The organism is Kitasatospora sp. NPDC096077, assembly GCF_040303245.1.
In the GTDB taxonomy this organism is placed as follows: Bacteria; Actinomycetota; Actinomycetes; order Streptomycetales; family Streptomycetaceae; genus Kitasatospora.
On the sequence record NZ_JBEOSV010000007.1, the window covers coordinates 189905 to 239214 of the forward strand.

General features: G+C 72.6%; 49 protein-coding genes and 1 riboswitch. Of the genes, 24 read left to right on the forward strand and 25 right to left on the reverse strand.

Annotated features, from left to right (window positions below; genetic code table 11):
• Positions 1-179: 179 nt before the first annotated feature.
• The 4 genes from ABTZ03_RS10125 to ABTZ03_RS10140 form a co-directional block, all read right to left on the reverse strand.
• Positions 180-728 carry a hypothetical protein gene (locus ABTZ03_RS10125; protein ID WP_350512421.1) on the reverse strand — a complete coding sequence of 183 codons (549 nt, stop codon included), beginning with the start codon at positions 726-728 and terminating at the stop codon, positions 180-182.
• 341 nt (positions 729-1069) lie between these two features.
• Complete coding sequence (locus ABTZ03_RS10130) at positions 1070-1582, reverse strand: hypothetical protein (RefSeq protein WP_350512471.1); 513 nt, start codon at positions 1580-1582, stop codon at positions 1070-1072.
• Positions 1583-1695: 113 nt separating this feature from the next.
• Complete coding sequence (locus tag ABTZ03_RS10135; protein ID WP_350512472.1) at positions 1696-1935, reverse strand: Imm7 family immunity protein; 240 nt, start codon at positions 1933-1935, stop codon at positions 1696-1698.
• Complete coding sequence (locus ABTZ03_RS10140) at positions 1880-3511, reverse strand: hypothetical protein (protein WP_350512422.1); 1632 nt, start codon at positions 3509-3511, stop codon at positions 1880-1882. The genes ABTZ03_RS10135 and ABTZ03_RS10140 overlap by 56 nt, the downstream gene beginning before the upstream one ends.
• A gap of 49 nt (positions 3512-3560) precedes the next feature.
• Here ABTZ03_RS10140 and ABTZ03_RS10145 point away from each other — a divergent pair, with 49 nt between their 5' ends.
• The 3 genes from ABTZ03_RS10145 to ABTZ03_RS10155 all read left to right on the forward strand — a co-directional run bounded on the left by ABTZ03_RS10145 (position 3561) and on the right by ABTZ03_RS10155 (position 7485).
• A complete protein-coding gene (locus ABTZ03_RS10145) occupies positions 3561-4013 on the forward strand; it encodes a DUF6210 family protein (protein WP_350512423.1) in 453 nt (150 codons plus the stop codon).
• 91 nt (positions 4014-4104) lie between these two features.
• A complete protein-coding gene (locus ABTZ03_RS10150) occupies positions 4105-4731 on the forward strand; it encodes a hypothetical protein (protein WP_350512424.1) in 627 nt (208 codons plus the stop codon).
• A 2307-nt stretch (positions 4732-7038) separates the two neighbouring features.
• A complete protein-coding gene (locus tag ABTZ03_RS10155; protein ID WP_350512425.1) occupies positions 7039-7485 on the forward strand; it encodes a hypothetical protein in 447 nt (148 codons plus the stop codon).
• A 108-nt stretch (positions 7486-7593) separates the two neighbouring features.
• Here the strand turns inward: ABTZ03_RS10155 and ABTZ03_RS10160 are convergent, their stop codons facing one another.
• A complete protein-coding gene (locus ABTZ03_RS10160) occupies positions 7594-8460 on the reverse strand; it encodes a GNAT family N-acetyltransferase (RefSeq protein WP_350512426.1) in 867 nt (288 codons plus the stop codon).
• A gap of 228 nt (positions 8461-8688) precedes the next feature.
• Here ABTZ03_RS10160 and ABTZ03_RS10165 point away from each other — a divergent pair, with 228 nt between their 5' ends.
• From ABTZ03_RS10165 to ABTZ03_RS10195, 7 genes are all read left to right on the forward strand, one after another.
• On the forward strand, positions 8689-9579 hold the full coding sequence (locus ABTZ03_RS10165; RefSeq protein WP_350512427.1) for a hypothetical protein: 891 nt from the start codon (positions 8689-8691) through the stop codon (positions 9577-9579).
• Positions 9580-9712: 133 nt separating this feature from the next.
• The gene (locus tag ABTZ03_RS10170; protein WP_350512428.1) at positions 9713-10327 is read left to right on the forward strand and encodes a DUF6939 family protein; all 615 of its coding nucleotides are present in this window, start codon (positions 9713-9715) and stop codon (positions 10325-10327) included.
• A gap of 562 nt (positions 10328-10889) precedes the next feature.
• The gene (locus ABTZ03_RS10175; RefSeq protein ID WP_350512429.1) at positions 10890-11555 is read left to right on the forward strand and encodes a ricin-type beta-trefoil lectin domain protein; all 666 of its coding nucleotides are present in this window, start codon (positions 10890-10892) and stop codon (positions 11553-11555) included.
• A gap of 659 nt (positions 11556-12214) precedes the next feature.
• Positions 12215-13012: a hypothetical protein gene (locus ABTZ03_RS10180; RefSeq protein ID WP_350512430.1), complete on the forward strand. Its 798-nt coding sequence runs from the start codon at positions 12215-12217 to the stop codon at positions 13010-13012.
• A gap of 80 nt (positions 13013-13092) precedes the next feature.
• Positions 13093-13662 carry a hypothetical protein gene (locus ABTZ03_RS10185; protein WP_350512431.1) on the forward strand — a complete coding sequence of 190 codons (570 nt, stop codon included), beginning with the start codon at positions 13093-13095 and terminating at the stop codon, positions 13660-13662.
• Between the two features lie 36 nt (positions 13663-13698).
• Positions 13699-14385 (forward strand): adenylate kinase family protein, encoded by a 687-nt coding sequence (locus ABTZ03_RS10190; RefSeq protein WP_350512432.1) that lies wholly within the window; start codon positions 13699-13701, stop codon positions 14383-14385.
• A 115-nt stretch (positions 14386-14500) separates the two neighbouring features.
• Positions 14501-15496, forward strand: coding sequence for a hypothetical protein (locus ABTZ03_RS10195; protein ID WP_350512433.1), 996 nt, complete (start codon positions 14501-14503; stop codon positions 15494-15496).
• Between the two features lie 15 nt (positions 15497-15511).
• On the opposite strand, the gene ABTZ03_RS10200 is transcribed toward ABTZ03_RS10195, so the two are convergent.
• Positions 15512-15793 carry a hypothetical protein gene (locus ABTZ03_RS10200; protein WP_350512434.1) on the reverse strand — a complete coding sequence of 94 codons (282 nt, stop codon included), beginning with the start codon at positions 15791-15793 and terminating at the stop codon, positions 15512-15514.
• 239 nt (positions 15794-16032) lie between these two features.
• Here ABTZ03_RS10200 and ABTZ03_RS10205 point away from each other — a divergent pair, with 239 nt between their 5' ends.
• Both ABTZ03_RS10205 and ABTZ03_RS10210 read left to right on the forward strand, forming a co-directional pair.
• Complete coding sequence (locus ABTZ03_RS10205; protein ID WP_350512435.1) at positions 16033-16200, forward strand: hypothetical protein; 168 nt, start codon at positions 16033-16035, stop codon at positions 16198-16200.
• A gap of 181 nt (positions 16201-16381) precedes the next feature.
• Entirely contained in the window at positions 16382-16912 is a 531-nt protein-coding gene (locus ABTZ03_RS10210; protein ID WP_350512436.1) for a rhodanese-like domain-containing protein, read from the forward strand.
• 159 nt (positions 16913-17071) lie between these two features.
• Here ABTZ03_RS10210 and ABTZ03_RS10215 read toward each other — a convergent pair whose 3' ends face one another.
• Both ABTZ03_RS10215 and ABTZ03_RS10220 read right to left on the reverse strand, forming a co-directional pair.
• Positions 17072-17710: a nucleotidyltransferase domain-containing protein gene (locus ABTZ03_RS10215; protein WP_350512437.1), complete on the reverse strand. Its 639-nt coding sequence runs from the start codon at positions 17708-17710 to the stop codon at positions 17072-17074.
• Between the two features lie 93 nt (positions 17711-17803).
• A complete protein-coding gene (locus tag ABTZ03_RS10220) occupies positions 17804-18889 on the reverse strand; it encodes a hypothetical protein (protein ID WP_350512438.1) in 1086 nt (361 codons plus the stop codon).
• A gap of 157 nt (positions 18890-19046) precedes the next feature.
• On the opposite strand from ABTZ03_RS10220, the gene ABTZ03_RS10225 reads away from it, so the two are divergent.
• Entirely contained in the window at positions 19047-19598 is a 552-nt protein-coding gene (locus ABTZ03_RS10225) for a hypothetical protein (RefSeq protein WP_350512439.1), read from the forward strand.
• A gap of 53 nt (positions 19599-19651) precedes the next feature.
• Here the strand turns inward: ABTZ03_RS10225 and ABTZ03_RS10230 are convergent, their stop codons facing one another.
• The 3 genes from ABTZ03_RS10230 to ABTZ03_RS10240 all read right to left on the reverse strand — a co-directional run bounded on the left by ABTZ03_RS10230 (position 19652) and on the right by ABTZ03_RS10240 (position 21484).
• On the reverse strand, positions 19652-20128 hold the full coding sequence (locus ABTZ03_RS10230) for a hypothetical protein (RefSeq protein WP_350512440.1): 477 nt from the start codon (positions 20126-20128) through the stop codon (positions 19652-19654).
• A gap of 226 nt (positions 20129-20354) precedes the next feature.
• Positions 20355-21152, reverse strand: a complete 798-nt coding sequence (locus tag ABTZ03_RS10235; protein ID WP_350512441.1) for a DUF2071 domain-containing protein — start codon at positions 21150-21152, stop codon at positions 20355-20357.
• Positions 21149-21484, reverse strand: coding sequence for a metalloregulator ArsR/SmtB family transcription factor (locus ABTZ03_RS10240; protein WP_350512442.1), 336 nt, complete (start codon positions 21482-21484; stop codon positions 21149-21151). The genes ABTZ03_RS10235 and ABTZ03_RS10240 overlap by 4 nt, the downstream gene beginning before the upstream one ends.
• Positions 21485-21597: 113 nt before the next feature.
• On the opposite strand from ABTZ03_RS10240, the gene ABTZ03_RS10245 reads away from it, so the two are divergent.
• Positions 21598-23019, forward strand: a complete 1422-nt coding sequence (locus tag ABTZ03_RS10245) for an SMI1/KNR4 family protein (protein ID WP_350512443.1) — start codon at positions 21598-21600, stop codon at positions 23017-23019.
• 29 nt (positions 23020-23048) lie between these two features.
• On the opposite strand, the gene ABTZ03_RS10250 is transcribed toward ABTZ03_RS10245, so the two are convergent.
• Positions 23049-24248, reverse strand: coding sequence for a helix-turn-helix domain-containing protein (locus ABTZ03_RS10250; protein WP_350512444.1), 1200 nt, complete (start codon positions 24246-24248; stop codon positions 23049-23051).
• 539 nt (positions 24249-24787) lie between these two features.
• Between ABTZ03_RS10250 and ABTZ03_RS10255 the strand changes: the two genes are divergently transcribed.
• From ABTZ03_RS10255 to ABTZ03_RS10265, 3 genes are all read left to right on the forward strand, one after another.
• On the forward strand, positions 24788-25213 hold the full coding sequence (locus tag ABTZ03_RS10255) for a hypothetical protein (protein ID WP_350512445.1): 426 nt from the start codon (positions 24788-24790) through the stop codon (positions 25211-25213).
• Between the two features lie 35 nt (positions 25214-25248).
• Entirely contained in the window at positions 25249-25806 is a 558-nt protein-coding gene (locus tag ABTZ03_RS10260) for a ricin-type beta-trefoil lectin domain protein (protein WP_350512446.1), read from the forward strand.
• Between the two features lie 109 nt (positions 25807-25915).
• A complete protein-coding gene (locus ABTZ03_RS10265) occupies positions 25916-26416 on the forward strand; it encodes an HIT family protein (RefSeq protein WP_350512447.1) in 501 nt (166 codons plus the stop codon).
• A gap of 28 nt (positions 26417-26444) precedes the next feature.
• Here the strand turns inward: ABTZ03_RS10265 and ABTZ03_RS10270 are convergent, their stop codons facing one another.
• The 5 genes from ABTZ03_RS10270 to ABTZ03_RS10290 are packed head-to-tail and all read right to left on the reverse strand — an operon-like array spanning position 26445 to position 30546.
• A complete protein-coding gene (locus ABTZ03_RS10270; RefSeq protein ID WP_350512448.1) occupies positions 26445-27140 on the reverse strand; it encodes a hypothetical protein in 696 nt (231 codons plus the stop codon).
• A gap of 34 nt (positions 27141-27174) precedes the next feature.
• Positions 27175-27657, reverse strand: a complete 483-nt coding sequence (locus ABTZ03_RS10275; protein WP_350512449.1) for a hypothetical protein — start codon at positions 27655-27657, stop codon at positions 27175-27177.
• An 8-nt stretch (positions 27658-27665) separates the two neighbouring features.
• Positions 27666-28325 (reverse strand): hypothetical protein, encoded by a 660-nt coding sequence (locus ABTZ03_RS10280; protein WP_350512450.1) that lies wholly within the window; start codon positions 28323-28325, stop codon positions 27666-27668.
• Positions 28322-30103, reverse strand: a complete 1782-nt coding sequence (locus ABTZ03_RS10285) for an alpha/beta hydrolase (protein WP_350512451.1) — start codon at positions 30101-30103, stop codon at positions 28322-28324. The genes ABTZ03_RS10280 and ABTZ03_RS10285 overlap by 4 nt, the downstream gene beginning before the upstream one ends.
• Positions 30103-30546 carry a WXG100 family type VII secretion target gene (locus ABTZ03_RS10290; RefSeq protein WP_350512452.1) on the reverse strand — a complete coding sequence of 148 codons (444 nt, stop codon included), beginning with the start codon at positions 30544-30546 and terminating at the stop codon, positions 30103-30105. The genes ABTZ03_RS10285 and ABTZ03_RS10290 overlap by 1 nt, the downstream gene beginning before the upstream one ends.
• A gap of 153 nt (positions 30547-30699) precedes the next feature.
• On the opposite strand from ABTZ03_RS10290, the gene ABTZ03_RS10295 reads away from it, so the two are divergent.
• Complete coding sequence (locus ABTZ03_RS10295; RefSeq protein ID WP_350512453.1) at positions 30700-31698, forward strand: nucleotidyl transferase AbiEii/AbiGii toxin family protein; 999 nt, start codon at positions 30700-30702, stop codon at positions 31696-31698.
• Positions 31699-31745: 47 nt separating this feature from the next.
• Here the strand turns inward: ABTZ03_RS10295 and ABTZ03_RS10300 are convergent, their stop codons facing one another.
• Positions 31746-32156: a hypothetical protein gene (locus tag ABTZ03_RS10300; RefSeq protein ID WP_350512454.1), complete on the reverse strand. Its 411-nt coding sequence runs from the start codon at positions 32154-32156 to the stop codon at positions 31746-31748.
• Between the two features lie 221 nt (positions 32157-32377).
• A riboswitch (M-box (ykoK) riboswitch) is annotated at positions 32378-32550 on the reverse strand.
• Positions 32551-33253: 703 nt separating this feature from the next.
• Here ABTZ03_RS10300 and ABTZ03_RS10305 point away from each other — a divergent pair.
• Positions 33254-35080, forward strand: a complete 1827-nt coding sequence (locus ABTZ03_RS10305; protein WP_350512455.1) for a DUF8189 domain-containing protein — start codon at positions 33254-33256, stop codon at positions 35078-35080.
• A 16-nt stretch (positions 35081-35096) separates the two neighbouring features.
• Here the strand turns inward: ABTZ03_RS10305 and ABTZ03_RS10310 are convergent, their stop codons facing one another.
• Positions 35097-36059, reverse strand: a complete 963-nt coding sequence (locus ABTZ03_RS10310; protein ID WP_502894428.1) for a GlxA family transcriptional regulator — start codon at positions 36057-36059, stop codon at positions 35097-35099.
• A gap of 604 nt (positions 36060-36663) precedes the next feature.
• Here ABTZ03_RS10310 and ABTZ03_RS10315 point away from each other — a divergent pair.
• Together ABTZ03_RS10315 and ABTZ03_RS10320 are read left to right on the forward strand one after the other, a co-directional pair.
• Positions 36664-39498, forward strand: a complete 2835-nt coding sequence (locus ABTZ03_RS10315) for an AAA family ATPase (RefSeq protein WP_350512457.1) — start codon at positions 36664-36666, stop codon at positions 39496-39498.
• 270 nt (positions 39499-39768) lie between these two features.
• Positions 39769-41889 carry an FG-GAP-like repeat-containing protein gene (locus ABTZ03_RS10320; RefSeq protein ID WP_350512458.1) on the forward strand — a complete coding sequence of 707 codons (2121 nt, stop codon included), beginning with the start codon at positions 39769-39771 and terminating at the stop codon, positions 41887-41889.
• 108 nt (positions 41890-41997) lie between these two features.
• On the opposite strand, the gene ABTZ03_RS10325 is transcribed toward ABTZ03_RS10320, so the two are convergent.
• The gene (locus ABTZ03_RS10325; RefSeq protein WP_350512459.1) at positions 41998-42336 is read right to left on the reverse strand and encodes a cyclic-phosphate processing receiver domain-containing protein; all 339 of its coding nucleotides are present in this window, start codon (positions 42334-42336) and stop codon (positions 41998-42000) included.
• A gap of 116 nt (positions 42337-42452) precedes the next feature.
• Between ABTZ03_RS10325 and ABTZ03_RS10330 the strand changes: the two genes are divergently transcribed.
• Complete coding sequence (locus ABTZ03_RS10330; protein WP_502894426.1) at positions 42453-42974, forward strand: DUF2199 domain-containing protein; 522 nt, start codon at positions 42453-42455, stop codon at positions 42972-42974.
• Positions 42975-43034: 60 nt separating this feature from the next.
• Here the strand turns inward: ABTZ03_RS10330 and srmL are convergent, their stop codons facing one another.
• Both srmL and ABTZ03_RS10340 read right to left on the reverse strand, forming a co-directional pair.
• Positions 43035-44162, reverse strand: a complete 1128-nt coding sequence (srmL, locus tag ABTZ03_RS10335) for a PheS-related mystery ligase SrmL (protein WP_350512460.1) — start codon at positions 44160-44162, stop codon at positions 43035-43037.
• Positions 44163-44472: 310 nt separating this feature from the next.
• Positions 44473-44685, reverse strand: a complete 213-nt coding sequence (locus tag ABTZ03_RS10340; protein ID WP_350512461.1) for a hypothetical protein — start codon at positions 44683-44685, stop codon at positions 44473-44475.
• 188 nt (positions 44686-44873) lie between these two features.
• Between ABTZ03_RS10340 and ABTZ03_RS10345 the strand changes: the two genes are divergently transcribed.
• Entirely contained in the window at positions 44874-46151 is a 1278-nt protein-coding gene (locus tag ABTZ03_RS10345) for an MFS transporter (RefSeq protein ID WP_350512462.1), read from the forward strand.
• Between the two features lie 43 nt (positions 46152-46194).
• Here ABTZ03_RS10345 and ABTZ03_RS10350 read toward each other — a convergent pair whose 3' ends face one another.
• Positions 46195-46632: a MarR family winged helix-turn-helix transcriptional regulator gene (locus ABTZ03_RS10350; protein ID WP_350512463.1), complete on the reverse strand. Its 438-nt coding sequence runs from the start codon at positions 46630-46632 to the stop codon at positions 46195-46197.
• A 61-nt stretch (positions 46633-46693) separates the two neighbouring features.
• Between ABTZ03_RS10350 and ABTZ03_RS10355 the strand changes: the two genes are divergently transcribed.
• Positions 46694-47806: an FAD-dependent oxidoreductase gene (locus ABTZ03_RS10355; protein ID WP_350512464.1), complete on the forward strand. Its 1113-nt coding sequence runs from the start codon at positions 46694-46696 to the stop codon at positions 47804-47806.
• A 48-nt stretch (positions 47807-47854) separates the two neighbouring features.
• Here ABTZ03_RS10355 and ABTZ03_RS10360 read toward each other — a convergent pair whose 3' ends face one another.
• Positions 47855-48178, reverse strand: coding sequence for a hypothetical protein (locus ABTZ03_RS10360; RefSeq protein WP_350512465.1), 324 nt, complete (start codon positions 48176-48178; stop codon positions 47855-47857).
• Positions 48179-48197: 19 nt separating this feature from the next.
• A complete protein-coding gene (locus tag ABTZ03_RS10365) occupies positions 48198-49172 on the reverse strand; it encodes a phosphotransferase family protein (protein WP_350512466.1) in 975 nt (324 codons plus the stop codon).
• Positions 49173-49310 lie beyond the last annotated feature (138 nt).

Here is a 49310-nt window from a genome sequence, read left to right on the forward strand (position 1 = left end):
GGTATGGGGCCCCGGTCCGGTCGTTATTGGTCCATGTTCTCTCCATTTCATCGCCCCGGCCGGCTTACCCGGCCTATCGGGGGGGGGGCCCAACCCGAGCTCGGGTAGCACCCCCACCGCATTCGTTTCGCTTCGGTCGCTGTTTCGGTTTCAGTCGCTGCCGTGGGCTTCGGTCGCTGCTACGGCTGGAGGGCCGGGCGGCCGGACAGGAGACCCTCCAGGAACTGGCCGTGCCCGGCGGGCGAGGAGCTTCGGCTGTCCGTGGCCCGGACGGTCCGGTCCTCCGGGGGCGCGGGCAGCTCGGCGGGCTCGGGGTGTGCCCGCAGGATCCTGGTCGGCTCCTCGACCCGGCCGGAGACCATCACGCCGAGGACGTCGGCGATGCTGGTCATCGACTGCGGCTGCCCCGGTTGTGCGGGCAGTCCGGGTTGTGCGGGCAGCTCCTCGTGGACCGTGTCCAGCGCCCGGGGGCGGGCCTGCGGGGTGGGACGTGCTTTCGTTCGGCTCGGGCCGGTGGTCACTGCTGCCGTTTTGTCGGTCGTTGTTGCTGCTTCGGTCGCTTTAGTCGCTGCTCTGGTCGCCGCTTCGATCGCTGTCTTGGTCGCTGCCGTCGCTTCGGTAGCTGCCGCTGCTTCGGTCGCTGCGGTCCTGCCGCGCAGCCGGTCGACCTCCGCCTCCAGCGTGGCCAGGCGCTCCCGCAGGTCGTCCAGCTCGCTCTTCTTCCCCATGCTCCAGGACCCTCCCCGGCCGCTCACAGCCATCTGACGTGCTGTTACAGCCTATCCGGGCCCCTCCCCCGCTCCCCCACGGCCACCCGCCGAGCCGTGCACCGCGGTGAGCCGATCGGAGCGACCGAAGCGACTGAAGCGACCGAAGCGAAGCGGTCGGGGCGAGCCGGCCGGGACGATCGGAGCGACTGAAGCGACTGAAGCGACCGAAGCGACTCAAGGACGACCTTGGCCCGCCCACTCCGCCGGGTCGCTTCCACGTCGGACAGCGACCGAGCGGGCAGCGACCGACCGACCGGACAGCGACCGGACAGCGACCGGAGCCGACCCAGCGGTGGCCCTCAGCCGTCCAGACGGTGCCGAACGTAGTCCGGATGAGCCGTGCCCAGCTCGATGCGGTTCTCGTCCAGGCCGTTGACGATCCGCAGACACTCCCCGGCGAAGGTGAACTCCACCGCCACCGTCCCCGCCGCCAGGTCCTGGCCCGCCGGGCGCCACTCGAGAAGCGCGACCTCGGACAGCTCCCGACCGACGAACGACGCCAGGCGCTCGTCACTGCGCGACCACCGGGGCGTGAGCTCGAACCACTCCCACCCGGCGATGTCCGCCGCGGTGTCGATCGTGTCCCAGCCGATCGAGAACTCGTCGAGCTTCGTGTGGCAGACCTCCACCTGGACGCCGTCGAAGTCCAGCACCACCGGGCAATCGGCGAACCAGTCGTCGTCCTCGACGAACCGGACCAGGGCGAACCCCGTCAGCCGTCGGCCGGCCAGGGCCGCCAGACGCGGTCCGTAAGCCTGCCGAGCCGCCTCGATCCCGACCAGGAAGGAGGGTTTGAAACCAGAGATCCCCATGTCCACAGCACCCGAGTCTCCCCGTCCCGGCCCGAACCTCCAAAGCCTTTTCCGTCCGCCGCTCCCGGTCACCCACCACCGTCACCACCGTGAGCGCCCACGGTGACATCCGGTCAGCCGGGAAAGGGGTCCTCCAGGACCGGCATACACGGGGACAGCAACGGCTCCGCGTGCTCGCTGACCTCGCCCCGGACCATCCGCAGGACGCGGACCTCGCTCCCGTGCTCAGCGGCCTCGTCATCGCGCACATGCAGCAGACCGTACGAGCCGACGCCCCATGCCTCACGCTCCCCCGCCTTACGTAGCCGTACCGGGAACCCCGCCGCGGTCCAGCAGTCGGTGGAGCCGCTCAGCGGGCAGCACCGGGTTGGCCGCGGCCCCCTCGGCCAGCTCCGGGTCGTCCAGGAGGGACGAGACCAGCTCGACCGGCAGCAACGGGTTGGCGGCCGCGGCCCGGCGGACCAGGGGGTCGGGGTCGGACAGCAGCCGGACGGGCGGCTCGGCGAGACCACGGTCGGCGGCGGCCAGGGCCCGCACCTCCGGGTCGGCGTGGTCGAGGAGGTGCCCCAACCCGGTGCGCGGAAGCCGGGACAACGTCAGCAGGTACGGACGCTGGCGCGGCACGGCGACGAAGGCGTCGAGGACGATCGCCGACGGCGCCAGCGGATGGTTGAGCGCCAACAGGTGCCGCACCAGCGGATCGGGATCGGCGGCCAGGCTCCGCACCGACTCCCCCGACAGCCACGCGTACGACGCCGCCACCCGGTGCAACAGGGGCTCGGGCGACACCGCGCACTCCTCGTACCAACCCGCCTCCTGCTCCCGGAACATCCCGCCGACCGGGCCGACACAGCAGAACGTGTGCGCGGTGCACTTCGACGCAAGCCCGACGACCTGATCGATGGCGACGCACTGCCACCGGGTCCGCGGGAAGGGCTGTACCCGGGCCCGAGTCCGCACGGCCTCATCCGCATCCTCCGCCAGGTCCGCCAGCAGCCCCGGATCCAGATCGGCCCGGGCGGCCACCCGCCGACGCACCGTCGGATCGGGATCGCGCGCCAGCCGGGCGACGATGTCGGCGGGGGTGTACGGGTTGGCGGCGAGTGACAACAGATCGCGCTGCTCCGCGAGGCACCGTTCGGCCACCGCCTGGGAGATGGCGTAGTTGCGGAGGAGCAGAGCCCGGCCGTGGCAGTCCTCCTCCGGTAGGTCCGCCTCCATCGCCGCCGGGTCCAGGACCCGGGCGTTCCGACGTGCCGCCTTCGACACCTCGGGATCCGGATCGGCGAGCAGCGCCTCACGCTGTGCGGGGGTGAGCGACAGCCACAGGCCGGTGGCCTGGGCCCGTAGGTCCGGATGCGGATGGTCGATCATCCCCTGTTGGAACGATGCCGGGATCTGTCGGGAGAACTCCAGCTCCTGCCTGATCTCATTGGCGTTGAGCAGTTGCCCTGGCCGGTCGTCGTCGCGCGCGGTCAGCAACGCTTCGAGGACGTCGTCGGGGAGCGGCTCGACCACGTCCAGGTGCGGACCCGAGGCCAGGGCGGCACGGACGAGCGCGTCCGGGTCGTCGACCAGCCGCCCGCGCTGCTCGGGCGCGACATACCGGTTACGGGCGACGGCCCGGCGGACCGCCCGCTCCGGGTGGCTGAGCGCCGCATCGACGACGTCCGCGGGAAGGCTCCTCTCTTGGCAGAGGACCGTCCAGGCGGCACGCGCCTGAGGGGCCAGGAGCCGCAGCAGGACATCGGAGGGAGCGGCCGGGTTGGCGGCGACACCGCAAAGCCACAGCTCGGGGAGGGAGGGGGCAGGCATCGGAACATCGTCGCAGCGACCCCGACGCGTCGTCAGCCGGATCCGCGATCCATCGAATTTTCCGCGGAAAATTCGATGGATCGGTGGGCCAGACCGAGGTTCGATGGCGCTCATCCGCACACCCGCGCCCGCACACTCGCACCCACACCGGAGGCCAAGCCCGATGCCCGACCAACCCGATGACGTGACGGCCACCAAGCGGTACGTCTACCTCGACCCGGACGGCTGCGGCGGAGGCTGGATGTTCGTCATCGTGGCCGCCCCCACCGGCGTCATCTACCAGAGCCAGTGCGGTGGCCACGCCTGCGCGCAGTACGAGCAGGAGGGGTACCTCGTCCCGCTCTACGGAACGGACCTGGACGCGGACCTGAACAAGATCTTCGTCGGCGAGCTCAAGGGCTGGGGCATGCGTGGCCAGGAGTGGTCCACCGGGGTACTCGACCGGCTGCGGACGGCCGTCGACGACCTGGCGGTTTACGGTTCCGGTACCCATGAGGACCTCTATCCACCGTCCCTGGTCCTCGACGAGTCCCGGCTCTCGGAGGCGGCGGAGGCATGGATCCCGGTTCTCACCCCCGACGGTCCCGGAGTGCTGGTCTGGGAGAACTCCGACTGACTGACGCCCGGCAGCTCCGGCGACCGATTTTCCGCGGAAAATTCCGACGGCTCCGACGGAACCCCAACGGCACGCGCGATAGCGTCACCTGGTGGCGGAACACCCCTATGACGACATCCGGATCGAGGCGCCCGAGTCCGGAGCTTCGGTCCGCAGAAACGTGCCCATGTTCTTCGGGGCCGCCCCCGGGGACCCACAGCTGGGCACGAATCTGCTCTCCGCCCTGGGCGACGACCTGCTTCACGCGGCGAGCAGCATCGCTCCGGCCCACCCCCTGAGCGCCCGCATCGACATCCTCGGCGACCGACGGATCACCGTGTCGGTGGCACAGCCCCACCGCTGGACGGCATCGGACTCCCCCACCCTCGGCCCGTCGGGGTCTCTGCTCGGCAACGAATGGTGGTCCCTGTCAGCCCTTGCCGCGTTGTCCGCCGCAGTGACCGTCGAGCTCTGGTGCGACGGACGGGGGTTCCGACAGCAGTGCTCGGGCTTGCGCCCACTCGGCGCCGTCCAGGACTTCCTGCCGCCGGACGGCAGCGGAACGCGCGTGAGCCTGACCCTCGACCCGGCTTGCATCGGCCCCGACGTCGCCATCCCTACAGAGCTCGACGGCCTGAACCTGCACGGCCCGTTCTGCACCGCCCCGCCCGGCCCCGGCCGGCTGTTGATCCGAGACCACCGGCAAGGCCCGGCGGCACGGGACATCCGGTACCGCTGACCGACCACTTCCCCATGCTTCGGCGGCCTTCTCTGTCCCTCCGAATTTTCTGCAGAAAATTCCGGCATGCGCGCTCGCGCCCGTGAAGCGGTGGATCGGTGGATCGGTGCTCCCCCGCGGATCTGTGACGCTCAAGGCCCACAAGGCCCGTTGACCGATCCTCGGTTCTCGGTCCCTGGACATCCCACGTCGGCCCGGCGGCAGTAGCCGGGGCGTGGTCGCGAGCCGAGCAGCACTCGCCATCTCAGCCAACCGAGTCGAGCCCAGGCGAGGGGAGCGGCGGCTGAGACGGGCGGTGGGTAGCGCAAGGACCGTCGTGTCGGCCGACCGATTTTCCGCAGAAAATTCCGGCCGGGTCGGCGGGCACTCCACTCGGCCGGAACCCGAGCCCGCACGTCATCCGCTGCGGTGGTCATCTGCTGCAGCGAAGACCCGGACGCGTGCGTACCCCTGGGCGACCCCGGCCGTCCCGGTCAGCACGGGGTCGTTTTCAGCGTCGGCCTCCGAGCCGCAGGGTTGCACGTCCAGGTTGGGTCGGACATCCCGTACCGCTGACCAACCACTCCCCTTTGGTTCAACGGTCTTCTCCGCCTTCCGAATTTTCTGCAGAAAATTCCGGCACGCGTGCCCGCGCCCGTGATGCGGTGGATCGGTACTCCCCCCGCGGATCCGTGACGTGCAGGGCCCGCAAGGCCCGCCGACCGATCCCCGGTTCCCGGTCGCCATAGGCCTCACATTGGCCCGGCGGCAGTGGCCGGGGTGTGGTTGTGAGTCGCGCAGGATTCGCCGTCTCCGCCCGCCGAGTCGAGTCCGGGGGAGGGGAGTGGCGGCTGGGGTGGGCGGTCGGCAGGGTATGGGCTGTTGCGTTGGCGGACCGATTTTCCGCAGAAAATTTCGGCCGGGGTTGGTGGGCACTGCAGCCGGCCAGGACCCGAGCCGCAGACCGGGGGAGCGAATGTGTACCCCTGGGCCGGGCTGCGGAGTGGCAGCTGCCGGCGTGTGTCGACGGCCTTCTGTTCAACTGGCGGACCCCGACAGTCCCGACGCCGCGTCCTCTGCTGAGGTGGTCAGCCGCTGCAGCGAAGACGCGGACGCGTCTGTGGCCCTGGCCGACCGCGGGCATCCCGGTCAGCACGGGGTCGCCTTCAGCGTCAGCCTCCGAGTCGCAGGGCTGCATGCCTAGGTTGGGCCGGACATCCGGTGCCGCTGACCGACCGTTCCCCCATGGTTCGGCGGTCTTCTCTGGCCCCCCGAATTTTCCGCAGAAAATTCCAGTACACGCACTCGTGCCCGGGGAGCGGTGGATCAGTGCTCCCCGCGGATCTGTGACGCTCGGGGCCCGCAAGGTCTGTTGATCCTTCCCGGACGCCTCACGTCGGCCTGGCGGCAGTGGCCGGGGCGTGGTTGTGAGTCGCGCAGGATTCGCCGTCTCCGCCCACCGAGTCGAGCCCGGGGGAGGGGAGTGGCGGCTGAGGCGGGCGGTCGGCAGCGTATGGGCTGTTGCGTTGGCGGACCGATTTTCCGCAGAAAATTTCGGCCGGATCGGCGGCCACCACAGCCGGCCAGTACCCGAGCCCGCACGTCCTCCGTAGCGTTCTCCGCTTTAGTGGTCATCCGCTGCGGCGAGGGCCCAGATGAGTGCGTGCCCCGGGGCGACCGTGGCCGTTCCGGTCAGCACGGGGCCGTCTTCAGCGTCGGCCTCCGGGGCGCAGGGCTGCATGTCCAGGTTGGGTCGGACATCCGGTACCGCTGACCAACCCGCTCCCCTATGGTTCGGCGGTCTTGTCTGCCCTTCCGAATTTTCTGCAGAAAATTCCGGCACGCATGCCCGTGCCCGTGAAGCGGTGGATCGGTGGATCGGTAGATCAGCACTCCCCCGTGGATCTGTGACGCTCAGGGCCCGCAAGGTCTGTTGATCCTTCCCGGACGCCTCACGTCGGCCTGGCGGCAGTGGCTGGGGCGTGGTCGTGAGTCGCGCAGGATTCGCCGTCTCAGCCAACTGAGTCGAGCCCGGGGGAGGGGAGTGGCGGCTGAGGGCGGCGGTCGGCAGGGTGTGGGCCGTCGTGTCGGCGGACCGATTTTCCGCAGAAAATTTCGGCCGGGTCGGCGGGCACCACAGCGGGCCAGGACCCGAAGCAGCAGAGCGGGAGAGCGACCGCGTACCCCCGGGCGGGGCTACGGAGCGACGGCTGCCGGGCCCCTCAAGCGACGAATCGCCATGACACCAAGTGCGTCGACGACCTACTGTTCACCGGGTGAACCCCGACAGTCCCGACGCCGCGTCCTTCGCTGGCAGCCCGATGCCCGATGCCCGCTGACTTTCAGCTGACCTGGGAGCTGGGCGGCCACGGCTGGGCCGACTGCACGGTCAGTGATCGTGACTCCTCGACGGTGATCACGGCGTCCAACATCACTACCGCCCCCGAGGACCTTCTCGCCGCGACGGCCCGGCTCGCCCTCGGCGCCACGGAGTCCCGCGCCCAGTTCAATGCCGAGCCCACGATCGCCCGGTGGATCCTCTACCGGGAAGGCAGCGACATCTGGATCCGTATCCTCGAACTTCCGGGCGACGTGCACGACAACAGGGGCACCGAGATCTGGTCGTCCCAGCAGCCCCTGATCACGGTTGTCCGCGCGGTTGTGCGCTGCTTCGACTCGGTCGCGGCCAGGTACAGAGAGAGTGCCTATCGCGGCAAGTGGGGTGAGCACTTCCCCCGCCAGGAGCTCGAAGTCCTCCGGCGACAGCTGCCCTGAGACCGGGCCCGCCTCGTTCGGAGAACGGCGGCGGGTCCGGATTTTCCGCGGAAAATTTCCGGTCCTGGAGGGGGCTGACAACAGCACCCTCCAGGACCCCCGGCCCGTTCAGGCAGCGCGGCTGAGGTCCAGTCGTTCGGGCGACGGCTCGAAGCCGGCCGCGCGGTAGGTGGCGATGGCCGCGGTGTTCGAGCTCGGGGTGCAGACGAGCGCGCTTGATGCCCCCATCTCCCGCAGCGCCGTCGCAGCGGCGATGCTGATCGCCGTCCCGTGGCCGCGACCACGATGGTCGGCGTGCACGCCCAGCGGTTCCAGCAGGCCGGGCTTGCCGGGCCCGGCCGACCAGACCGTCACCGCGGCCACCGCACGGTCCTGGTCGTCGTAGCCGATCAGGCAGCGGGCGTCGGCGTAGACCGGCCCGGCCGCGAGGACGTGCCAGCTCTCCTCGGTGAACCTCGGGCTGCCGAACGCCGAGCGGTGCACCGCGGTCCGAGCCCTCGCCGTCTCCGGGCCGACCACCTCGACCCTCAGGCCGGACACCTCCACCGGTTCGGCGAGATCGTGGCGCAGCGGCGTCCACGGCTCGTCCAGGTTCCAACCCGTCTGCATGAGGACCTCGCGGAGCAGGGCACCGTCGGGAACCTCAAGGCCGACCCTCCCCGGTGGCAGCACCCCGTGCTCCGGGTCGTCGAGATCCGCCCGCAGCCGGCGCGCCAGATCCTCGTCCTGTCGCAGCTCCGGAGCGGTCGTCAGGCGCAGCAGGTCGGGGGCGTCCAGAAATCCGACGGCAACGATCCGCCCATCCACGCTCCAGGTACGGACGGCTGCGGCCAGCCTCTCCGCGCCCCTGGCCCAGGCCCAGCCGAGGTCCCCCGGGTGGAGCTGCAGCGGCGTTCGGTCGTCCTGCCACGCGCGGAGCGCATCCACGGCCCCGGTCAACCCGGCGACGCCGGGCTCGTTCAACACGATCGTCATGCCCCCGTATCCCACACCATCGCGGCGACCGGCCGCACCCGCTTTTCCGTCGGCCAGCCTTGGCTCCTGCATACAGCCTTCGGGGGATCTGGATTTTCCGCAGAAAATCGGCCGGCTACCCCCGTGGGTGTGCCACGCGGAACTCAACGGCCGAACGCGGGCCCCGGGGAATCGGGATCTCGGCCACCCCTTGTGGGCAAGACGGTGCATCGGCTTACTCTGCGGTCCATGGACATGGACTCCGAACTCGGCGCGCTGGCAATCCAAGAAGGCCTTGCCGCTCCCTTGGTAGGGCGCCTTCTCCGGCATCCGGTGGCTCGCCGCCGGGCGGCACTGCTCCGTCGGGACCTGACCGAAGAACAGATGGAGGAGATCATCGCGCTCGGCTCCGCGCGATCGCTCGCCGCCAACAGCGGGGTGCCGGCCTCGATCAAGTCCCGCCTGGCGGAGCACCCGGAGCCGGAGGTTCGGTGCGCGCTAGCCGCCAACGCCACCGACGAGCCATCAGGGCTGCTGGCCCGCCTGGTCGACGATCCGGATCCACTGGTGCGGTCGTTCCTGGCGATGAACGAGCACCTGCCGACCGAACTCATCACCCGTCTCGCCGAGGACCCGGACTCCACCGTGCGGGCCTGGCTTCCCCGGCACGGTCGCAACGCCCCGGAGGCCGTGCGCCGGGCACTTTTCACGGACACCGACCCAGGTGTCCGCCAGGCCGCGGTCGCGCACTGGTCTCCTCCGCTCGATCTGTTGCCTGCCCTCCTCGCCGATCCGTCGACCCGCGTCGGCGCCGCCAGGCACTCACAGCCGACCCCGGAACTGGCCCGCGATCCAGATCCCCGTGTGCGCGGTGCCGCTGCCGCACATCCTGACCTCCCGGCAGCCCTTCGCGACATGCTGGCCGAGGACCCGGACGTCGTCGTCCGCAACGAGATCGTGTGCCGCGCGGACACTCCGCCGGACCTGCGGGAGCGGCTCGCGGCCACCCTGACGACGGAGGATCCGGCCGAGGCCTTCCTGCTGTCGCACCGCAACCACAGGTGCCCTTCACCAGACCCCGCCCCATCCACGCTCACCCACGAGCAGGCGGAAGCCCTCCTTTCCAGAGCCGGCCTCTAGGCCGGCTCTGGCCGGGGGAGTGGCGGGCCCAGGCCGAAGGACCGGGCCATCTCGACACCTCGTACGCCGGTGGATCGTTCGTCGGCGGCCGTCCGCCTTGTCCTCTCGACCGGGAATGTCAGTGGTACGAGAGATGCTTGATGGTCGCCGTCATCGCGCCAGGGGGTCTCTTCACATGCCGATCCATATCGCCAGCCGTCGCCGCAAGCCGGCGTCACTGACCGCTGCCTTCCCCGGCGCCGAGATCATCGACGTGACCTCCAAAGCACCGGCACCGTGGGTCGGGTTGAGCCCGTTCTATCCGCACGGCGGGATTCCGGTCCCCTTCAGCGCCGGGGTGACCGGTCAGTCCGTGGAAGGTATCTGGCAAGCCCTCAAGGTCTTCCGGGATTCCGACGTCGACCCCGCGAAGCTGGCGGTCACCACGATGAAGGGCCTGAAGCGGACCGTCCGTCGGTACGGCCCCGTCCAGGGCCACCGAACAGGTCTCACCGGAGACCGGCTGCTGCCCTACGAAGCGGCTCGGCGCCGGATCTACCTGCCGGCCTACCGCTGGATCCTCGAACACCGAGCCGCCGACCTGGTCGAGTCACTCAGGAACAAGGCCGACGTCGTACTCCTCGACTACACCACCAACGGGGACGTCACCGACCTCACCACCCCGCTCTCCCACGCCGCGCTCATCCAGCTGTTCATCGACGGGCGCTGGCCCAGCGAAGACGACGACGGCGAGGCGTCCGGCCGCTAGCAACCCACCGACCTCATGGTGTGCTCGGGGTTGGGTGAGACCCATCGATTTTCCGCAGAAAATTCTGAGGCTCGGGGCACGTTCGGCAGCGGCTCACTCGCTTGCTTCCCGCGACCGTCCCACGGAGCCGAGCCGAGGCTAGTTGTCATGAACTCCACCAAAACGGGTTCCATTTCGCTGCCAGCGGGGGCGGATCGCCTGAGAAACCGCAGATTCGGCGCGGGGCCCGCGATGCGCTTCGAGTCTTGAACATAAATAACGTCACTAGACCACGAATAAACTTTTTCGGCGTCGGCGCCCGATTCGGCCGCGCCCGCTCCTGGAGCGCGGCATTGCTCCCCATCCGACGGAGGACACCCGAGCGCGATCGCCGACGGCGACACGGTGTGACACCGGGGTCCGCAGCACACACGTGCGCTGCGGACCCCGGTTCTATCGATGATCGATCAGGCGGTGTTGGGGGAGAGGGCCCAGACTTCGTTGCGGCTGCCGACGCGGTCGCGGATGCTGGTGGGGGAGCCGTTGCCGGTACTGCCTCTCTCGGACCTGCAACCGCACCGGCGTGCAGGACTGGACCATCGGCAGCGGCGGCACCCTGCGGGTCCTCGGTGCCTGCGTCCGCCCAGTCGGCGGAAGTGCGATCTTCGGCACCCAGATCGGACGGTGGGCCTGCGACCCGAACGGGACGGCAGCCAGCAACGGTGCGCCGGAACTGAGAGCTCTCTCGTCCCGCGGCCTCCGGCGTCCGACTGGCGGCTACACCTACACCGCCGACACCACGACCAGTGGCAGCGACCCGACGGGTCTCAACTGCTTCGGCGACGCGGTCGCCAACCTTGGAACCGCCGTCGGCGGGTTCACCGACGCGTTCATCGGCCCGATGCGGGAGGCCGCCGGCACCTTCGTTCAGGACATGGGCGACGGCATGAAGAACCTCAGCTGCCCGCCGACCTCCTCCGCATGGCCGGAACTCCCCCTGAAGCAAGGACAGTTGGTGGGCAACCGGTACCATCGTCTCCGTCCTCGTCGATGGCTGGGGCCTGCTGAAAGGGTCGTGGGCGGCGTCAAACTCCTGAAAACCCTGGCCAAGGGTGTGGGGGAGCTACCGGAGTCCCAGACCGGCAAGCTGTTCGGCGACAACCCCAGGACGACCCCCAGCGACCAGGAGACCGCCACCGACCAGGGCGGCCAGGTCGTAGCGAGAAGGACGGAAGATGGATCGGCTTGAGGGGTGGGAGTGGCTGGACGAGCCGAGGGAGAGGTGGGAGGTTCCGGATTCCCTGCGAGGGTCGGCAGCCTCGACCCCATTGAATCTGGCTATTGCCATGCTGTCCTGCGAATTCCTTGGGCATGAGCTCTGTGTACTGGTGGGGAGGTTCATTGCCGAGAATGCGCAGCTCTATCTCCGCCCGCCGGTAAGGGGCTTGACGTTTCGTGAACAGTCTCTGGTCTCCGATGTCTTGACCAGGCATACGCGTCGTACGTTCGAAGCGTGGGAGAGGTTCAGGCTGAGCGCGGAGCAGGAGAGGCCCGCGAATGAAGTTCGCCGACTTCTGCAGGAGAACCGGGGGCTTCTTGCTGCTGAGCTGAACGAGGCAATCCTGGCTTTTTCGAGACTTCCAGGAAGTGTCCTCTGCGAGGGCGGTCGATAGGGGATTTCCCTCAACCGTGCGGCTTTTGGTCCCTGCGGCATGGACTCGGTTCCGGGACAGGACACCGCCCGGAGCTGCACTCCGCCACGCCGTGGGGCGGACGCCTGGCGTGTGTGCGACCGGGGTGACATCGGTACGGGCCGTGCAGCCGTCGGGTCGAGCAGTTCCTGGGTGGGAGATGGGTGAGGGGCAGTTCATGATGGGTTATCCGGATTTCGGCACGATACTGGCCCGGTTGCTGAGCCACCGTGGGGTGGACGTCGGATGGCTGTCCGCGGAGTCCGGCGTTCCGGCGTCCGAACTTCGTGGGCTGCTCGCGGGTACGGCACCGCTGTCCGTGCAGGTGGAGGCGCTGGCGCCCGTGCTCGGGTTCCACACGGCCGACCTCTATGTGATCGCGGCCCTCCCGGTGCCGCAGGCCCTGACGCCTCGGGAGCCGGCCCCTGGCTCCCGGCTCGCGGACCTCGTCCACTACACGCTCGCACTGCCGCCGGACCAGCGGGACCGCGTGCACCGCCTGGTCGACCAACTGCGCCGGAAGCCCCACGAGGGTCCGCTCCAGCCACCACGGACGGCGGACCAGCAGGAGGCGGGCTTCGGAGCCGCACTCGTCAACCTGCTGTTCGGCAACCGGAACCTGAGGTCCCTGAGCGCTGCGGCCAAGTTGCTGTTCATGCTCACCAACGGCCACCTGTGCCTGGCCGAGACCACGATCGCCGCCCTGGCCCGGGGTGGCGGTCCCCTGACTCCGGACGTGGTCGCCGGCTTCGCGCGCACCCTCGGCATCCCCGAGGGCGACCTGGCTGCCGTCGTGGGTGTCGAACTCCCCGAACCACGCTGGCCGGATGATCCGTTGGCCGCCGAGATGGCAGGGCTGCTGTGGAACTGCCACCTCCTGACCTCGGCTCAGGTCGAGCAGGTGCACGCGGCGACGCGCGCGATGCTCGTACCGGTCCCCGCCGGTGCCTCCGACGAGGACTGGAACAGTGTCTACTACCGGGACGGCACCTGGTGGGGAGCCCGGAAGCAGTAGGTGCGGGCCGCAGGGCAGGTGTTGTTCTTGACGGTGTCGGTGGTGTGCTGGTTCCTTGGACCGCGGGGGGTGGGGGCGCGATGTCCGGTGCGGTGGTCACGTTGGTGGTGGCCGTCTTCGGTGTGCTGGGGACGTTGTTGGCGCCGTGGCTCTCGCAGCGGGTTCAGGCCCGGGCGGCGAGGGACGACTTCGAGCGTCAGCAGACGGCTGCTCGGACGCAGTGGGACCGTGAGCAGGAGCGGGCGGACCTGGCGCTGCGCCGGGGGTGCTACGTGGCCACGAACGCGGCCTACCGCCGGTACCGCGTCGAGATCCTGAACTTCCTCTGGTTCTCCTACCAGGGCCTTGTGACCGAGCGGGAGAGGGACGCGCTGGAGCAGGCCCGTCAGGCGCACCACGCGGCCTTCGCGGAGGCGCAGATGGTCGCCTCGTCGGCGGTGCTGGAGCAACTGGACGCGGTCACGCAGATGTTGTCCGAGGCGTACCGCAGGACGATGTGCCTGCACGAGGGCAATCCGGAACCGGGCGGGTCCTTCGACGAGATCCGGGACTACCTGAAGTGGCTCTGGGAACGGTGGGAGGAGATGCGCGGCGTCATGCGCGTCGATCTGGGCGTCGATCTGGGCGTCGACGGCTCCGCGGCAGGCTGAGGGCCGAAACCGTACCAATCCGAGGAGTGATGTGCCGTGCGAGTCGTTCTCCTGCAGCCACCAGCATGGCGGTTGAGGCCCCCGGCGGACGTGCTTGCCGAGACCCTGGCCGTGCCACGCATCGGGCTCGGCGACCTCTTCCGTGCCCACCTCTCCCGGGGCACCGAGCTGGGGAACCGGTCCAGCGAGGTCATCCGGTCCGGCGGGCCGGTGCCGGACGAGATCGTCATGGCGGTCGTGCACGAACACCTGCGGCGGACGGTCCCCGCCGCCTTCCTCCTCGACGGGCACCCGCACAACACCACCCGGGCACGCGCACTGGACGAAATGCTCCGCGAGCTCGGCATCCCGCTCGGCGGAGTGCTACACCTGCACCTCTCCGAGCACGAGACGGAGCGTCGCATCCTCCGTTGGGCGGCCCGCCGCCTCTGCCGCGAGGATCCGATGCACGGCCTCGGACCCGGACACGGATACGGGGACGCGTACCAGCCGGGCGAAGTGTTCGGCGACGGCCCCTGCGAGGTCTGCGGAGGTGAGCTGTACCAGCGCGAGGACGACCGGGAGGAACGCGTCCGGGGCCGGATCAGCACCTACCGGGCGATGATCGAACCGGTCATCCGGTACTACGCCGACCAGGACCTCCTCACCACGATCGACGCTGAGGGCACCCACGAGGAGATCGCCGGGCGCGCACTCGCCGCGCTACGCCGACGCGGCCACTGACATCGGCGGGAAACCTGGTGCGGCGGGCGGGGGAGGGCTGTTAGTTTGCGGCCTTGGTGTGGCCTCGGGGTGGCCGCGGCCTCCTGGAGGTGGCGGGGGAGTGGGGGAGAGGGCGATGGCTGCGGTGACGGTGCTGCCGGTCGAGGGCGGGGTGCGCTCGCTGGCGTGGGACGGGGCGGACCTGGTCGATCCGGCCGGGGGCGGGCGGCGCTGGCGGCCAGAGGCCGGGACGGCGGAGCCGGCCTTCGACGACTTCGGGCCGGCCTTCGACCGGGCCGTGCTCTCACCGTCGGGGCGGCACGCCGTGCTCCACGAGGAGCGCGGCACCAGGGGGCTGGTCGTCGACCTCGCGGGCCGGCGGGTGGTGCGCGAACTCGTCCGTGCCGAGTACAGGGCCGACGACTACGACTACCCGGTCGCGCTCGGCAGACTGCCGGACGGGCGCGAGGTGCTGGTCCACTGCCCCGAGGAGTACAACGTGCTCCAGATCGAGGAGTTGGCGTCGGGACGCCGCCTCACCGAGGGGGCCCGGGAGGACGTGGACGTCTTCCACTCGCGGCCCGCGGTGAGCCCGGACGGCCGTCACCTGCTGGTGGCGGGCTGGGTGTGGCACCCGTACGGCATCGCGGAGGTGTACGACCTCGCGGCCGCGCTCACCGATCCGGCGGTGCTGGACCGGGACGGTGTGCTGCCGGTCTCGTCGGTCTCCGACGGGATCGACGCCGAGGTCACGTCCGCCTGCTGGCTGGACGCGGACCGGCTGGCGATCGCGACAACGGATGACGACCAGGACCTGGGCACCGAGGTGGACCGGCTCGGGGTCTGGTCGATCTCGGCGCGGCGATGGCTCCACCGCAGCGCGCTGGACCATACGGCCGGCGTGCTGCTCGGCCGCGATTCGCAGGTGGTCTCGCTCCACGGGCACCCGCGCCTGGTCGACGTCGCGACCGGTGCCGTGGTCGCGCAGTGGCCCGAGGTGCCGGTCGCGCGGAGGACCGGCTGCTACGGCGTCCGGCACATCCCGACCCCGGTCGCGGCGCTCAGCCCGGACGGCCGCCGCCTCGCCGTCGCCCAGGACGAGGGCATCGCACTGATCGGGCTGCCGGGCTGACCCGGCCCGGGGGCCTCAGCGGGCGTCGGCCTCGTCGATCAGGTACTGGAGCTCGTCGAAGACCTGGAGCACGACGACGACCAGCACGTGGTCGGCGACCATGAACTCCACCACCACGCCGGGCGCCGCGTAGGCCTTCCGCAGGTGCTCGTCGGGGCCGATCGGCGCCGTCGCCGTCTTGTGGTACGGGTCGCGCGCGAGGACGCCCAGCGCCCGCTCCAGGAGGTCGCGACGCTCGGCGGGCAGGGTGTCGATCGTCGCCTTCGCCTCGACGGTGTACTGCACGCGGTACGTCATGCCGGACACGATAGCCGGGACGGCGTCGGGATGGGGAACCCCGGCCGCCGGATACCCGGGATTCCTTCGCCAACTCCCTTGTCTGCCAGGACAGTTCCGGCGACAGTGGAAATGCCGACTGACGTCGACGTACGTACCGAAGAGCGCGAACCACGGATGCTTGGAGGTCGGGTATGGCAAGCCACTACCGGAACGAATGCGGAGAGTGCGGCTGGCACACGGCCTGGCTCCCACAGTCCGTGGCCGACGAGAGGATGCTCGACCACTACGGGCAGCGGCATCCGGGGATCGTCCCCCGGGGCATGCAGGAGTACCGGGAGAGCGGCGGATGCTGCTCGTCGAGCTGTCTGATGGTGCTGACGGGGTTCGTCGGCCTCGTGGTACCCGCCTGGTACCTCGTGCACTGACCGGGCGGGCCGGGTGGCGTTGGACGCCGCGCAGGCCTGGCGGGATCTTGGCGGTCTGAGGCGTTCACGCCACTCGTGGGGCGGGGTGGCGGGACTGCAGGATGGAGCCGTCGCCGACCGGGGGAACCCGGGGCGGCCCACCGGAACCCTTCCCCCACCAGCGCGAACATGAGGTACCGCCATGCCCGTCAACGCCCCCGCCGTCCCCGTCGGCGGCCCCGCCCAGAGCGAGACCCAGGCCGGGAGCCGGGTCGACAGCGCCGTCCTGAGCGTGCCCGCCGCCGCCCCGGCCGTGGCCGCCGCCCACTACGCGGCCCGGCTCGCCTTCGAGGCGGACGTCTCCGACGTCCACGCCGACCTGGCGGCCGGCGTGCCCGGCGTCGTGGTCGTCGACACCCGCAGCGACGTCGCCTGGAGCCAGGGCCGCATCCCCGGCGCCCTGCACATCCCCACCGGGCGGATCGCCGAACTGGCGCCGCGGCTGATCGACCCGGCGCAGACCGTGGTCACCTACTGCTGGGGCCCCGGCTGCAACGGCGCGACCCGTGCCGCGCTGGCCTTCGCCCGACTCGGCTACCAGGTCAAGGAGATGCTCGGCGGCTTCGAGTACTGGGTGCGCGAGGGCTTCGCCTACGACACCGCCACCGGCACCGAGCAGCGGCCCGTCGACGACCTGACCGCCCCGCGCTCGGGCATCTCCTGCGCATGCTGAACGGCCGCGGCCCGCCGAACGACACCGCACGGCCGGGCGGCGTGATCCGCCCGGCCACCGCGGCCGACCTGCCGTACGGCCATCCTGAACCTGTCGCGCGCCGTCAACGTCCCCTCCACTGTCGTGAACGCTGTCCGAGGCCGGTCGCCGCCCCGGCGGCTACCCCGCCAGGGCCGACAGCCAGGGGTGGCCGGGGTGCACCTGGGCCAGCCACCCGCCGAGCGTGCTGCGCCGGGTCCGGTCCAGTAGCGGCAGGGCGGCGTCGAAGTCGGCCCGGTCCTTGGGCCGGGTCGCCTTCGCCTTGAACAGCAGCACCAACTCCGGTGCCAGGTAGGGGATTCCGTCGGCCGTCCGCTCGATGATCGCCTCGTACGGCAACCGCAGGGTCTCGTCCCGGCGGCAGATCCACGTCCCGCCCGCGTGCGGCTCGCGGAAGACGTCGAACAGGAACCGGCCGCTCGACGGATCCCGCAGCCAGGTCTGGTGCGTGGCCGCCAGCGCCTCCGCACCCGCCCCGGGCCAGACGCGCCCCGAACCCACCGCGTCGAACACGTACTCCGGGAAGCGCTCCCGGACCTCAGGGAACCCCGCCGCAGGCACCGCGATCTCCAGGTCGCCGTGCGGCCGGGACTGCCGCCCGAGGAAGAGGTCCAGTGCCCAGCCGGCCGCCACGCACCAGGTCGTGCCGACCCCCTCCAGCCGCCGGGCGACCTGCTCCGGCCGCCAGGCGTCGGCCCACCGGGCGGCCAGTTCGTCGGCGCCGAGCTCGATGCCGCCGGGCGGCAGGGTTGCGGTCACCACGACAACCTACTGCGGCCCCGGGACCGGCGGATGCCCAGGGCCCGGACGTCCGCCGCCGTGGGCGCGACCGGCGCCCGGCACCCGGCTTCCTCAGCGCCGCCAGCGGTAGCAGGCGTCCCACTCCCCGGTGATCCAGGTGCCGTCACCGAGCGGCAGCACGTTGTCGACCTCGGGCATCGGGTACTCGACGCGGCCGTGCAGGGCGCCGGTGGCGGGGTCGGCGAGCCAGTGGCTGTACTCCCGCCAGGCGTCCTCGCCGAACAGGTACACCGCGGCCTCGTCGTACGGGTTGTGGAGCGTCACCAACGCGGTGTCGTCGTCCACGAACCCGCTCGGGTAGGAGAGGTACGGGGCGTTGTGCACCGAGCAGTCGCCGGTGCCGGGGGCCGGGAAGTCGTCCAGGCCGAGCGTGGCGGTGACCTGGTGGGTGGGCAGGCTGTGCCAGCTGACGTCCCGTCCCCTCCGGTCGAGGGTCATGCAGCGGGCGGCGCGGGAGTCGGTGTCCAGGTACGCGCGCTCGCCCGGGCGCAGGGGGTCCCGGTCCGGCGGCAGCCGGTCGCCCAGGACGATGGCACCGGACTCGGACTCCCGACACGCCGCCCGGTAGCTGGTGTGCGCCGTCCGTCCTCCGGCGGTGGGGTCGGTCACGGTCGCGCCGGCGACCTCGCCGTTCCCGTCCCACCACAGGCTGACGAACCGCTCGTAGCCGCCGCACGGGAGCATGCTCCGGGCCAGGACCGTCCCCGCCGCGTCCAGGGTGAGGATCAGGGTGCGGTCGGGCAGCCCGGAGGGGAGGCGCAACCAGATCCGGGGCTCGCCGGCGGCACCGGCCGGCGAGAACGCGAGGTAGCCCCAGCGGCCCACCTCCCATGCCCCGTACGGCTGTTGCCACAGCGTCCGGCCGCTGTCCCGGGCGACCGCGACGTACGCCGTCCCGGTGCCGAAGACGGCGAACGACAGGTCGGGGGCGACCCACACCCGCGACCACGGGGTGGTGGCCGGCGGCGCCGGGAACTCGGCCACCAGCTCGGCCTGTTCGCCCAGCTCGTGGATGCGCAGTGATGCGGCGCTGCGGACCTGGAGGCGGGGGACGGGACCGTCGGCGTCGAGGACGCGCCGGGCGTCGGCCCGGTCCGGGATCGGGTACCTGGCCACCAGTCGAGGTGTGATCGTCATATCGCCATCCTCCCGGGCCGGGCCGGGCAGAGCCGGGCCGGGCCGGCGGCCTGATCCGCGGAGGCAGCCGTGCCCAGCCCGCCACGCCCAGCCCGCCACGCCCCGTCCGGCGGGCGCCCGCTCGCCGCGCGCGTACTCCCACCGCACACTGGGACTCGTGCCCGCCGACCAGCCGACCCGCGCCGAACGCGACCTCCTGTCCGCGATCGAGGCCCGAACCACCCCCGGCACCCCGTCGGCCCCGGACGCCGTCCTCGACCAGGGCCGCCTGTTCACCCCCGCCCCCTGGCCCCGGGGCGCACCCCGCCGCGGCACCCGGGAACGCTGCCACCCCAACGCGCTGCGGGTCGCCCACCTGACCGGCACCGCTTACGTGGAGGGCTACGCCTACGCCGACGGCACGGCCTGGCCGCACGCCTGGTGCGCCGGTCCGGGCGGCACCGTCCTCGACCCGACCTGGCCCGGCGGAGCCGCCACCGCCTACCTCGGCATCCCGATGACCACCGAGTTCGTGCGGGCCTTCCAGCAACGCACCACCACCAAGACCGCGTTCGTCGGGGTCCTGGACGCCGAGGTCCAGACCGTCCGGGACGCCACCCGGGTCTTCACGGACGGCATCCCCGTCTGGGGCCTGCTCGACCTCGGCCGCCCGCTGCCGGAACCGGTGGGCCCGGACCGGCGGGCCCGGAGCTGCTGCGTCTGCCACTGACGGCCTGTCGGCGTGACGCCCCCGGCGGGCACGACCGGGAGCAGGCGCTCCTCCTACCCGGGCGTATCGGTGGCCGTGGCGCCCGGTCGGTGGGCGGCCAGGGCCTCGGTGATCTCGCGCGCCGCCCGGTCGAAGTCGGAGCCGGGGATCGAGTCATGCGCCCAGGGCGCGTACAGGCGGCGCGGGCGGCCCTCGACCGGATGGACGGTCAGGTGCGTGACGTCCCCGCTCCTGCGGGACTCCTCGACCTCGACGACGATGGACCCGATCTCACTCCAGGACCACGACCGGCGTCCCAGCAGACGGGCCGTCCGGATGCCGTGGGCGTCGACGACGGTCCGGCCCGAGGCCAGGTTGAGGTAGACCAGATCGACCACGAGGATGCCCGGCCCGAACATCCCGGCGCCCCACCACCCGTCCCGCTGCCAGTTGGCGACGATGAACGCGGCGGGCAGCACCGACAGGCCGATGATCCACAGGAGGAACGATCTTCGCTGACGGGACGGTATCGGGTAGCTCACTGATGGCATGGCGGGATGCTAGTCCGTGCTTCCGCGCCGAACTACGCCGGGGAGGGCCACCTCCCGCTCGCCGGTGCGGAGCTGCAGCGAGTCGCCGGCGCCCGGCCGTGGTCCCCGACGAGCGGCATGCTCATCGGGGACCACGGCCGTTGGTGCGGCGCCCGGGCCCGCTCGGGGGTTCGGGTCGGGGCCGCGGTTCCACGATGCCGGTGACGGCGGCGGACGGCGCGCGGGGCTACGCCGTGACGGTGTCGGAAGGGGTGACGGCCGCTCGAACGGCTGGTACGGCTTCGGCGCCGCGCCCGGTGGCCATGGCCGGGAGCGGGCGCCAACCGGCCGGGACGTCGCGCATGACCAGGGCGCAGTCCAGGACCGCGCTGCCCGGCGGGAAGCGGTCCGGGTCCTCGAAGAAGGAGGACGCGGCGGAGCGGATGCGGCCGGCCTCCACCCGCCAGGCGTCGGTGCCGAGCTCCATGCCGTCCAGGTGACGGCCGGCGCGGGTGGGGGAGAAGCCCTTGGCCCCGCCCCGGAAGAAGGCGGAGGCCTCGGCGAGATCGGCGAAGAGTTCGCTGCCGCGCAGCTCGTCGGAGAGCTCGACGGTGACGTCCACGCGGGTGCCGCCGTCCCGGGGCGCCACCGCGACGCGCAGCAGGTCGGGCGTCTCGTGCACGGCGAAGTCGGCGCGGTCGTGTGCGCCGGGGAAGAGGCGGCCTCCGGCCCAGGCGTTGAGCCGTGAGGCGGTGGCGCGCCGCGGGATGTAGACGCCGGTCTCGACGCCGTCCGGGCCGTCCCATTCGACGGCGATCCGGTGCGCCATGTTCTCGCTCCGCAGCCCGAGCGCACCGAAGACCTCGGGCACCCGGGCGGGCCGGACCCGTCCCAGGCGCAGCAGGCAGATGCCCGCGACCGCGTACCCGTGCACCAGCTGGGGACGCAGCGGCCCGGGGAGCAGGCGGGCCGCGGCTTCCGGGGCGACCCGGTAGTTCACCAGCAGCCGTCGTTCGACGACGCTGGACAGTCGCGGCTGCCTCATGACGCCTCCTCGCCCTGCGCGTCCGCGCGCCGCCTGGTGTGGCGCAGCACGATCTGCTCGGGGCAGACGGCGCTGAGGAACCGGCCGACGCAGGTGGCCAGGCGGTCCTCGGCCAGCGCGTAGTGGATCCGGTTGCCGTCCCGTCGCTCGGTGACCAGCCCGGCGCCCTTGAGCACCCCGAGGTGCCGTGAGACGGAGGGCGCGCTGATCGGGAACCTGGCCGCGATCTCGCCGGCCGCGAGCTCTCCGCCCCGGAGGTCCTCCAGGATCTGGCGCCTCGTCGGATCGGCGAGGGCGCGGAAGACGCCCGTCTCGTCCTGCGCTTGTGTCATGCCATCTGTTTAGCATCTTGGCTAAATACCTAACAAGGGGTCTCGCCGCTCCGGCCGGCAGGCGGCGTCCCCGGGCGGCGAGCGCTGTCACTGCCACCGGATACGGTCCGGACATGGACCGTCAGAAGCCCTCCTCGCCCTTGCCTCACCGCGTGACGTTGCACGACTTCACCTTGTGGGAGCCCATCCTGCGGCTCCTGCTGGCCGGCAGCACGGACAGGCGGCCCGACCGGTCCACCCGGGTGGCCGGACGCATCGGCCTGCAGAGCTGGAGCCTGGCCCTGCGCCGACCGTCGCCGCCGCCCGGTCGGGCGTCCCAGATCGAGGACATGCAGGAGGAGTTCGACGCGGTGGGCCGGGTGCAGGGCGCGCTCGCGGCGGCCGGCATCGACGACATCGCCTTCGCGGCGGAGATCTCCCCGACCGGCAGGACCGCGCTCCACCTGCTCGGGCCCAGCCCCGCCGTGGAGCCCGGTATCGGCAACCCGCACCCGGGGGCGCTCATCCTGGTCGAGGGCGCCCTGCCCGAGCCCTGGCGCCGCCTCCCCGAGCCGGTGCCCGGGGCGGTGCCGGCGGCCTCGGCGGATCCGCTGCTGCTGGAGCGGACGCTCCGCGAGCGGTTGCCCGACGCCATCGGCGCGACGGAGGCGGAGATCGCCGCCGCGGAAGCGCGCCTCGGCGTCACGCTGCCCGCCGAGCTCACGGCGCTCTACCGGGTGACCCGGGCGCGCTGGGAGGACTGGGGGGACGATCACGAGAAGGCGAACCGCGTCTTCGCAGCGGTCGGTTGCGTGCTCCTCCCGCTGGACGAGCTGTACCTCGCCGACGCGCAATCCCGCTACTGCCGCTGGGAGTTCGCGGCGATGGAGGCGGCGGTCGGTGCGCGGCCCGGCGCCGCGGTGCAGGGCCTGGTCGGCTCACCCGGCTGGATCGCCTTCGGGGACAACGGTGGCGGGGACCGGCTCGCGATCGACCTGACCCCGGGCCCCGGCGGCCACGTCGGGCAGATCATCATCCTCAACCACGAGGACAACATCGGCGCCGCACTCCTCGCCGACTCCCTCACCGACCTGGTGCTGGACCGGCCCGGCGCCGAGGGCGATGGCCCGCACGACGGCACTCCGTCACCCGTGGCCCACGTCAACATCAGGAGCCTGACCAGCATCGAGGCCGCCGCCCACCCGGGCCTGGAGGTCCTGTCCATAGGAGTGTGGGACGACGAACCGCTCAGCCTCGCCCCCGTCGCCGGGCTGCCCCGCCTGCGGACCCTCAGCGCCTACCCCGGTGCGCTCGCCGATCCGCTGGAGATCGCGCAGCTGACCGGCCTGGAATACCTGGCACTCGGGCCGCAGGAGTGGCGCGCCCTCCTCGACGCCGGAGCCGTCCCGCGCAGCCTGTCCGCCGCCGCCATCGAGGTGAGGGGCCCCGAGGACCCCCTGCCCGTCGTGGCCGTCGCCAACGAGCTGCTGGACCTCTGGGACCGGCCGCGGATCGAGCGGACCGTCATCGAGGGCGAGCTCGGCCCCGTCGGGTAGCCGGTGCGCAGCGGCGGTGTCGGCCGGCGTCAGCGCGCCGCCACCACGAGCGCCTGCCACCGGGTCGCCGGGCCCACGGGGTTCTCGATCGTCGGGCAGAAGTACTTCGACCCGTGGAGGCGGTAGTCGACGGCCAACCGGTACTGGTCCAGGGTCAGTTCGGGAAGGCTCTGCCAGGTACCGCTGAAACCGGCGCGGTGGGCGTAGCTCCCGAGCGCGACGAGCAGGAGCCCGTCGGCGGCGTCGGAGCAGAGCCACCGCAGACCGATGAACGAGGCCGTGCTGCTGTGGCCCGAGTCCGTGCCGGCGGACGAGCCGACGGCCGTGATGCCGTGGAACTCGTCGACCGTCACCTGGTCCCCCTCGGAGGCGGGCCAGGCGACGATGAACCGGTCCGTGCCCGGCCGCAGGCGTTTGGCGTGGACCGCCGCCAGGATCACCAGGCGGTTGCCGTCGGGGTCGGTCGTCCCGCCCGCCGCCGTGTAGGTGTTGCCGGCGGTGTCGGTCACGGTGATCGGCCCGGGCTGCGCATTGATCAGCCGGACCGTGACGAGCAGCGAGTCGCCCGCGGCGACGGGCCGTTCGACCGGCAGGTCCGTGCCGGTGCTGCCGATCAGGGGATCGGCGGGGAACGAGTCGCTGCCGACCCGGGCGACGTAGGAGACGGGCTCCGACGGGGACGCCGGACGCGGGCCGGCGCCCGGACCGGTGTCGCCGCTGACCGCCGTCAACAGGCACGCGGCGGCCAACGCGCCCAGGCGCTTGACGCGACCGAATGGGTCGCGGGTCAGCAGACGGCCGACGGCGGCCCGCCAGGCGCCGGGCCGCGAGGGGCCGGGCGGCGTGGCCGCGACCTCCGTGTGAACGACCTCCGTGTGGACGGCTTCCGTGTGGACGACCTCCGTGCGAACGGTCGCCGCGAGGTCTTCGGTCGGCGGATCCACCGCCAGGAGATCCGCCGGGCGATCCGCCGGGGAATCTGCCGGGGAGTCCGCTACGGGATCCACCGGCCGTGCGGCCTCCGACAGTTGGGACCGCTCCTGCTCCGTCAGCCCCATGGCCTCCGCCAGCAGCCGTACGGTGCTGAGTCGCGGCCGCCGCACCCGGCCGCGTTCCAGATCGCGGATCGCCCGGGACGACAGGCCGGACCGCTCGGCGAGTTCCTCCTGGGTCAGGCCGGCCCGCAGCCGCCACCGGCGCAGTAACGGACCGACATCGGGCACATCCACGGACTTCCCCTCCACGCGGTTCCCCCGAACCAGCTGACGATCAGATCAGCCGTAGAACTTCCGGTCAACCTCCGGTCCGGGGTGCCGGGTTGGCCTGCGGAACTTCCGGCCAAACTCCGGTTCCGCTCCTGGGACCTTCCTGCGAGGACCCGCCAGAGTGCTGGACGAACCGGGCTCGCCCCTTCTCCACCGGTCGCGGAGCGCGGGGGACCCTGCGACCGGAAGGGGCGGGCCAGGTTCGATCAACGTCACCCCGGCGCCGGGCACACCGGGTCGGCAGCAGCCCGAAACGTCCGGCCAACGGCGGGTCAACGTCATGGTGGGGCCGCCGGTCCGCCGGTGAGGATGGGTCAAGCCCGACGGGGACTGCGCGCGGCGCAGGCCGGGCTACTGCGAGCACACCGAAAGCGAGACAACCAGTGAAACTGAGGATCAGAAGGTCCGTCCTGGCGGGGGCGCTGGCCTTGATGTCCGCGTCCGGCCTGGTGGCCGTGAACGCGCAGGCGGCGCACGCCGCGTCCTGCGGGTCGGACCGTGTCATGGCGAGCAAGCCGACCGACCTCTGGGGGTACAACCTCGGCGTCATCTCCAACAAGCACATGGGCAAGCTGTACATCGGGTACATCCCGAGCTGCCGGATGGAGTACGCGGAGGTGCACTGGGACCAGAACGCCGACCTGTCCATGATCGGCGACAACTACATCTGGCTGCAGGACGCCAACGGCCACCAGGCGGGGAAGGCGGACATCGGGAACCTCGCCCAGTACGGCGCGTTCGGGACTTCGCACCTGGTGCCCATCGACAGCTTCGGCTACGGCTACAGCCAGCCGAGGCTGCACATCGGGCTCACCTTCAGCGGCGGCAGGACGCCGACCTGTCGCCCGACCGACTACTACGGCAACGGCCACAGCTTCGCCACCGGCGGCAACGAGGCCAGCCACAACTGGCAGGTGTGCGGAATATGAGGCGGAAACTCGGGACCGCGGTGGCGGTGGGTGTCATGACCGTGGGCTCCATGGCCGGCACGCTCGCCCTGTCGGGGACGGCGCAGGCCACGGCCTACCAGCGCAACGTCCAGCTGAAGGACCTCCAGGACCAGGGCCTCGACTGCCTGGACAGCAACTACAACGGGTCGCTGTACATCCTGCCCTGCAACGGCGGCGCCTTCCAGCGCTGGAACGTCACGTCCTACGCCCCGGACGTCAACAACTACTACAGCAGGGTGCAGGTCCAGAACGTCCAGACCAGCCGCTGCCTGCGGGTCCAGTTCTTCTCCGGCAACGGCTACGAGGCCAAGACCGACAGCTGCGACGCGGGCAACTACCGCGACCAGTGGAACATGACCTGGGTCGGCAACACCTCGGGCAACCCGTCCAACAGCTTCCAGTTCTTCAACTGGCAGCCTTCGGGCCCGCTTTCGGGCCGCAGCGAGGTCGACTTCTGCCTGGACCGGGGGCAGGCGGGCCACGCGAACAACATGGTCTTCGACATCGGCCAGTTCAAGAAGACCTGTGACAACCACTCCAACCGGTGGCAGATCTGGAGCATGGTCCACTAGGCAGCCGTCGCCGCCGGAGGGCCGGCCGGAACCGGCGGTCCCACCCGGACCTGCCCGCGCGCGGCCGAGGGCTGTTCGGCCGCGCGCGTCATGGGTAGGGTGCCTCGTCATGGTCGACGACTGGCGGGACGACAGGATCGGCAGCGCGCTGAACGGCACGAACCCCACGGTGCTGCGGCGGCTCGACGCCGGCTTCGCGGTGATCGGTGACGTGCAGTTCCTGCCGGGGTACTCGGTCCTGCTGGTGGACGAGCCCGGGGTGGAGCGACTGTCCGATCTTCCGCGGGGCCGGCGGACGGCCTTCCTGGCGGACCTGGACCGCCTGGGCGAGGCCGTGGAGCGGGCCTGTCGGCGTCGGGACCCGGGGTTCCGGCGGGTGAACCTGGAGATCCTCGGGAACACCGACGCCTTCCTGCACGCGCACGTGTGGCCCCGCTACGAGTGGGAGGGCCCGGAACACGTCCGGCGCCCGGTGTGGCTGTACCCCGCGGAGAACTGGCGCGATCCCGCGAGCCCGCTCGGACCGGAGCACGACGCCCTGCGCGAGGCGATCGGCCACGAGCTCGACGCGCTCGCGGTCCAGACCGACAGCGCGGAAGGCGCGGGCTGAGCGGCGCCGGGGCGGCTTCCGGGCGTCGTCAGGCCGTGACCTGCCCGGGTGCCCCGTACTGGCGGTGGCGCTCCAGGTAGGGCAGTCGTACCCGCTCCCGCCACTCCGTCGCCTGCCGGTGCGCGGCCGGTCGCACCGCCGCCGCCTCGGCCGGGTCCTCGGCCCAGCCGTACGGGTACGGGCGGCCCAGGGTCAGCGCGGCCGAGGCGAGGTAGTGGGCCATCGCCTCGTCGTCCGGTACGGACAGGGTCTCGACCCCGCCCCGGTCGACCATGATGCCGATCTCCCAGCTCCCGTCCGCGGCCCGCCGCGCGCCCCAGCCCGGCGACCAGTACACGTGCTGCGCCGTGACCTCGCCGCCGGGCCGGGTGTCCAGCCCCACGTCGGCCAGGGCGGGGACCACGGCGGCGGGGGAGCCCCACGGGATCGGCAGCCCGGCGTCGACCGCCACGCCGAGCACCGTGCGGCACGGGTAGGGCGTGCGGCAGCAGGCGCAGCGCGGCTGCCGCCGGTCGGCGTTCCGGCCCTCGGCCCGGGCGGGCCCGTGCAGTTCCATGACGGCGCCGAGCAGGTACTGGTGCCGGCCGACCGGCTGCCCGGCCTCCTTCAGGTCGCGCAGGAAGAGCAGCAGCAGCCGGTGGAAGAGCCGCCCGGACTCGTGGTCGTCCAACGGCGGCACCGGTACCCGGACCGCGCTGTCGTTTTCCTGCTCGTCAAGATCCATACGAGTGAGCCTAGAGGGTCCCCACCGGGGCCGGTCAGGCGGACCAGAACGGGTCCTCGTACCGGGGGAGGACGTCGAGGTTTCCGTTGGCCATGACCGGTTCGGGCGTGGGGACGCCGAAGGGGTCGCGGTCGCGGATGACCGGGATGGGGCCCACCGACGCGGTGAAGGTGATGTTGCCGGGGGCGCCGAAGGTGATCGCGATCGCGGCGCCGGCCGGGGTGGTGGCGAAGATGGCGGGCTGGTTGGGGTTGACCGCGGTGATCGTGTAGCCCTTGGCCAGCCAGCTGTGTTCGACCACGCCCAGCAGGGCGCCGTACTTGGCCCGTGCCACCTTGGTCATGACGTAGCGGTCCCGGGTGGCGGTGGCGTAGCCGAGCGACTGCTCGTAGAGGCCGGTGGCGCTCTGTTCGGTGGAGCGGGGCCAGCCGTCCCAGTACCGCAGGGGCGGGCGGATGCCGGACATGGAGTCGTCGAGCAGCGCGTTGAGCTGCTGGACGGCCTGTTCAGGGGTCATGGCTGCCTTCAGTTCGACCAGAACGGGTCGTCGTACGCGGGGATGTCGTCGGGGTTGCCGTTGGGCAGGGTCGGAACGGGGGTGGGGGTTCCGAAGGCGCCGTGGATCACCGGGACGGGGGAGACGTGCGCCGTGATCTCGATGAGTCCGGAGGAGTGGACGGTGATCCCGACGCCCGCGCCGTCCGGGGCGCTCGCGACGCTGCCGGGCGGGGTGGAGGCGGTCCGGGTGACGGTGTACCCCTTGGCCTTCCAGCCGCTCTCGACCATGTCCAGCAGGGTGCCGTACTTGGCCGGCGCGATCCTGGTCATGATGTGGCGCCGGCGGTTGGCGTCCGCGTAGCCGAGGGAGTGCTCGTCCAGGCCCTTGGAGAACTGCTCGACCGCGTCGGGGTTGTCGTCCCAGGAGCGCAGGGCGGGCCGGACCTGGGCCAGCGACTCGTCGAGCAGCGCGTCCATCCGCTGGAGGGCCTGCTCGGGAGGTACGAGCTGCTCGGCGGCCGGGGTGCCCGACGCGCCCGCGCCCGACATCCCCACCCCCGACGTCCCCGCTCCCGACGCGCCCGTGCCCGCCGAGCAGGCGGTCAGGGCGAGCGCCAGGGCGGCGAGCGCGACACCCAGCCCGCCCGACCCGCCCGGCCCGCGGGTGCCCCGCGGCGCGCCGCTCATCGTCCGTCCTGCTTCGTCACGTTGTCGTACTTGCCCGCCACGATCTGGCCGATGTTGTTGATCGACTCCAGCTCGTCCCGCTTGGCGGGGTCCTTCGAGGTGTCCATGTTCGGATCCTCCATGTAGTTCGAGTGGGAGTCGAACGACAGCGGTGCCCCGTCCGCGACGGCGAACCGGTTGGCGCCGAAGTCCTTGGCGGCCGGGTCCTTGCCGAACCACAGGTCGTTGGTGTCGCCGAAGTCGTCGTAGAGCTCGTTGGCGACCTTGCCACCGGTCCAGGCTCCCAGCGGTCCGGCGAGTTTGGCGCCGATGGCCGCCCCCGTGCCGTCGGCGGCGACCCGCTCCTTCGCCGGCAGGTGGCTGACCGGGTCGTTCTGAGCGTCGCCGACCCAGACGTGCTTCGGGTCGATGTGCAGCTGCGAGGCCCGGTCCGCCCCGGTGCCGGGGCTGCCGACCAGGATGATGTCGTCGGCCCCGGTGCCGCCGCCCTGGGTCGCCGCCATGCCCACCGTGGTCGAGCCGTAGCTGTGGCCGAGGGCGACGAGGTGCGCCGGAGCGCCTTCGTGGGTGGCCCGCAGGCCGCCCATGAACTTGTCGTAGTTCGCGCCGCCCTTCTGGGCGCGGTCGCCGGACATCACCTCAAGGGTCCGGGGGTCCCCGTCCAGCGGGCCCGGCGGGGGGTCGTAGCCGAGCCAGACCATCGAGGCGGTCTCGGCGGTGGGGTCGGCGTTGTGCGCGGCCTGCCACACGTTGCGGGCGCGGTCGGCGTCCTTGCCCCCGACGTCGGAGAGCTTGGTGCCGAGCCCGGGCACGTACGCGCTGACGTTCTTCGCGGTGTCCGGGTTGCCCCAGGAGAGGCAGCCCCGGCCCTGGCCCTCGTCGCTGACGGCGAGCAGGAAGACCGGCGGCGGCTCCTTGGTCTTCGCCTGGTCGAGCTTGGTCCGGATGGCGCGGAAGCCTTCCAGCTTCTGCTTGTCGGCGTCCGAGGGGTCGGGCTTGTTCTCGTACTCCTTGGTGAGGTGGTCCAGGTTGAGCAGGTTGGCCTGGTTGCGGGCGGCCGCGGGGATGCCGTCGCGGTTGCCCAGCAGGTCCGGGTGGGCCTGGATGAGGCGCTGCTGCTCGTCCGGGGTGAGGCCCTTCCACCAGGAGTTGACCTCGGTGGCCCCGGCGCCCTCGGGCGGGAACCCGGCGTTGAGCAGGTCCGTGCCCAGCTGGGTGACGCTCTTCTGGTCGGCGGCGGCGTTGTCGAGGCTGAGGCCGGCGCCGGTCTTGGCGCGCTGGGTCAGGCCGTCGAGCGCCTTGGAGATCTTCTGGTCGGCGTTGGCCGCCTCGCCGACCGCGTGGGATATCCGGTCGGCGATGGCCTTGCCCCGCTGCGGCGTGTCGTATTCCGGGTCGTGGCGTTCGGCCGCACTCGGGGGTGGCCAGGTGACCGTCCCGTCGTCGGCCACCGTGAAGCCGTCGGTCTTCGCGTCGGCCAGCGCCTCCTGCAGCTTGGACTGCGCCAGCCGGAAGCTCTCCGAGGCCTCGCGCAGCAGACCCGACACGCAGGACAGCTCGGTGTGGGCCGCGTCGAGGCGGGTGCTGGTCGTCTGCATGGCCGTGTTGGCCGCACCGGCGGCGTTGCCGACCCACCTGCCGTCGAAGACGTGCTTGAGGACCTGGGTGTTCAGGTCGTCGGCGTGCTTCTTGAAGTTGTTGGCGAGGGTGTCGTAGGCGGTGGCCGCGGCGTCCAGGGGGTCGATCTGGGCATCGCGCAACTCGGGGAGACTGACCATCAGTTCCCCTCCAGCGAGTACCGGCCGCCGCCGACCCCGCCGATGCCGTTCGCCCCGTTCTTGTCGACGTTGCGGTAGTTGGTCGCGGTCTGCGAGAACTTGGTGCTGATGCCGTCGACTTCGCCGCCCAGCTTGCGCAGGCACTCCTCCCAGGCGTCCGTGCAGCTGTGCAGGGAGCCCGCGGTCTGCCAGCCGAGGAGCCCGGCGACCGCGTTGTCGGAGGGCTGGTAGACGTGCTTCAGCTCCTCCGGGATGGCCTGACCGGCGGTGTGGGCGACGGTGGCCGCCGCGTCCAGGTCGGCCGGGTTGACCCCGAAGGACGGAGCCGGAACGGTGGAGGACGGTGGGCCGTATATGCCCGGGCCGTCGGCGCCCGCGTATGCGTTGATGACTTCCCCCTGTGGTCGATCACGACAGCGGCGCCACGGGCAGGAGACGTACAACAGCAGGTCACACGCTCAGGACAGGGCACCGAGGCCGAAAAGCTAGCAGATCCCGGTAGCGCGATCGCTCACCTGTTCGCCCGGCTCCGGTGTCAGTGGTGGTCGGTACGGTGGGCCACCGGTGAACCAGGGCACGGGCGGGGGGTGGTGGCGGTGACGGACGATCGGCGGCGCGGTGCCCACCGGGCCGTGCTCGACCACCTGCTCGGCCTCGTCGCCGACTCCCCGTTGGGCGACGTCCTGGTGCTGCGCGGGAGCATGGTGATGCCGGCCTGGGTGGGGGCCGACGCCCGGGAGCCGGCGGACCTCGACTGGATCGTCCCCCGGCCCCTGCTGGTCCCGGTCGATCCCGCGCACCCGTACTGGTACGTGGACGACGTGGCGACCGTGCAGCAGTGGCCGGAGGCGGCCGACGGTGCCGGGCGGTACGAGATCTGGACGTCCGAGGAGTTCGACACGGCAGGACTGCGGACCGTCCTACCGCCCGAAGGGCTGCACTGGATCGTCGAGGCCGAGCCGGAGGACCACCCGCCGCACCGGGCCCTGCTCGACCTGGTGCGCGAGCGGCCGACGGTGGCGCCGGGGCTGGTGCTCGACGCGGGCGCCGCCCGGCACGATGCCACCTGGACGTACACGGAGCACGACACCCCGGGCGTACGGGTCGCCGTCCCCTGGTCGGCGGACGGCCTCCCGCCCGGTGAGGTGCGGCTGGACTTCGCCCTCGACGAGCGGCTCCCCGAGCCCCCGGTGTGGACGGCGATACCCCGCGGGGACGGCGCCGGGCGGACCGTCGTGCGCACCGCGAGCCGTGAACTGTCGCTCGCCTGGAAGCTGTTGTGGCTGCACGCCGACTGCGCCACACAGGGCCGGGCCCGGGCCAAGGACCTGTACGACGCCGTGCTCCTCGCCGAGGCCGGAGCCGGCGCGGAAGTCGGGGGACTGTCACCGCGGCTGCTGCGCACGGTGTTCCGCCGTGAGCCGGGCCGTACGGCGGCCGCCGACGCCCTGCGCCTGGACGCGGTGGCCCGGTGGGCCGCGGAACGGTCCGTGGACTGGGAGGACTTCCGCGCGGACCACCCATGGGTCCGGGGTACGGCCGAGGAGTGGTTGGCACGCCTGAGCCGGGCCCTGGCACCGGTGCGGGAGCGGTAGGCCACCCGCACCGGCGCCAGGGCATCCGTGCCAGGGCACCGTCGCGGTCAGGCGATCGGCGCGGTGTTGCCCGGCCCGGACGCGCCGCAGCGGGCGGCGTGCTGGGCGATCACCTCGGTGACGGCCGCCGGGAGGCCCAGGTGCTCGGCCACCCGGTCCGGGCCGTGGCCCTGGAGGGCGAGCAGGTAGGCGGTCTGCACGCGCGAGTCGTAGGCCACGTCGGGGGAGGTGGTCGCGGAGAAGTCGCGGTGGTCGAGCAGGTAGAGGCGCGGCGTGCCGTCCTCCAGGGTCAGCTTCAGCAGGCCGCGGACGATCGGCGCGTCGGCGGGCAGCGTGAGCGGCGGCAGGTGCGGCGTCGACCGCAGGAAGCCGCGCAGCAGGCGGGCGCCGCGCACGGGGGTGCGGCCCTGGTGGGGGGTGCGGGCGTGGGTGAACGTCGGGAAGGCGAGGCGGGTCATGATCGAACCTCCGACGGCCCGGGGGCCGGGGGGAGGGTGCGCGCGAGCAGGCCGACAGGCGTCAGCGCGCACCGGGGGCGAGGACGGAAAGCTGAGGGCAGGGCCGACTGTGGCCCGGACTACTACTGGAGTCCATCTCTCTCGCCTCCTCCCGGCCGGGCGCGTGGTCGCGCCGATCGACACGGCAAGGAGCGGACCGGGCTCGCCACGACGGCGATGCCGGTACACCCCAACTCGTCAGAGCTTTGGCACTCCACGGCGTAATCCCCCTGCGGGGAAGCCACTTGGGATCAACCCTTAAGTCGGGAAGATCTGTCCTGAACCTGGGCGTCTCTCGACGTCGTCGGGTCAGTGGCCTGTGTCCGTGAAGACGCCTCACCGAACGAGGTGCCTCTTGTAACTCTGTGGATCATACCCCCAATCGGGGGTGAACGGGGGGCGAAGAGCGGTTTACATCGGGCCGACGGCGGACCCTCCTCGTCCGCATCCCGGCCCCATCCCGGCCCCGTAGTGGTTCGGGCGCGGCGGCCGTGCGTTCGAACCACTACGGCGGTGCCCCGCGCCGCGGCGGGAACGTGCACCGCGATCGGATCGGGCGCGGACGAAATATGCGGGAAGTTCGGAAAACGGATACCGGCGGGGTGATGGATTTCCTCGCCGGTGATTGATTTCCAGCCATTCCCCGCCCTTCTCCGCCCTTCTCCGGTGCCGCCCGGCGGAATTCCACGGCCGAGTTCGATGACGTAGTGGGCGCAGTCGCCACCACTAGTGGTCCGCCTTACGGCAGCCTCGCCGACCTCGAACGGAACCGCCGCACGGCCGGGTACGCAGACCACGAAGGCTCCCTTTCGCCGTCCGGTCGTCGGATTCGCGGAATACGTCCTGGGCGTTTTACCGGTCGCCCATGCGATAACCTCCTCCCTGGCGTGATCACGCGCCGTTCTCGAATTGGGGGGAATCACATGGCAATCGGACGACGGCAACTTCTCGCCTCCGTCGCATTCACCGCCCTCGCGGCGCCCGTCCTGGTCCGGGGGACCACGACCCGCGCCGCCGCGGCCCCGGCCCCGGCTTCGGCCCCGGTCCCCGCTTCGGGCATGTCCGGGGCGACCGGCACCAAGCCGCTGTTCATGCAGGTCGTCGCGCACGAGGACGACGACATCCTGTTCATGAACCCGGACCTGTCCAACGCCCTCGCGGTCGGCACACCGTCCGTCACGGTGTTCGTCACCGCCGGGAACATCACCGGCGACCCGTGCTCGGGCTGCGGGGACCCGGCCGGTGATCCGCTGCGCACCTGGAACCGGCAGATGGGCGCCGTCAACGCCTACTCCCGGATGACCGGGGTCGGCGACAACGACCCGACCACCGACGAGATCGGGCACTGGACGGTCGAGGCCTGGACGGTCGCGGGCAAGCAGGTCGAGCGGTACATGCTCAAGGACCACCCGGTGCACCTGATCTTCCTCAACCTGCACGACGGCGAACTCGGCAACGTGCTGGCCGGCGCCACCGACACCACGGTCGTCCCGACCGGGAGCAAGCTGTCCGGGCCGTCCACCTACACGGCCTCGGACGTGGTCGAGGTGCTGCGGCAGCTGATGGTGACCTACCAGCCGACCGTGCTCCGGGCCCAGGACGAACTCCCGGACAGCCGCTACGCGGGCGACCACTCGGACCACATCGCCGCCGCGACCTTCGCCGGCCGGGCCGCCCTCCAGTACGGCGGCAACCTGATCCAGGTGAACTACCGGGACTACAACGTCGGCGACTCCCCGAAGAACCTCGACCCGGCGACGGTCGCCACCAAGGGCGTGTTCGTCGCCGAGTACGCCAGCCACGACCACTCGGGGAGCTACTCCACCGACTGGTTCTCCCGGATGTACTACCGCTGGTCCCGCGGCACCTGCTGGGCCGGGCTGAACCAGGACGGCCGGCCGCAGGTGTTCGTCGTCCGGGCCGGCGCCCTGTACACGTACTGGCGCAACTCGGACGGCAGTTGGGGCGGCCCGGTGCGGATGGCCGACCCGGGCGGGCGGCTGGCCCCGGGCATAGCCGTCGGCACCAACGCCGACGGCCGGCTGGAGGTCTTCGCCCGCCGCCTGACCGACCACCACATCATCTCCCTGCCGCAGGGCGCGCCCAACGGCTGGTGGTGGAACTCCTGGGCCGACCACGGCAACCCCAACACCGCGCTCGGCAACGCCGACCAGGTCGGCGTACCGGTCGTGGCCGCCTCCCAGGACGGACACCTGGAGCTGTTCGTCAAGAACGGCGGCGGCGGCCTCAGCACCATCCGGCAGACCACCCCGGGCGGCGTCTGGACGGACTCCTGGACGGACCTCGGCGGCACCGACATCCAGGACCCGGTCACCGCGATCCGCAGCGGCGTCGGCAGGATCGAGGTGTTCGCCAGCACCCGCACCGGGATCATCAACTGGTGGCAGACCGCCCCGAACGGCTCCATCGCCGGCCCCGGCCCGGTCCCGGCGGCCGCGCCCGCGAGCCCGCCCAAGGCCGTGCTCGACCAGGACGGCCGGATCGAACTCGTCTACCGCGAGGCCGGCACCGGCGCGATGACGGTCAGCTACCAGAGCCAGCCCGGCGGCCCGTGGAACCAGTCCCCGGTCAACCTCGGCGGACACGGAGGCGTCGGCGAACCGGCCGCCGCCAACCTCGGCGGCCAGGTCGTGCTGTTCGAACGCAACGGTGGCAGCGGCGTCAGCACCACCGCCCAGACCGCCCCCAACGCCGGCTACGGCGCCTGGCAGGACCTCGGCGGCACCGTCCTCGACTTCCCGACCGCGATCGCCGACGGCAACCGCGTCCTGCACGTGTTCGCCATCGGCACCGACGGCCGCGTCTACTACCGGGCCGGCAGCACGGCCACCGCCTTCGGCGACTGGCAGGGCCTGCCGCTCTGACCTGCGCCCGGCCCGGTCAGTCGCGGCTGCGCCGGGCCTCGCGCAGGGCCGCCCGGTGGGCGGAGGGCGTGGTGCCGTAGCCGGCCCGGAACGCCTGGCGCATGGTCTCGGTGGAGCCGAAGCCGCAGCGGCGGGCCACGGCGGTCAACGGGAGGGCGGTGGACTCCAGCAGCCGGGCCGCGGCCTCGCTGCGGGCGGTGCGGACGAACCGGGCCGGGGAGTCGCCGAGTTGGGCGAGGAAGAGCCGGGACAGGTGGCGTTCGCTGACCCCGGCGCGGGCGGCCAGGGCCTCGACGCCGAGGTCGGCGTCGAGGTTGCCGATGATGTGCAGGACGATCTGCCGCAGGATCCGGTGCTCGGGCGGCGGGTCCTTGACGTAGACGGACAACTGCGCCTGGTCGCCCGGGCGTTGCATGTAGGTGACCAGCCAGCGGGCCACCGCCCGGGCCAGGTCGGGGCCCTGGTCGGCCTCGACGAGGGCGAGGGTGAGGTCGAGGGCGCTGGTCACCCCGGCGGAGGTGCAGACGTCGCCGTCGAGGACGTAGAGCGGACGGGCGTCCACGGTGACCGCCGGATGCCGGTGGGCCAGCTCGTCGGCGTAGGCCCAGTGGGTGGTCACCCGGCGTCCGTCCAGCAGGCCCGCCGCGGCGAGCACGGTGGCGCCCGTGCACACCGAGGCCACCCGGCGGCTGCGGGCCGCCAACCGCCGTACCTGGGCTATGAGTTCGGGATCCTCGGCGGCCCTGGTGTGGCCGTGGCCGCCGGACACCAGCACGGTGTCCAGCGGGCCCCGGACGCGTTCGAGGGCGCCCTGGCTCACCATGGCGAGACCGCCCGACACGCGCACCGGCAGGCCGCGCAGCGAGACCACGCTCACCTCGTACAGCGGCGCGCCGGCGAGCCGGTTGGCGGCTTCCAGGGTGTCGGTCACGCAGGCGATGTCGAGCAGCTCCGCCTCGTCGTATCCGATGATCACCATGCGGCGGGCAGTCGTCGTCACGGCGGACACCCTAACCGAGCGGGAACGACGGCCGGGGATCGCAGGATTCGGGACATCCCGGCGGGACTCCGTTTGTCACCGCGCCGGGCGGGCGCGACGGTGGTGCGGTGGCCCGGCCGGGCCGCGTGATCCCCGCCCGGACAGCAAGGAGCCGACCCGTGTCCCGGACCGCCGCCGGCGAGGAACTCCACGTTCGGCGCCGCCGGCGGAGACCCGACGTCCAGCGCCGCCGGTGGACACCCGATTCCAGCGCCGCCTTCGAGGCACCTGACGGAACGCCACCCGCCGTCGACCGGCTCCCACCTGCGCTTACCCGTTGTTGATCAAGCGCTTATCCGCAGCTGACAGGCTCACTCCGGCCGCGTCCTGGACCGCCGGCCCGTGACACCTCGGGCACCCGGCGTCGAGTGCCACGAAGCGGTGCGGCACGCCGACCACGTCGGGTACCTCACGCAGGTCGACCACTCCCACGCAGCGCCGGCTCCCCGGGGCGACGGCGGCGAACCGGGCGCACCGGCCGGTCGGCCGGTCGGCCGGTCGAGGGCCACCACCCACCACACCCCGACATCCCAGGAGGACCGACTTGCCCACCGCCACCGTCCACGCCCTCGCCCTCGTCCGCCCCGAGCGCCCCGACTGCCTGCGGGAGCGCGAGGACTCCCTGGCCCGCCTCCGGGGCCTGTTCGCCCGGGCCGGCGCGGGTTCCGGAGGCACGGCGGTGATCCGGGGCGGGACCGGCTCCGGCCGCACCGCGCTCCTCGACGCCGTGGTCCGTGAGCAGCGGTCGCACGGGACGGTCGTGCTCCACGCCCGGAGCTCCGACCAGGAGTCGAACGTTCCCTTCGGCGTGCTGTTGCAGCTCTTCGACACCGCACTCCAAGGGCAGCCCACCCCGCTCGCGCCCGTCATCGGCGTCGACCGGTGGGACGGCTCGCTGCACGGCATCGACCTGCCGTCCCGCCTGTGGCGGTCCCTGCGGTCGAACGCCGCGGCGGGACCGGTCCTGCTGGCCGTCGACGACGTCCACCTCGCGGACCCGCCCTCGCGCCGCTGGCTCGCCCAGGTGGCACGCCGGCTGGATCGTCTTCCCGTCCTGCTGGTGGTCACCGAGCGGTGGCAGTACGACCTGTCCCCGCCGTCCCCCGGCTTCGCCGACGCCCCCGGGCAGCCCACCGCCGAGGTGTGCACGCTGCGGCCGCTCACTCCGCCAGCCTGCGCCGCCCTGGTCCGCGCGGCCCTGGGGGACGGCGCACCGCACTCCCTGGCCCAGGACTGCTTCCGGGCGAGCGGCGGCAATCCGCTGCTGCTGGGCGCACTGCTGGCCGACCTGCGGGAGACCGCCGCCGGGGCCAGTCCCACCGAACTGCCGTCGACCAGCGCGGAGCTGTACCCGGGCGGCTACACCGGCGCGGTGGCCCGCTGGCTGCGCAGCGCCGGTGCGCGGACGGCCGACGCGGCCCGGACCCTGGCCGAACTGGAGGACGAGGAGGACGCCCTGGCACTCCTGGCGGAGCTGACCGGCGCGGACCCCGACCGCCTCCCCGGCTGGACCGCCGACCTGGCCCGCCAGGGCCTGCTCCGGTGCGGACAGACGGACGGCCGGTGGACCTTCGCCCACCCCCTGCTGCGCGACGCGGTCCGCGCCTCCTGCGGCCGACGGCAGCGGGTGGCGCTGCGCCGCCGCGCCGCGGAACTCCTGCACCACCGCGGCGACGCGGAGGACGCGGTGGTGCGGCAGTTGCTGACGATCCCCGCCGTGGGCGCGACCTGGGCCGCCGACTCCCTGATCGCCTCGGCCGGCCGGGCGGTCCGCGCCGGGCGGTCGGAGCAGGCCGCGGCCTGCCTGCGGCGGGCGCTGGAGGAACCCCTGCCCGCCGACCGCCGCAGCACCGTACTCGGCGAACTCGGCCGACTGGAGGAACGGGCCGAACGGGCCTGCGGCGTCCGGTACCTGGCGCAGGCGCTGCGCCTGGAGCGGAGCCCCGGCGGGAAGGCGCGGGCCGCCACCGCCCTCGGCTCGGCGCTGACCGCCCGTGGTGAGGTGCACGCCGCCCTGGACGTGCTGCGGGACGTGTCGGACGGCCGCGCGGACTCGACGGAGCTCGGGCACGCGCTGCAGGCGGCGACGGCGCTGTTCGCCGCGCACGACGGCGACAGCTGGCTGCGGGTGGTGGCGGAGCTCAGGCACGCGGAGCAGCGGTCGCCGGAGGGCCTCGTCCCGACGGCGCACGCCCTGCTCACCGAACACGCGGCGGCGGCCGGGCTGTTGTCGGCGGACCAGGTCATGGAACGGGTCCGGTCGTGGACGGCCGTCCCAGTGGATCCGCTGCTCGAACCGTACCTCCTGGCCTCCGCCGCCGACCTGGCCCAGCGCGCGGACCAGTGGCAGGAGGCCGACCGTCTGGTGGCCCGGGGGCTCGCCGCCGGACGGCCGCAGCCGCTGCACCCCGGCCACCAGCGCCTGCTGGACGTCCGGGCGCGCGGTCAGGTGCCGCGCGGCCGGTACGGCGCCCTGCTCGCGGACACCGCGCTGCTGCGGGTGCCCGCGCCGGACGGCCCCCGGCCGCGGCTGGGGACCCTCCACCTGCGTGCCCAGGCCCTGATCGCGCTGACCGAGACCGGGCGGTTGGCCGAGGCCCGGCGCCTCGCCGACGCGATCGGCGCCGGCGGACCGTACGCGTCCTGGGAGTGGAACGAATTCCTCTACGCGCATGGACTGCTGCTCGCGGCCTCGGGCGATCCGCGCGGGGCCCTCGGCAGCCTCCTGGAGTGCGGGCAGCGGCAGTCCGCCCGCGAGGTGGAGAGCCCGGTGGTGACGCCGTGGCGGTCCGCCGCCGCCGACTGCCACGTGGCGCTGGGGGCCCCCGAACTGGCCGTGCCGCTCGCGGCCCAGGAGCTGCGGCTCGCCCAGGTGTGGGGAACCCCCCGGGCCGTCGGCAGGGCGATGCGGGCCCTGGCGGTGTGCCTCGGCGGCCTGCGCGGTCTGGAACTCGCCGAGCAGGCGGTGGAGGTGCTGCGCGGCTCGGCGCAGCCGGTGCCGGAGTTGGTCCCCGCGCTCGTCTCGCTGGGGAAGGCGCTGAACGGCGCCGGTCGCCACCGGCGCGCCCGCGGGGTGCTGCGGGAAGCCGCGCAGGCGGCCGAGCGACTGGGGGCCGCGACACCCCGCGCGACGGTGGCCGCAAGCCTGCGGGAGTGCGGCGCCAGGCCGCAGCGGACCGACCACACCGGGGTCGGTGCGCTCACCGCCGGCGAACTGCGGGTCGCGCAGATGGCCGCGACCGGGCACGGCAACGGGGAGATCGCCACGCTGCTGCACATCGCCGTGCGCACGGTGGAGACCCATCTCACGCACTGCTACCGCAAGCTCGGCATCCGGCGCCGCGCGGACCTGGCGTACGCCCTGGAGGAGGTGCGATAGCGGCGGTCGGTGATCGGTGGTCGGCCCTGGCACCGTGCGCGGGGCCGTATGGCGAGGGCCACGGCCCCAGCCACCACGAGCCGTCCGAGCCGCCGCCGCCCCCGCCGATCGGCGGGCAGCACGCAGGGCCGAAATCGTGGTCGCCCACGATGGCAGGCGGCCTCCGGCGGCAGCGAAGGTGGTGCTTCCCCTGGCGGTGGTCGGGACAGCCCCGGAACCGGCCGCGGCGACCCGTGGCCCCCCTCAACTCCCTAGGAAACAGAGACAGTCATGCAACAGAACGCCACCCTCGCCGAGCAGCCCGGCCGCCGTCGAGGCGCCCGCAGGGCCGCGCTGGCCGCGACGGTGTTCACCGCCGGGCTCCTGGCGCCGGCGACCCTCACCGTGCAGGCGACGGCGGCCGGCTGCGGCACGGCCCCGGCACCGCGCACACCGCTCGCACCCGACGAACCGCTCGCACCGAACGCACCGAACGCGGCGGCGCCGTCGGCGTCCGGGTGGACCGGCAGCTGGGGTACCGCCATGGGGTCGGGCGAGACCTCCGCCGGCTCGGGGGTGACCGGCCGGCAGACGCTCCGGATGGTCGTCCACACGAGCATCGGCGGCAGCAGCACGCGGATCCACCTGGTGAACACCTTCAGCCCGGACCCGGTGACGATCGGCCACGTCACCGTCGCGGCGCAGAGCTCGGGCTCCTCCGCCACCGCGGCCCCGGTCGGCCTCACCTTCGGCGGCGCCCAGCAGACCGTCATCCCCGCCGGTGGCGAGGTCTACAGCGACGCCGCGAACTTCCCGGTCGGCGGGGACCAGAACCTCCTGGTCAGCATCTGGCTCCCGAACGGGGTGACGACGGCACCGTTCCACTCCTACACCCTCACCACCTCCTACACCTCCGCGGCCGGCGACGGCGCCGACCACACCCTCGACCGGGCGGGCACGAACCTCCCGAACGCCATCAGCCAGTGGGCCTACCTCAGCGGGCTCGACGTCACCGCGGCGGGCAGCGGCGGAACGGTGGTAGCCCTCGGCGACTCCCAGGTCGACGGCGGACACACCAGCTATGACACCAACAGCCGCTGGACCGACGACCTGGGCCGGGTCCTGCGCCTCGGCCCGACGCCGATGGGCATCGTCAACAAGGGCATCTCCGGCAACCAACTCCTCACCGACGCCACCGTCCCCCTCGCGGGCTTCGGCCAGAGCGCGCTCAGCCGCTTCGACCGGGACGTCCTGTCCCAGTCCGGGGCGAAGCGCGTCATCCTCTACGAGGGCATCAACGACATCGTCATGAACAACGCCTCGGACACCGCCCTCGAAGCGGGCATCCGGCAACTGGCCTCGCGCGCCCACGCGGCCGGACTCAAGCTGACGGTCGCCACCATCCCGCCCTACCAGGGCTACGGCGGCTGGACCGCGTCCGGCGAACAGACGCGCCAGTGCCTGAACGCCTACATCCGCGGCACGACGGACATCGACGGCTACTACGACTTCGACCGGACCCTGCGCGACCCGCTCGACCCGAACTCGCTGTTCGCCGGCTACTACAACCACGGCGACGACCACCTCCACTACAACGGCAACGCCGCCCAGGCGATCGCGGACTCCATCGCCACCGGGCCCGCCCCGGCCGGGCTGACCCTGAACTACTCGCAGACCACGGCCGGCGCCTTCCACGGCAACGGCGTCAGCGACCTGATCGCCCGCAACGACGCCACCGGCCACCTCGTCGAATGGCCCGGCTACGGCGACGGCAGCTTCGGCGACCCCATCGACCTCACCAGCGGCTGGGGGGCCTTCTCCCAGACCACCGCCGGAAACTTCCACGGCACCAGCCGCGCCGACCTGGTCGCCCGTGAGGACTCGACCGGGAACCTGTACCTGTGGCCGGGCAACGGGGACGGCGGCTTCGGGGAGAAGACCCTGCTCACCGGCGGCTGGGGAGGCTTCTCCCAGACCACGGCCGGTGACTTCCGCGGTACCGGTCACGCGGACCTGGTGGCCCGTGAGGACTCCACGGGGAACCTGTACCTGTGGCCGGGCAACGGAGACGGCGGCTTCGGGGAGAAGACCCTGCTCACCGGCGGCTGGGGGGCCTTCTCCCAGACCACGGCCGGTGACTTCCGCGGTACCGGTCACGCCGACCTGGTCGCCCGTGAGGACTCCACGGGGAACCTGTACCTGTGGCCGGGCAACGGGGACGGCGGCTTCGGGGAGAAGACCCTGCTCACCGGCGGCTGGGGAGCCTTCTCCCAGACCACCGCCGGCACCTTCTACGGCACCGGCCGCGCCCACCTGATCGCCCGCAACGACGCCACCGGCGTGCTGAACGAATGGGCGAACACCGGGAACGCGTCGTTCTCCCGCCCGCTGCGCCTCACCAGCGGCTGGTAGGCCCGACGGCACGCGTCGAGGAGGGGTCCGCCGCCCCGGCGGACGCCCCCTCCTCGACGCGGCTGCGGGCGCGGCTGCGGGCGCGCCGAACCGGGTGCGGTCACCGCATCAGGCCGTCGCCCGCCGAACCTCGTAGTCCCAGCGCGTGAGCGCCTGGACGACCCTGGCGGCGCCGATCGGGTTGGCGCTGTGGACGAAGACCGTACCGATCCGGAAGGGCCGTCCGCTGAAGGCGGCCTCCTCCAGCAGGGTCACCACGGGCAGGATGTCGTCCTCGCCGCCGAGGTCGTGGTCGAGCCAGAGTTCGTCGATGTAGCGGTCGCGGTGCTCCTCCAGGAGCCGGATGCCCTCACGGCTGGTCCGGGCGATCCGGGTGGCCCTGGGGAGCGGCCGGAGGTCGTCGATGCCGAGGATGACGGGCTGTGGAGTGGAGGCGGACTCGTACATCCGATCATCATTTCAGCGGCGTCAACGGGAAAACCCCGGAGCCGGTGGAACACCCGGCGTTCGGCCGCCTGACCTGGTCGTTCAAGGTGTCGGACCTGGTCATTAGGCTCCTGCCCATGACCAGCGACACCGGATTCACCTGCTCGTGCTGCGGCGAGCACCACACCGAACTGCCGATGAACTACTCGACGACGGCCCCCGCCGCCTGGGACCCGGCGTTCGCCGACGCCCCCGACTGCCTGCTCACCTCGGACCAGTGCGTCATCGGGGCGGAGCACTACTTCGTCAAGGGGCTGATCGACATACCGGTCATCGGCAGCGGCGAGGTGTTCTCCTGGGGCGTCTGGGTCTCCCTGAGCCGCGAGAACTTCGCCCGCGCCGCCGACCTCTGGGACACCCCGGGACGCGAATCCGAGCCGCCGTACTTCGGCTGGCTGACCACCGACCTCCCCCTCTACTCGCCGAGCACCATCAACCTGAAGACCAACCTCCACACGCGGCCGGTCGGCCAGCGCCCGCTCATCGAGCTCGAACCCACCGACCACCCGCTCGCCGTCGAGCAGCGGACCGGCATCACCCGGGACCGGGTGCGCGAGATCGCCGAGGCCGTGCTCCACGCCGGCACCGACGGCTCCTGACCAGGTCGGCCTGCCGAGCGGCCGGCGCCCCCATCGCGAGGGCGCCGGTCGCGGTTCGGGTCAGCCGGCCGTCGCCCACTGGTGGGCGCTGCCCCGGTGGACGGCGGCGTAGACGCGGTCGCGCAGCACGTTGGCGTCGTGGTCGGTGAGGGTGCGGTCCAGGTGCCGCAGGGTCACCCGGAGGAGGAGGTTGTTCTGGTCCGGGCGGGCCCCGAGCCGGGCCAGGGCCTGCGGCGGGAGTTCGGCGCAGGGCGTCCGGCCGAGGATCTCGACGGACTCCACGCACTCGGCGTCGGCGCCGAGGGCGTCGCGGACCCGGTCGCCGAGGTCCTCGGCCAGGTCGTCGCGGTCGACGGCGACGGACAGGTCCCGGCGGACGGCGGGCATCGCGGAGACCGCCCGGTAGGGCGCCAGGTCGGTCAGCTGGGCGGCGATGGAGGGTTCGGCCGAGCGCAGGATCCGGATGTCCGGGATGCCCTTGAGCAGCATCAGCACCCGGTCCAGTCCCATGCCGAGCGCGAGGCCGCTCCACGAGGCGTCCAGCCCGGCCCGTTCGAGCACCCGAGGGTGCGCCAGGCCGCACTCCGCGACCTCGATCCACTCGCCGTCGCGGTCCACGTCCACCTGCCGGCCGTCGAGGGTGTACGGGTGGACGCGGTCCTCGTGACGGTGCGTCGCCCCGGGGAGCAGCCCCTCGACCAGGGTCGTGACCATCCCGTCCAGGTCGGCGGCGGTCGTGCGGGCCGGGCGGCGGGTGAGGCGCCACAGGTCCACCTGGTGCGGGGTCCCGGTGTGCAGCCGGTCGATGCTGTCCCGGCGGTAGACCAGCCCGGGGCAGACCAGCAGCACGTCGTCGGCCGCACCGGCGTCCGCGGCCAGCGCCCGCAGCGCCCCCGGGACGAGCGCGCTGGAGTGGCTGCGCAGCATGCGCCGCTCGTCGACGTAGCGGGTGTACCGGGCGTCGCGGGTGACGTCGTCCGGGCGGTAGCCGAGGTTGTCGTAGTTGTCCTCGACGCTGACGGTGCGCTCTCCGCGCCACCAGCGGACCTCGCAGCCCCAGCGGTCCGCCAGAGCCTGGACGGCCCGGCCGAGGACGAGTTGGAGGGCGTGCGGTCCGGCGGCGGGGTCCGTGAGGTCCCGGACGGACAGGTCGCGGGCGAGCTGATCGGCGGAGAGAGGGGCGGTCATGTCGGCCTCCTGGCCCAGAGCGGTGACGGGGTGGTGAAGGGGTTGCGACACCCCCCAGCCCCTGGGCCCGACCGCGTGTGGGGTCGGCCGACTCAGCTCCGGAGACGTGGCGAAGTCCGACCCCTGCGGCGCCCTTCGGGGGCCAGGGGGCCGGTAAATCGGCGAGAGATCGCTACGACGGCCACGCCGGGAGCATAGCCCCGGCCCCGGCGCCGCGCCTCCCCTTTTCCGCACCGCTCGGCAGAACGGCCGGCCGCGGTGTCGCACCGCGGCCGGCCGTCGGCCCCGGAGGGCTCCGGAGGCAGCCGGGTCAGCCGTTGACCTGGCAGAGGCCGTAGCTCTTCTCCGCGTGCATCAGGGCCTCCAGGTCGGGGTAGCCGAGCTGCTTGTAGGTGTAGTACGCCACGGTGTACTCCACGTCGCACCTGTTGGCGGCGGACGCGGTGGGGGCGGTGGCGATGCCACCGATCACAGCGGTCGCCGACACCGCGAGTACGGCGAGGGAACGGGAGAGACGGGTCATCAAAGGCACATCCCTTCGGGTTGGTTCGTGCGGGGTGCTTCGGTATGCGCCGATTCTGTCCCGAGGGGTTGGCGTCGTTCCATCCCAGAAATCTGGGATGCGGCCGGTCCTGGGATGATCTCGAAGCCCTGGTCCGAGGACCGGGGGCGCGTCCCCGCCCAGCCACGACCAACGCCCAGGAGCCCCACGTGAGTCGGACCGGCACGCTGCCTCCCGACGGCCTTCGGGAGGCCACCGCCCCGGACCGTCGGTCCTGGCCGGTACGACGGGGGCTGCTCCCGGAGTCCGGCCCCCAGCGCGGCCTGGCCCTCGGCGGCTTCGTCAACCAGCTCGGCACCGCCGCCTTCCTGGCCACGGCGCCGCTGTACGCCCTGCGGGTGATCGGCCTGCCGATCGGGCAGGTCGGCCTCGGCCTCGGGGTCGCGGGAGCGGTCGGCCTGCTCGCGGGGCCGCCCGTCGGGCACCTCGCGGACCGCCGTGGCCCGCGCGGCGTCTTCCTGGTCACCCTGCTGATCCAGGCGGTGTCGATGCTGTCGCTGCTGTTCGCCCACTCGTTCACGGCGTTCACGGCGGCCATGGCGGTGACCGACCTGGCCGGCGCCTCGGGGGGCGCGGCGCGCGGCCCGATGATCCGCCGGTTCGGCGGTGACGACGTGCCGAGGTTCCGCTCCTACCTGCGCTCGACCGCGTTCCTGGCGAGCACCTTCGGCGCGCTGGCCGCCGGTGCGGTGATCCAGCTCGACTCCGGCTCCGCCTACCGCGCGCTCATCGTCGCCAACGCCCTGACCTTCCTCGGCTGCGCGGGCGTCGTGCTCCGGGTGCCCGGGCTGGAGCCGCTGCCCGCCCCGACCGGGTCGGACCGCTGGTCGGCGCTCCGGGACGGGCCGTACCTGGCGTTCGTCGTGCTGGACGGCATCCTGTGGATCCAGGGCGAGGTGGTGACCTACGCCCTGCCGCTGTGGGTGGTCCTGCACACCCATGCACCGCGCTGGTTCACCGGCGTCGCGCTCGCCGTCAACACCGTGCTGGTGGTCCTGCTGCAGATCCGCACCAGTCGCGGGATCAAGGGCGGCCGGGTCGCCGGCCGGGCCACCCGGCGGGCCGGGGTGGCGTTCCTGGTCGGCATGGCGGTCATCGCGACGGCCTCGGGCCTGCCGGGTCCGGTCGCCGCGGCGGTCATGACGGCCGGCGTCGCCGTCCACACCGTGGGGTCGCTGTGGCACGCGGCCGGGTCGATGGAGTTGCGCTTCCGGCTGGCCCCCGCGCACGCGCAGGGGCAGTACTCCGGGGTGTTCGGCATCGGCATGGGCCTCTGCTACACCGTCGCCCCGGTCCTGCTCGGCCTGCTCTGCCTGGGCTGGGGCGCCCCCGGCTGGCTGGTCATGGGCGGCGTCTTCGTCGCGGCGGGCCTGGCGATGCCGTTCGTGGTCCGGTGGGCCGGACGGTCCCGGCAACTCGACGCCTGAGCGGGCGCACCCGTACCGGCCGTCCGGTACGGGTGCGCCCCGCTCAGGCCGGGGCCTGGGCGACGAACCGGGCCAGCAGCTCCTGGAGTTGGTGCTGCTGGTCGGCGTCGAGGGCGGCCTCCAGCAGTTCCCCCATGGCGCCGCGGAACAGCTCGCTCGCCTCCGCCAGGTGCCGTTCGCCCGCCTCGGTGATCAGGATCTCGTATGCCCGACGGTCCTGTGCGGCCCGCTGTCGGCGCAGCAGGCCGCGCCGCTCCAGGTCGTCGACGATCCGCACCAGGGTGGACTTGTCGATGCCGAGGGCGGCGCCCAGTTCGCGCTGGCTGCGGGCCCGGCCGTCGCGGACGGCGGTCAGGATGCCGGCGTGCTGCAGCTCGATGCCGGTCGGCCGGGCCGCCTCGTTGGCCCTGGCGCGGGCGAGTTGGTGGGCGCGGTAGATGAGCAGTCCGAGGGCGGCCGGGTCGACCCGTTGAGTCTCCATGACCGACATGCTAGCGTCTGAGACAGTCTCAGATGAGACGATCTCAGCTCAGGAGGCTGATGTGCGCGTCCTGATCATCGGCGCCGGCCTGGCCGGCCCCTGCCTCGCCCACGCCCTGCGCCGACACGGCCACGACGTCCGGCTCTTCGAACGGGACGCGGCCGTCGACGCCCGGGCCCAGGGGTACCGGATCCACATCAGCGGCGACGGCGACGCGGCCCTGCGCCGGTGGCTGCCCGCCCGGGACTACGAGCAGGCCCTCGCCACCTCCTGCCGACCCGGCGGCGGCGTCAGCACCACCGGCCCCGACCTGCGGGAGTTCACCCGGATCGAGCTCCCCCCGGGCACCGCCGGCATCACCGTCGACCGGCTCACCCTGCGCCGGATCATGCTGCGGGACCTCGCGGACGCGACCAGCTTCGGCGCCGGCTTCTCCCGCTACCGGCTGCTGGACGACGGGACGGTGCGCGTTCACCTCACCGACGGCTCCACCGCCGAGGGCGACCTGCTGGTCGCCACCGACGGCGCCAACTCCGGGGTCCGCCGCCAACTGCTGCCCGACTTCCCGGTCACCGACCAGGACGCCCGGCTGATCTACGGCCGTACGCCGCTGACCGCCCGCGCCCGCCGCCTGGTACCGCCGCCGGCCCTCGAAGGATTCCTGAGCGTGATCGGCCCCGACGGCCGCGGCCTCGCCCTCGCCGCGCAGCGCTTCCGCCGCAACCCGGCCGACTTCGGGCTGCCGCCGGCGGACGACTACCTCATGTGGGCCCTGACCGCCCCGGCCGCCGCCTTCGGCCCCGACCTCTTCGAACTCGGCGCCGCCGACCTGCTGGAGCTGGCGACGGCCGCCCTCGCCGACTGGCACCCCGCACTGGGCGCGCTGGTCGACCTGAGCGAGCCCGGGCACCTGGTGCCCGCGGGCATCCAGGTCTCCGAACGCCCCGCACCGGGGCCGTCGGCACCCGTCCCGGTCACCCTGGTCGGCGACGCGGCGCACCCGATGCCGCCGGCCGGGATCAGTGCGGGCGTCGCGCTCCACGACGCGGGGCTGCTCGCCTCCCGACTCCTCACGGGGGCACCCCTGTTGGAGGCGGTCCGCTCCTACGAGGCACAGATGCTCGACCACGGCTTCGCCGCGGTCGCCGCGGCCGTCCGGAACTCGCGCGGGTGACACCCGCCCCCCCGCGTGCCCCCGGCCCCGCGCTTCTGATCAGACGAATCAGACGAAGGCGACGACGAGCACGGCGGCCGCCACCAGGAGGAGCAGGGTCAACGCCGGCGTCCCGGCGCGCCCGTTCGGCCCGGAGGTGACGGCGGCCCACGACACGGCGGGCACCGCCAGCGACAGGACGATCGCCAGCCACGTCACGGTGCCCATGGGAACCCCGGCGACCTCGGCCCCGAAGACGGTCGTGAACATCACCGCCAGCCAGGCCGTCGCGGTCAGCACCGCCCAGGTCGCGCGCGCGGTCCACCGCTCGACCCGGTCGGTCGCACGGAAGTTGGTGTGGGTCATCGTCCAGATCCGGGTCCAGTTCGCCATCGGAGCATCCTCTCCCGGCTCAGCCCGGCGCGTCCATCAGGGCGGTGACATAGGCGTCCAGCCGCTCCTCCACCGCCCGGGTCGTCAACTCGGTCCGGCCTGCCTGCCGCCACGGCTGCGCCACCCACTGCACCTCCTCCGAGAACGCCAGCGGTGCCCGCAGCCGCCAGTACCGCCGCTCGTCCGCGGCTGCGGCCAGCATCCCGCCGGCCTCCTGGTACGCCCGGGTGAAGCGCAGCCCCCAGGCCGGGCCGTGCAGCAGCGCGAGGTTGGTGGAGCAGTGCGCCACGTCGAGGTCGGTCGGGCCCCAGGAGGCCGCCGCCCAGTCGACGACGCCGGTGATCCGGGCCCCGGCGGCCCCGGCCGGATCCTCGGGCGGCAGGTCGAACAGCACGTTGCCGGGCTGGAAGTCCCGGTGCAGGAAGCGTCCTTGGTAGTGCGGTGCGGGCCTGCGGATCACGTCGATCGCGGCGGTCCAGACCGCAGGGTCCGCGCCCTCGGGGGTCACGGCGGTGTCGGCGGTCGACAGCGCCACGTACTCCCGGGGCCGGACGGCGGGCCGTACCGCGTGGACCGCCACCAGCTGACGGGCCAGCTGGTGCAGGCGCGTCTCCAGCCCCTCGTCGTCGAGGACCGGCCGGCCCGGCAGGTGGATCATGAGCAGCGAGGGGTACTCGCAGTGCGCGGCGGTCGGATCGACGGCCACGAGGCCGGGAGCCGGTACGCCGCCGCCGCCGGTGAGCGTGGTCAGGGCGTCGCCCTCCCGGTGCAGGAGCTCGTCGGCCGGCCCCTGGCGGGTCGGGTCGACGAAGGAGCGCAGCACCAGCAGCCGGGTGCCGCCGTCCCGCGTGCCGACGGTCAGTTTCCGCATGTCGGCGGTGGCGCCGCCGTGCAGCGCCTCGGCGCCGACGATCCGCTCGCCGGCCGCCAGGTGCCGGTGCACCCAGGCCAGCGTCAACGGCCGGACAGCCGCCGCCTCGTCGTGATCGGTCACCGTGCCACCTCGTCGTCCGGACCGCGTCCCGGTGGTACCGCGTCCCGGCGGTGCGGCACCGCCGGGACGCGTGCTGCCTCAGAAAGTGTTGGGTAAGTGATCAACTCCGTGGCGTGATGCATGCCGGTGATCTTCGCG

Excerpts from the sequence above, each read along its gene's own strand:
- ABTZ03_RS10125 (WP_350512421.1), bottom strand. The coding sequence starts at position 728 with ATGGGGAAGAAGAGCGAGCTGGACGACCTGCGGGAGCGCCTGGCCACG.
- ABTZ03_RS10130 (WP_350512471.1), bottom strand. The coding sequence starts at position 1,582 with ATGGGGATCTCTGGTTTCAAACCCTCCTTCCTGGTCGGGATCGAGGCG.
- ABTZ03_RS10140 (WP_350512422.1), bottom strand. The coding sequence starts at position 3,511 with ATGAGCGCCATCGAACCTCGGTCTGGCCCACCGATCCATCGAATTTTC.
- ABTZ03_RS10145 (WP_350512423.1), top strand. The coding sequence starts at position 3,561 with ATGCCCGACCAACCCGATGACGTGACGGCCACCAAGCGGTACGTCTAC.
- ABTZ03_RS10155 (WP_350512425.1), top strand. The coding sequence starts at position 7,039 with ATGCCCGCTGACTTTCAGCTGACCTGGGAGCTGGGCGGCCACGGCTGG.
- ABTZ03_RS10160 (WP_350512426.1), bottom strand. The coding sequence starts at position 8,460 with ATGACGATCGTGTTGAACGAGCCCGGCGTCGCCGGGTTGACCGGGGCC.
- ABTZ03_RS10165 (WP_350512427.1), top strand. The coding sequence starts at position 8,689 with ATGGACATGGACTCCGAACTCGGCGCGCTGGCAATCCAAGAAGGCCTT.
- ABTZ03_RS10170 (WP_350512428.1), top strand. The coding sequence starts at position 9,713 with ATGCTTGATGGTCGCCGTCATCGCGCCAGGGGGTCTCTTCACATGCCG.
- ABTZ03_RS10185 (WP_350512431.1), top strand. The coding sequence starts at position 13,093 with ATGTCCGGTGCGGTGGTCACGTTGGTGGTGGCCGTCTTCGGTGTGCTG.
- ABTZ03_RS10195 (WP_350512433.1), top strand. The coding sequence starts at position 14,501 with ATGGCTGCGGTGACGGTGCTGCCGGTCGAGGGCGGGGTGCGCTCGCTG.
- ABTZ03_RS10200 (WP_350512434.1), bottom strand. The coding sequence starts at position 15,793 with ATGACGTACCGCGTGCAGTACACCGTCGAGGCGAAGGCGACGATCGAC.
- ABTZ03_RS10210 (WP_350512436.1), top strand. The coding sequence starts at position 16,382 with ATGCCCGTCAACGCCCCCGCCGTCCCCGTCGGCGGCCCCGCCCAGAGC.
- ABTZ03_RS10220 (WP_350512438.1), bottom strand. The coding sequence starts at position 18,889 with ATGACGATCACACCTCGACTGGTGGCCAGGTACCCGATCCCGGACCGG.
- ABTZ03_RS10230 (WP_350512440.1), bottom strand. The coding sequence starts at position 20,128 with ATGCCATCAGTGAGCTACCCGATACCGTCCCGTCAGCGAAGATCGTTC.
- ABTZ03_RS10235 (WP_350512441.1), bottom strand. The coding sequence starts at position 21,152 with ATGAGGCAGCCGCGACTGTCCAGCGTCGTCGAACGACGGCTGCTGGTG.
- ABTZ03_RS10240 (WP_350512442.1), bottom strand. The coding sequence starts at position 21,484 with ATGACACAAGCGCAGGACGAGACGGGCGTCTTCCGCGCCCTCGCCGAT.
- ABTZ03_RS10245 (WP_350512443.1), top strand. The coding sequence starts at position 21,598 with ATGGACCGTCAGAAGCCCTCCTCGCCCTTGCCTCACCGCGTGACGTTG.
- ABTZ03_RS10255 (WP_350512445.1), top strand. The coding sequence starts at position 24,788 with ATGGCGAGCAAGCCGACCGACCTCTGGGGGTACAACCTCGGCGTCATC.
- ABTZ03_RS10260 (WP_350512446.1), top strand. The coding sequence starts at position 25,249 with ATGACCGTGGGCTCCATGGCCGGCACGCTCGCCCTGTCGGGGACGGCG.
- ABTZ03_RS10265 (WP_350512447.1), top strand. The coding sequence starts at position 25,916 with ATGGTCGACGACTGGCGGGACGACAGGATCGGCAGCGCGCTGAACGGC.
- ABTZ03_RS10270 (WP_350512448.1), bottom strand. The coding sequence starts at position 27,140 with ATGGATCTTGACGAGCAGGAAAACGACAGCGCGGTCCGGGTACCGGTG.
- ABTZ03_RS10275 (WP_350512449.1), bottom strand. The coding sequence starts at position 27,657 with ATGACCCCTGAACAGGCCGTCCAGCAGCTCAACGCGCTGCTCGACGAC.
- ABTZ03_RS10280 (WP_350512450.1), bottom strand. The coding sequence starts at position 28,325 with ATGAGCGGCGCGCCGCGGGGCACCCGCGGGCCGGGCGGGTCGGGCGGG.
- ABTZ03_RS10285 (WP_350512451.1), bottom strand. The coding sequence starts at position 30,103 with ATGGTCAGTCTCCCCGAGTTGCGCGATGCCCAGATCGACCCCCTGGAC.
- ABTZ03_RS10300 (WP_350512454.1), bottom strand. The coding sequence starts at position 32,156 with ATGACCCGCCTCGCCTTCCCGACGTTCACCCACGCCCGCACCCCCCAC.
- ABTZ03_RS10305 (WP_350512455.1), top strand. The coding sequence starts at position 33,254 with ATGTCCGGGGCGACCGGCACCAAGCCGCTGTTCATGCAGGTCGTCGCG.
- ABTZ03_RS10310 (WP_502894428.1), bottom strand. The coding sequence starts at position 36,059 with ATGGTGATCATCGGATACGACGAGGCGGAGCTGCTCGACATCGCCTGC.
- ABTZ03_RS10320 (WP_350512458.1), top strand. The coding sequence starts at position 39,769 with ATGCAACAGAACGCCACCCTCGCCGAGCAGCCCGGCCGCCGTCGAGGC.
- ABTZ03_RS10325 (WP_350512459.1), bottom strand. The coding sequence starts at position 42,336 with ATGTACGAGTCCGCCTCCACTCCACAGCCCGTCATCCTCGGCATCGAC.
- ABTZ03_RS10330 (WP_502894426.1), top strand. The coding sequence starts at position 42,453 with ATGACCAGCGACACCGGATTCACCTGCTCGTGCTGCGGCGAGCACCAC.
- srmL (WP_350512460.1), bottom strand. The coding sequence starts at position 44,162 with ATGACCGCCCCTCTCTCCGCCGATCAGCTCGCCCGCGACCTGTCCGTC.
- ABTZ03_RS10340 (WP_350512461.1), bottom strand. The coding sequence starts at position 44,685 with ATGACCCGTCTCTCCCGTTCCCTCGCCGTACTCGCGGTGTCGGCGACC.
- ABTZ03_RS10350 (WP_350512463.1), bottom strand. The coding sequence starts at position 46,632 with ATGGAGACTCAACGGGTCGACCCGGCCGCCCTCGGACTGCTCATCTAC.
- ABTZ03_RS10360 (WP_350512465.1), bottom strand. The coding sequence starts at position 48,178 with ATGGCGAACTGGACCCGGATCTGGACGATGACCCACACCAACTTCCGT.